Origin of the sequence: Legionella pneumophila subsp. fraseri (genome assembly GCF_000586315.1) — a bacterium.
GTDB classification, from domain to species: domain Bacteria; phylum Pseudomonadota; class Gammaproteobacteria; order Legionellales; family Legionellaceae; genus Legionella; species Legionella pneumophila_B.
In genome coordinates this window covers 57,672-115,342 of record NZ_JFIM01000001.1, presented here as the reverse complement: position 1 = coordinate 115,342, position 57,671 = coordinate 57,672, and the positions used below count along the sequence as shown (strand labels likewise).

The following is a 57,671-nucleotide window of genomic DNA, read 5'->3' as shown; positions in this document are numbered from 1 at the left end:
AATACCTGCTGCTAGCGGAACACCCAACATATTATAAATAAAAGCGAAGAAAAGATTTTGACGTATGTTATTCATTGTGTTTTCTGATAAATATCGGGCCTTGGCAATACCACGCAAATCTCCATGTAGCAAGGTAACGCCAGCGCTCTCAATAGCAACATCAGTCCCTGTACCCATAGCAATACCAACATCTGCTTTTGCCAGTGCAGGAGCATCATTTACTCCATCACCAGCCATGGCGACAATTAAACCATTTTCTTTTAATTCGCTGACAATACGACCCTTATCTTCCGGCATTATTTCTGCTATGACATTTTTTATACCCAGAGTAGCTGCCACGGCTTCTGCGGTTTTTTTGCTATCCCCAGTCAGCATGTAAATCTCAATACCCTTTTTTTGAAGTGTATTAATGGTTTCTGCGGTAGTTGATTTAATTGGATCTTCAACCACTAAAAGCGCTACTGTTTTACCGTCGACTGCCATAAACATCACAGACGAACCTTTTGCACGAAACTTATCAGCTTTTTCAAAAAGAGATGCATTGTCGCTTCCATACTCTTGCATTAATTTTGCATTACCGATGGCTACCTGATGGCCATTTACTTTACCTACTACACCCATCCCGGTAGGTGCTTCAAAGTTATGAACTGAACTGAAAGACATTTGCTTTTCTTTTGCGGCTTTGACAATGGCATTAGCCAGAGGATGTTCACTGTAATATTCCAGAGAGGCAGCCAATAGCAATGCTTGACTCTCATCCAAATCTTCGCTGGTTTCAATGTGGGTAAGTTTCGGGTGTCCTTCCGTAAGAGTACCCGTTTTATCTACAATAAGCGTATTCACCTTTTCCATGCGCTCAAGCGCTTCAGCATTTTTGATTAATACTCCATTTTGTGCACCTTTTCCCACACCTACCATGATAGACATTGGTGTTGCCAAACCCAGTGCACATGGGCAAGCAATAATGAGAACTGATATAGCTGCAATTAATCCATATCCAAAAGCTGGCTGTGGACCAAATAGCGCCCATACGATGAAAGATAATACTGCAATTAAGATCACTGCGGGCACAAACCATCCTGAGACAGTATCCGCAAGTCGCTGAATAGGAGCTCTGCTTCGCTGGGCGTCACTCACCATTTGAACAATACGTGCCAGCATGGTATCAGATCCAACATGCAATGCTTTCATAATGAAGCTGCCTGTTTGATTCATTGTGGCACCAATCACCTTATCTCCAATTTCTTTAGCAACCGGCATAGGTTCACCTGTTACCATAGACTCATCTATAAAACTATTCCCTTCTTGTATTTCACCATCCACAGGTATTTTTTCACCTGGCCGTACACGCAGCAAATCACCAACTACTACCTGATCGAGTGATATTTCCTCCTCACTACCGTCTTCCTTAATACGATGCGCATTTTCTGGTGCCAATTTCAGCAAAGCACGAATGGCACTACCCGTTTGCTCTCGTGCCTTTAATTCAAGCACTTGCCCTAGCAGTACAAGAGTAGTTATCACAGCGGCTGCTTCAAAATACACAGCAACCACTCCTTCCTGACTTCGAAACGCGGCAGGGAATAATCCTGGAAAAAGGATCGCTACCAGACTATATATCCACGCTACACCAATACCCATCGCTATCAAAGTAAACATATTTAATTGGCGTGTTTTGAGCGACAGCCAACCACGTTGGAAAAAAGGCCAACCGATCCATAGCACTACGGGTGTTGCGAAGAGTAACTGAATCCAATTTGAAATATCTGTCGAAATAAAATGCTGGAATCCATGTCCAGTCATTTCCAAGACTACAACAGGTAAAGTCAATATCAACGCCAACCAAAATCGGTGTTTCATATCGAGATATTCCGGATTTGTTGCTTCTTCAATGGAAATTGCTTCTGGTTCTAACGCCATTCCACAAAGTGGACAAATCCCCGGAATAGCCTGGCGAACTTCGGGATGCATGGGGCAAGTATAGACGGTTGCTCCCTCTATGCTAATTTGAGGTTTGTGTGCATGACCTTTCTTATGGCAACAAGCGTGCTCATTATGAACATGGGAATGTCCTTCATGGTGGTTGTGTGCCATTATTCACCTATCCGTAGTTTTATTCTGCCTGGAATTTATAACCTTTTAAATTAGCTCATGATATCCTGTTGTACTGGTTTATATCTACAAGATCATAATAAATAATGCATTTTTTACCCTGTAAGAATCAGCTACTTTCAATTATAATTCATCGTTGACAGAAGAAAAATTTAGCTTGGCAATAAAAATTACGGAGATCATTGTATTGTGAAAAAAATTCTCATCACGCTAATTGGCTTTTTATTCATGAACACCTATCATCATTTGCTCTATGCCGATAATTCCCACCATCACACGGCGAAAGATCTTTCAGCATCTTCTTCTAAATTGGAGAATACACCCACAATACAATTGGAAGTCCAGAAGATAATTGATAAAAAGGATAAAAAACTGGTATTTGTCAAACTCACTGATATAAAATCGAATAAACCAATTACTTTCAATGATCTTACTGAGATACATACAAAAAAATTTCATTTACTGATCATTGATAATCATCTTATTGACTATACTCATGTCCATCCCGCAGAAACTGCTACTCCAGGGATTTATCAATTTGAATGGCAACCCAATTTCAAGAATGCCACCTATCGGGCATGGGCTGATCTATTACCAACCAATACCAATAAACAGGAGTATGCCACTGCTGATCTAACATCTCCCCGGACAGTAACAAGAACAATGAATCCTATACATCATCGAACAGTATTAGAGAGTACAGTGAATGGATATCAATTCAAATTAACTTTCAATAAAATGCCTCTACTAGCAGGTAAACCTGCGATGGGTGAAATCGATGTGACTGATTCTAAAGGGCATCCAGTCCGTACACTAGAACCAATTATGGGAGCCTATGCACACATTGTCGGCTTTAATGAAGATTTTAAAACCGTTATCCATGTCCACCCCATGGGCAAAGAGCCTGCAAATAGCACTGAACGTGGAGGACCTCAATTACAGTTCCATATTGAGCCTAATAAAGCAGGTTTCATTAAAATGTTTGCCCAGGTGCAAATTGATGGGAAAGTGCTCTACGCGCCATTTGCATTCACAGTAAAAAATGCTTAACGACTAAATTAAGAGCCTGTCTTTATAAAGACGCAAATATTATTTTAAGCTCCTGGCTTGTGTTGTGCAGAGCAAACCAGTTCTTTGTACCCGCTCATTCTGTTTTAGGGCAGTATAGTGAGCGGACCCTTCTGCGTTTCACACCAGGTTGACTTTTATCGTAGAGCTCCCAGTTCCATTGGGGTAATTCGCAATTTTTATAGATAAAAAGTTGATTCAAATGTTCAATGAATTGATTTTTATTGCTTATTTCGGGTGATATCTGAATTGTAAATTGGGTTAATGTCTGCTGGCAAATTAAATAATCTTCAAAACTTACACCACTGCTAATCATATGCTGTCGAATAACATCTGCAAAAATGGGAACTATTTCTTGCCCTCTTTTCCCATAACAAACATCACCTAAACGGCCTTCAATATTCTTTAACTCAGTAAATACACCATTCGATCTTTCAGTCACCAAAACATCATCAAGACGGTAACGAACAATTGGCTGAGTATATCTATACAAATCGGTAATAATTGGTACGAACCGCTCCTCATCCAACCATTCCTTTTCAATAATAAGAAACTCTTCATTCATTAATAAACGATTGGTTTTACGTTCACTAATAGCCAGAAAACCTTCTGTACATTGATAAATTTGCGATACAGTACAACCAAATGCTTTGGTTAAAATCTCTTCTTCCTTTGGTTCCAGTACTTCTGCCACAGAAAATATTTTTTTTGGTGTAATTTTTAAAATATCTTGATGACAAGCAAGCATTAAAAGCACACTGGCCGGAGCTGAAATAATCGTAGGTTGAATGGCATTTAATCTCTGGATATGAGCATCAAAATCGGCCAAAAGATCAAAAAAATGGAATTGTATTGTTCTGCTTTTATTTAAAGTGGTATACAACTGGTTATTTGCTCTTAGAAAAAAGGCGATTCGTTCTTGCGAGTGCAAGCCGTTCGGCATAGCTTTGGCAAGGATTATTCCTGCCCAGGCATCGCGTTCCCGTTCACTTACTAAAAACAAGCCTCTATTACCTGATGTCCCTGAAGATAAACCAACAGCAATATTATTTATCATTGGGGAAAAATCGCGCGTATTTTCAGCCCGCAAAGCAATCTCTAATGCCTCATGCTTTTCGATATTTACTGTATTAATGTCATCAAAGTGTTCCATCATGATTTTTTTATTAACAATTGGCCACTGTTCGAAAGGAGAGTTCAGATAATTTCTATAGAATGCGGATTGACGCAAACAATTTTTTATAAGTTTTTTAAATTGTTTTTCTTGATGAATCTTTAGTTTTTCCGGGGTAGTAATAGTCCTGTTAAGATAAAGCGTATTGAAATAGTGAAATAAAATACGCGCTAACATGATGAATTTCCTATTCTTGAGCGCAATTGCTGGCAGTGTGAAGGAATAATATCAATAGCCTTGTTTCTATGATACAGCTCATGCAATTTTTGAATTGTCCTTAAATAAGCATGCTTGTCATGATGAATCAAATAGGTCAATGCACTCGGATAAATCAGTTCTTTAAAGGTTTCCTGATGCCAGCAGCTGTCTGCAACCAGGAACGTGTCACCAGGCGCTTTAAAATATAAGCCGATTTGACCTTTAGCGTGTCCTGGTAAAGGAATAGCAATCAATGAGTTGTCACCGAATACATCAAAACCATCAGAAAAAGGCAAAAGATGCTCACCAAGCTGGATTGTCTTTTGAAGTGGTAATAGACGCTCAGAGAAATCTTCAGGTAGCAGTCCAGGTAAAAAGCCATTCAATAACGCTTTCAACCCCTTTTTATGTTGAATATCGTCTATCGCTTCAGAATGACATATAAACTGAGCATCAGGAAAATCACGTAATCCTCCAATATGATCAGCATGAAAATGCGAAATCACAATATAATTGATGTCTTCTGGTTTTATATGAGTTTCTAACAGTTGTTCTTTTAGAGACTTTACAAGTGTCATCGGTGTTAAACGGCGATATAATGAAGCTGGAAATTTTTGGGTTAGGCTGGTAAAACGATCAGAATATCCTGTATCAAACAAAATATAGCCATGATTTGGATGTTTTATAAGAGCACAGAAAGCTGGATATTCACGCTGCCTGATACTCCCATTTTTTAAAGTCATACGTTCGCAATGTTTGCAGTAGCCGGCCTCGAATAACTGATACTCTATATTCATGAACAATACCATTCGGCAAATTTCTTTATACCCTCATCAATACTATAAATTGGCTTATACTTTAAATCTTTTTTTGCCTCATCAATATTTAATGTTTGTCCAAAAGTTAACACTCCGACACCATACTCTGTAATTTTTGGTTCTGTTTTGAGATAAAGTACCCGATGCAAAAACTCGAGAAGCTTTGCAACAAATCTTGCTTGATTATAAGGAATACTTTTGGTTTTTAACGGTTTATTAAGGGCAGAAAATATCATTGAAATAATATCAATAAAGGTCCTTGGCTCATCATTGGTGATATTGTATTTTTTCCCTGCATAACATTTATCTGCCAAAGCGGCCAGGATCATACTTTCCACTACATTCTCTACAAAAGTAATATCAATCAAATGATTACCTGAACCGATAATTGGAAGCACTCCTTGGCGCTCCGCTTTCAATAAACGAGGGAAAATTGCACGATCATATGGTCCAAAAATTCCTCTGGGTCGTAAGGTAATCACATCCAGATCATGTTCCAGTTGAGCTTTATCTACGATGGATTCAGCAATTAATTTGGTTTGCACATAATAATTGACTGGTTTTGCTGGTAAAGGAGCATTTTCTTTAATATTGTGCTTCTCGGTAAAATCAAAATAAATACTGGGAGTGGAAACATAAACAAGTCGAGCCTGACAGGGAGTTGCCTGAACGACATGTTGAGTCCCTATGACATTAGCCTGGTAAAAATCTTTATATTTTCCCCATGGGCTTGATAAAGCTGCGCAATGAAATATGAAATCCGCGTTTTGGCTAATTAAGGATAAAGACTTCAGATCCTTCAAATCGAGTGGAACAAACGTTGCTCCCATTTGACTTATTATTTCCCCCAACAGCAAATTGCGTCCTAATGCAATGACTTCATGGCCTTCGTTAATCAAGCGTCTTGTGAGATTTATACCCAAACATCCTGTAGCACCGGTTACAACTGAAATCATACTAATACTCCAGTATCATTCCAGCAGCTGATAATCCAGCGCCAGTACCTAATAAATAAACCAATTGTCCGCGTTGTAAATCATGATTATGGATCAAATGACACAATGCGGAAGGCAGAGAAGCGGCCATTTGATTACCATGGGTAGTATAAATATCAACAAATTTTTCACCAGGGATACCAAGTTTTTTTCGTATATGATGCATGGCAAGCAAACTGGCCTGATGTGGTACAACCCAATCAACATCATTTAGTGTTACGCCAGCTTTAGCAAATAGCTCCTCCTGTAAAGGACCAATCATTTGGCTAGCCAGTTTGAATACACTCTTCCCATCCATTTCAAACAAACCATATTTCTTATTGTATTCACTTGCAGGTGGCATGAATGTACCTCCAGCCTGAACTTGGCAAAAGGTAGCGCCAGAACTGTATGTTTTCATATGAGCCCCAAGAATTCGACTGGAGTCATGGCTTCTTTCAACAACACATGCAGCTGCACCGTCACCAAAAATCGTACAGGTTTCCAGGTCACTCCAATTCAGGCCAAATGAAGGGATATCACTTGATACAATCAGTATACGATTAAATCTTCCCCCTGAGAGCATATAAGACGCAGCATCAAGTGCGGTAAGAAAACTAAGACAGGTACTGTTAATATCAAAACAGGCAATTCCTGTATTTTCCAATCCTAATTGTTTTTGAACCAGAACAGCCGTACACGGTATAGGTTGCTCTCCCGCTCCACAAGCCCCAATAATGGCATCAATTTCAGCTAAAGTAATTCCTGCTTGTTCCACAGCGTGTAATGCAGCTTGGCTAGCCATATAGGAGGTTGTTTCATGGACTCTGGCAAAATGTCTGGAAACTAATCCAGACTTCTTCTGAACACTGCCTTCAGGGAGATTGAGTTTTTTATCCAGCTCAGATGAAAACACTATGTTTGCGGGCAAATATTTTCCCATTCCGATTATTTTTGCTGACGGCATAGAACTGACTTGTTAAAGGATGGAGCAATTATTGTACTATAAGGCTCATTATAATCAAAGAGAACTTTTTAAGGGTTGTTTGGCAAATAATTGCCGTATATTTATATAAATGATAATCTATCATACTCTCTACGTTATTAAAAAACAGGCATGAAAATCCTGACTGTGCTTGACAGCTACCCTCCCGATTTAAATGGTGGTGCTTATTTTACTCACCGCTTGGCAAAATCCTTACAAGCCAAAGGGCATGAAGTTCTTGTGATATGCCCCTCTCGAAGCCTGAAACAAGGTTATACAAGCTATGAAGGAGTCAATCTGTATGGCGCACGATCATGGCCAGCCTTTGGTTACAAGAATTTTCGTGTGTGCTGGCCTTTCTTCATCAAGAAGGGTATTTTAAAAGCAATAACAGAGTTTAATCCCGATGTTGTCCATTTGCAGGGAAAGTTTTTCTTAGGTGGAATTTGCTATCGAGCCTGCCGTAAAAAGGGTCTTCCGTTAATGGCTACCAATCATTTTATGCCAGAAAATTTTTTTCATTATACTCATCTTCCCAAGTATTTTGAAAAATGGTTTCATCGTATTACATGGAATATTGTGGTAGATATGCTAAATCATGTAAAGATAGTAACTACTCCTACCCACACTGCAGCCAACTTACTTAAAGCAGTGCAATTACAAAAAGAAATTCATGTTATTTCTTGTGGAGTGGATCTGCAAAAATTTCAACCAAAACAAAATGCCCATCTCATTAAACAACGTTATAAAATCCCTGATAAGCCAATTCTGTTGTATGCTGGGCGTTTGGATAAAGAAAAAAATTTATCAACAGCAATAGAAGCATTTTATAAAGCAAGACAATCTATTGATGCTCATTTTGTTTTAACCGGTCGTGGCGCAGAATTACAAACATTAAAAAAACTGGTGCAAACACTGAATCTCACTGAGCATATCACTTTTACAGGATATCTGTCAGACGTGGAATATCCGCTGATATATAGTTTAGCAGATTGTTTTGTAAACCCGGGAACTGCTGAATTACAAAGTATTGTTGCCTTGGAAGCGATTGCTTCCGGATTGCCGCTTTTGGCTGCAAAAGCAATGGCTTTGCCTGAACTTGTTAAAAACGGAGTAAATGGTTATCTCTTTGACCCTAATGACATTGAGACATTGTCTTGTTATATGGTTAAGATTCTTGGTAATCGGGCTCTCAGTGAGCAAATGGGAAGAGAAAGCAGAAAATTATCTCAAGAACATGATATCAAACGAACTACCGAACAATATGAAAAACTCTATCAATCCATGGTGAATTTATGAAGGCAGTTGCAAACCGCTACCATGTTCTTTGTCAGGAAAAAGTATTCATAAAAAGTCTGCTCAGTGGATTTTTTTTGCTTTTCATAAGCTTTCTCATTATGAATTTTGCAGGAAAATATGCTTCACTTATGGCCGGTAATCCCGTAAACGATTTAATTCTTGATAATTTACCTCTTCGCAATGTCACTGTTTTTCATGTTAATGCAGCTATTATCTTTTGGGCAATTTTTACTATTTATACCCTGTTAAATCCAGCGTTCATTCCTTTTATCACTAAAAGTGCCGCTCTGTTTATATTAATACGTTGTGCCTTTATTAGTATGACCCATCTCGGAGCACCTCCTAATCAACTGACCATTCCGGATGATTTTTCATCTCTTGTTCTATTTGATGGTGATTTATTTTTTTCCGGACATGTCGGAGGCCCTTTTTTAATGATGCTTATCTTTTGGAATAAGACAACATTACGCTATATTTGCCTTGCTGCAGCAGTTTTTTTCGCTTATACGGTGCTTGTTGGCCATATTCATTATAGTATTGATGTCTTTGCAGCCCCATTTATTACTTATGGGATATTTCATATAAGCCAATTCCTGTTTGCATCAGATTATCAACGACTAAAATCAGAACTTACATCATCTACCAGAAATTGATAACAGTTGCGGCATACTGTAGGATTAGCCCGCATGAGAAAGTAATTCGATAAATATTTGGCTGAGATAATCAATTCCAGCTTGTACCTATTCAAATAATTTCAGTAATATTTCAGCAGGATGAGAAGCATTTAACCCGGTTAATCGTTTGACTTGTGCTCGACATGAATAGCCATCTACTAAAGTATTGGCTAAACCAGTACTCGCTTCAAAATAATTCTTCCACGATAAAGCAAACAAACCATGGGAATTGGATTGATGGATTGCCTCATGTCCATAGGCTCCAGCCATACCACAACATCCTGTTTTTTCAGCACTTAGAGCCAATCCAAAAAATTCAAAGACTTTCTGCCACTGCACTAAAGCTTCGCTGCAATTTGCTTGCTCTGTACAATGACTTAACAACAGATACTGATTAGGTATTTCATCGGTTTTTATTGGTAACTCCTTGATTTTTTCGATAGCAAGTATTTCAGAGAGCCATTCTTGAATTAACAGGATTTTACTATTGTAGTTTTCGTGCAAATATTCAGAATATTCATATCGATAGATTAATACCATGGCAGGATCAAGTCCTACCATGGTCAATCCATGATCTGATATCTTTTGAAGCATCAAAGCATTTTTTCTGGCAATTTTTGTAAATGAGCCAAGCATTCCATTGGCATGCAGAGTTTTACCATTTTCAAACCAGGGTAATACATAAACATGGAACCCCAGTTTTTTTATTAACTGACATGTTTTAATCACAAGTTCAGCCTCATAAAAACTGGTCACCCAGTCTTGTATATAAATTACAGTTTTCTCTGGAGCAGGCAAATTCTTTAAATCCAGCCATGGAATATCATTTGCTTTTAAGAGTGATTTAAGATTCGGACTACTAAACAAGGGAAGATCAACCAACCCAGCGTATTTATACAAAAAATACTTCACTAATTTATTTGAGAGACAGAAATTAGTTAATTTTGGAAACAGGCTTTGAAAATAACCAACGCGTTCACTGTAAGCAATAAGATAATCTTTTATTGAGCGAGAATAGCGCATGTGATAGGTTTGCAAAAATTTTGCTTTAAACGAAGGAACATGGGCATTGTGAACGGCATGATTGACATCCCAGGCATCCTTCTAATGCGGTATAAACGTCATGGGAAAAATCATATTGACCGTGATTCTTTTTGTAAGTATTTATTTGCTTTTTCAACGGCCATGATAATTCACGCTCTCCTTTCAAGACACTTAATTGTCTTAGCCATTCCCTAACCAAACTGGCTCTTCCTTTCGGAGAATGAATTCTATCCCTGGTTATTTTGTAAGAAGGACACATCACATCCTGAAATTTATAATCAAAACAAGCTCCATTTCCATTACAGTTTAAGGGTAATTGATAAGAATCTCTGTGCTGGTAATTAATTTGATTATCCACAGCCGCTCTGGTCTTTTCTGAACGGATGCTGGCAAGTGAATCATGGCTACTTAAAGGAATAGCAATTTTCCCAGGATTTAATTGATTGAAAGGATCACAGCTGGATTTAATTTTCCTGAGTTCATTGTAGAGTTCCTCTCCAAAAAACATAGGCACAAATTCACTTCGAAATCCTTTACCATGTTCGCCCCACAATACACCACCGTATTTATGGGCAAGTTGCGCTACTTTTTCTATTATTGCGTAATAGATTTCCCTATCTTTCGCATCCATCAGATTAAATTCAGGGCGAACGTGTAAACAACCTACGTCAATATGACCAAACATCCCGTAACTAACCCCATGAGAATCAAGTAAGGCACGAAATTCCTTGACGTAGTCAGCCAAACACTCAGGAGGAACCACAGTATCTTCAACCCCTGATATGGGCTTTCTTGCACCCTTTACTTTACCTAAAAGTCCTACACTGCGTTTTCTAAGCTCCCAAAGATTGATAATATCCTCATGATTAGTGATAAAGTGAAAATCAGTACCTTTTAAAGTGTTCTTCAATAATTGCGCATGTTGTGATAACACTTTTTTATCGTTTGCCACAAACTCAATTAAATTGATTGCATCGATTGGGGCGTTGCTTCCAGAGCACAGAAAAGATTTCAGAGAGTGATAAATAATATCTGTCTTGGCCAGATTTAAAATCGTTCCATCCATTGTTTCAATGGCTTCTGGCTCAAATGCCACCAAATGCTTTGCATGTTCAAGAGCGTCGCTAAATGAAGGATACAAAACAACAAACAGACATTTGTATTTGGGTATATTCGTTAATTTTAATTTGATTTTAGTGACATAGGCTAAAGTGCCTTCAGAACCAGCCAGAATGTAATTGGCATTGAATCGCTTTCCATCATCCGAATAAATTTTCGCCAAATTATAGCCAGTGACAAACCGATGCAATTTAGGTAATTGCCTGTCAATCGCCCCTCGATGTTCCTGGGCAGTCTTATCCAATTGCTTATAAAACTGCCCTACCTGCCCTGGTAATTTTTTCATATTATCAAGAAGACTGATATCTATCTCTTCACTGGTATGGACTTCTCCTCCAAGATATACTGCTGTCAACGCAAGTACGTGTTGACTGGTTTTTCCATATAATCTTGAGCCTTTGCCGCTGGCATCTGTATTGACCATACCTCCAATGGTAGCGCGATTACTCGGAGATAAAGAAGGCGCAAAGAATTTGTTATAAGGTTTCAGGTATTCATTTAATTGATCAAGAACTACTCCAGGCTCGACCAAAACCCAGTCTTCATCCGGATTTATCTCCACAATATGATTCATGAAACGAGAACAATCGATAATTATTCCAGCATTTAATGATTGGCCATTAGTCCCGGTGCCGCCACCCCTGGGTGTGAAAGTTAAATCACGAAATTGTTCATTGCTGGCTAATTTAAAAATATGAGATACATCATTTTCAGTTTTAGGAAAAATGATGGCTTCAGGAAGAATTTGATAAACACTATTATCTGTCGATAAAACAATTCGGCTACTTAAAGCTTCGTCAATCTCACCATGAAACCCAGGTATTTTTTCAAGTTGCTGCAAAAATAACCTGATTTTTTTGGATGTTGCAGTGGAGGAAGTTAAACGCGGGATCATCATTTTGCCTGGCTTTTCCTCCATTAATCTTCTCATTATAGACTACCAGATAATTAGGACTAAATCATAAAGACGACGATCATCCAATCAGAAAAAATAGTCTTTTTAGTCTAAATTAAAGAAGTACAGATACCTTTTTAAAGGACTAAAACAATATGAGCAAAATAATAGACGATTCTCTGACTGAAGAACAAAAATACATGGTTCAAGTATGGGAAAATCATACACATTATGAATTTGATACTAAAAATGTTGAAGATACTATGCGAACCATGGAAGACAATCCTTATGTCAATAACATACCGACCATGGCAGGAGGATTTGGAAAACAAGAAGTAAGAAAATTTTACAGCCAATTTTTTATACCCCAAAAACCTGAAGATACTGAAGTTGAATTGATTTCGAGAACAGTAGGTACAAATCAAATTGTAGATGAACTCATTATTAAATTTACTCATAATATCAGGATGGATTGGATATTAAGTGGCGTTGAACCTACTGGAAAACGGGTAGAAATTCCTCAAATTGCAATTGTCAGATTTCATAATAGAAAAATCATAAGTGAACATATTTATTGGGATCAGGCATCCGTTCTTGTACAAATTGGCTTACTCAATTCAGATAAATTACCTATTCATGGAGTAGAAGCCACCAATAAGATAAGGGAACTGAAATCACAATGCCTGATTAAGTAAGAAAAAAGCCCTTACTTCTGACTATAATTATTGTTAAAGGATATAGGGACCATTATGATAAAAGATTATCTTATAGAAAGCATGAATCAGGATGAAGTGAATCTGGCTATCACCTGGGCTGCCCGAGAAGGATGGAATCCAGGAATTCATGATACGGTATGCTTTTATCAAACTGATCCTCATGGTTTTTTTGCAGGTAAACTGAATGGAAAAACGATAGCCATTGGTTCTGCTGTTATCTATGATGAATTTTTTGCTTTTTGCGGTTTCTATATTGTTGATAAACCCTATAGGAATCAAGGTTATGGCTTGGAATTAACTAAAGCCAGATTAGCCTATATTGGAAACAGGAATGCAGGCATTGATGGTGTGATTAACATGCTGGACAAATATGCTCGCATTGGTTATCAATTAGCACATAATAACGCCAGATATTGTCTTAATAAGATAATAAGACCAGTATCATCTGACCCCCATATTGTTCCATTGAATCAAATTGACTTTTCGCAGTTATCACTCTATGACCGATTACATTTTCCAGCACCTCGTCCGCAATTTTTAAAATGTTGGATAAATCAGCCGCAAAGCTTGGCTCTGGCTTATTTGATTGATGGTCAAATTAATGGTTATGGTGTTATCAGAACCTGTCAAAAAGGATTTAAAATTGGACCATTATTTGCGGATAATCCCGCAATTGCAAGTCAGCTTTTCACTAATTTAGTCCAATATGCTAAGGGACAACTGGTATTCCTGGATATTCCAGAGAATAATCCTTTAGCAATTGAACTGGTCCGTCAATATCAGATGGAAAAGGTGTTCGCTACAGCACGTATGTATTTAAAGGGAGAACCTCTGCTGAAAAAAGAAAATATTTATGGAATCACCACTTTTGAATTAGGATAACCCCATGACCCGAGATCTTACTGGATATGGGCCAGAACAAATTAATTTAACCTGGCCAAATAAGGCTAAAATCGCGATTAATTTTGTTATTAATTACGAAGAAGGAGCAGAGTTAACTCCACTGAACGGGGACACTAAGGCCGAATTTTATGGGAGTGATTTTCCCTTCAGTCCTAAAGGGGATGCAGAAAGGAGTTATAGTATCGAATCTTTTTATGAATACGGAAGTCGAGTCGGAATTTGGCGTTTAATCCGTCTTTTTGATAAACATTCCATCCCGTTAACTTTTTTCGTAACAGGTTATGCCTTAATATTCAATCCTGAATTCTCCAGCTACCTTGCAAGTCATAATCATGAAGTTGCTGGGCATGGATGGCGATGGATAGATTATTCGAAAGAAAGTAAGGCAACGGAAAAAAAACACATCTCTCGCTGTATTGATGCCTTGCAGGAACTCACTGGACAAAGACCATTGGGCTGGTACACTGGACGAAGAAGCCCATTTACCCGCGATCTGCTAATTCAAATTGGTGGCTTCGTTTATGATTCAGATAGTTATGCCGATGAGCTCCCCTATTTCATTAACAAGCATCTTGTAATCCCTTATTCATTAGACTGTAATGATTTTCGTTTCACAATTTCTCCCGGGTTTGTCACGGCGCAGGATTTCTATCAACGCCTGAAAAACACTTTTGATTATCTTTATCAAGAAAATCGACTGTCTATCATGACTATTGGTTTGCACCCGCGATTAAGCGGCAAACCCGATCGTTGTCATGCTCTTAATGAGTTTCTAATCTATATTTCACAGTTTCAAAATATATGGATAGCAAAGAGAATAGATATTGCTCTGTATTGGTTAACCAAACACACCTAGATTTAACAGCACTTATTCTCTGATTTTATTAATTTCTGTACTGTTTCCTCAAAAGAGCTTAAAATCCATATCCCAGAATTTTTATAATTCCACCCTATTATAACTTACAGATCGCTGATATGAGTCACTTGCTGGATTTATCCATTCTTAAAAAAAACCGCGACTTTACCTTGCTTTATTTGGGTCAATTTATTTCATTCATAGGCACAATGATTACCAGTGTAGCCCTGCCCTATCAAATTTATCATTTGACTGAATCAACAATGATGGTGGGATTACTCAGCTTAATACAGCTGCTGCCTCTTCTGATTACCGCTTTGCTTGGTGGGGTTTTTGCTGATCGATATAACCGACGCGGATTACTGATCATTAGTGAATTATTACTTGCTGTCGGTTGTCTTTTTCTGGCATTCAACTCCAAATTGGCTAATCCAAGTGTGAGCTTAATCTTTATAATAGCCTCACTAATGTCTGCAATTACTGGTTTGCATAGACCGGCTTTTGACAGCGTTATACAACAAATCGTGAAACCTGAGGATTATAAGAAAGTAGGCGCGCTTGGCAGTTTCAAATTCAGTTTTTGTATGATTATTGGACCAGCTGCTGCCGGACTGATTATTGCGCAATATGGTATTGTAATAACCTATATCATTGATTTATTAACCTTTATCATTTCACTTCTCAATCTGAGCCTGATGCACACCATACCCAAGCCTATAGTCAAAGAACACCCCTCCATTATAGTTTCTTTGAAAGAGGGTATAGGCTTTGCTTTTAATAGACAAGAACTGATGGGTAGTTATTTCGTTGATTTCTTTGCGATGGTTTTTGCTATGCCAAACGCATTGTTGCCTGCTATCGCTCAACAATTTGGAGGGGCTAAAACATTAGGACTGCTTTATGCTGCACCAGCAATAGGGTCGCTGATTATTTCTTTTGTTAGTGGCTGGACCGCAAAAATTACTCATGATGGAAAAGCCATTGCTATTGCTGCCGCTTTATGGGGAGCAGCCATTATTGGATTTGGACTCACCACTTCTTTGTGGTTATCTCTCTTTTTTCTTGCTCTTGCGGGAGCATTTGATGCCATTAGCGGTATTTTCAGAAGCAGCTTATGGAATCATACTATTCCTCAAGAATTGAGAGGTCGCCTGTCTGGAATTGAAATGATTAGTTATTTAAGTGGCCCAAGATTGGGTGATACCCGCGCAGGCTTTGCTGCAGCAGTTTTGGGGATACCTGCTGCATTAATATCTGGCGGTATTTTATGTATTATAGGAGTAAGTATCTGCTGCTATACTATGCCTAAGTTTTGGAATTATCAGTCAAAGTAATGTATCCCATTCCTAATCCCCAATAATAGAGGCTTTTTTATGTTGTTGCTTGGTAGTCTCATCCAAACTGGCCGCTTCCGTTAATGCGGCTACATTTTCCTTGGTAAAAAATCCATCAAAATTGTGACATCTCTCAACGTATTCCGTGATTAATATGGAATAAACAGAATGCTTGGAGAAAATTTGCTTTAAATCAGGCGAATCCTCGCAAGCGCCAAATACTTTAGCTAAAAATTCAATATTTAATTGATCTCGGAGAGTTTCAACAACAAAATCAATGTTCTTTTTACCAGAAGAGTGATCACCGTCTTTTACTTCATAAGCGATGTGGTGCATTCTTCTGCCGTAATTACGCACAAAGGTCTCAGTGGGCATAGGTAGATTTTCAAAGGAATTCACCATAAACGGGGTGTTATTAGCAGTAAACACTTTTGCCGGCGACTTGATGTCATGTCCATGTGGATTTCTATTTACATTCGTAGAAGAGTTCATATCATAGATATTATAGGCACCCCAAAAATAATATTTGGATAAGCATAAAAACTCTAAAATGGCATCCTCACGCTCACCAGCCAGGATTCGGGTAGCCATGTGGTCAATGCCTTTAATCAAATCCTTGATCCCATTATCGCGGCTTTCCTGATCTTTTGCATCCAGCATTGCTTCTTGTTCTTTGGTTAAATAAAACCGTTGGCCCAACTCCAGGCAGTCAAAATCATAAATATTATCATCCGTATACCCAACACAGTTGTAGGTAAAATCCGATAACCTGGTAAAATGAATGTGTTTATTGCAATAGAACTTGTTCTCAGTCATATCCGGATTATGAAAATTAAAATCATGGGAAACTAATATATTACGCGTCTCATCCTTATCCTTGCATTTATAAATCTCACCCACATACCGAGCATTGAATTTGGCTCTTGAATTGGGATACATTTTATTTAATCTTGTAATATCGTCTTTAAAATTAGGATCCAGAGGCTCAAGCACCAAAAAAGCGGGTGAATTTTTGGTATTGAGCAAACAATAAATTTTATGCGTGTCGCTAATATAACTTCGAGAATATCGATAAGGTGTCATTGAATACAATTCTTTAATATATGGAATAGCATCCCCAGTTTGCACTTGAACAACGACCCCACACATATCGCCATATAAATCCTCAAGTCCGGATGATAAACGTCTTTCATAAATCTTTGTTTTATATTCATTAAAATAATCTGAATTGACTTTATCCCCTTTGGGATGGTATTCAATTGGATTAATCATCATGCTCTCCCCAAATTGCTTCCCAATACATAATATTTTAAGTATATACCTAGCCATGAATTTTTATTTAAATTAATAATTTCATAACAAAAAGCGGGTATAATGATTCGTTTTGATTCCTTGCCTATTTTCTAATGGAAGCTTTAATTGTATCAATTGGTGTTATTACTCTTGCAGAAATTGGCGATAAAACACAATTACTCGCATTTCTTCTGGCAGCACAGTTTAAAAAGCCATTGCCAATTATTCTGGGGATATTGGCTGCTACTTTGATAAATCATTCTTTAGCCGGACTTATCGGGATCTGGATTACCACTTTATTAAAACCGGATGTTCTTCGTTGGATACTTGGCATATCGTTTATCCTGATGGCCATATGGACTCTGATACCAGATGAAATTGAACAAGATGAGAAAAAAATATCCAAATACCTTGGTGTTTTTGGAGCAACGTTTATCACTTTCTTCTTGTCAGAAACAGGAGATAAAACGCAAATTGCAACGATTGCTTTGACGGCGCATTATGGCTCTCCAATCCTGGTCATAACAGGCTCAACTCTTGGAATGTTGCTCGCTGATTTACCAGCTGTTTATTTTGGAAATTTATTTTCCCATAAAATTCCTATGAAAATAATTCATGCTGTAGCAGCATGCGCTTTTTTAATTATTGGACTTATTACTATTTTATTTTGACAGACCAAGCAGGATTTCTATTTAACATAAGTATTTAACCAGTTGGTGTATCTTTTTAATCTGTCTATGATAAAGCTTGGCTTCTCCAAAGTATGATATTCGTTGGGGTAAATAACTAACTGTGTTGGCACATCAAGTGATTTCAAAGCCTGGTATAATTGTTCTGACCCAACACAAGGAACATTAAAATCCAAACCACTGCACAAAAATAATGTAGGTGTTTTTATATTATTCGCTTTAAGAAAAGGGTAGCTTAATTTTAGATACAATTCAGGATTGGTCCAGGGCTTTCCTAATTCCAACTCGTATTCCGGAGTGTACTGATCGACACCATAACCAGATAAAATATTTGCCGCTCCAGCACCGGATATAGCAGCCTTGAAACGATGATCTGTGGCTATGACATAATTGGTTAACATTCCTCCGTAGCTCCACCCTCCTATACCCAAGCGATTTGGATCAACCATTCCCTTCCCTATGACATAATCAACAAAAGCCAATATGTCTTTTACGTCCAAATTGCCCCAATCCGCAAAGATTGCTTTGGCATAATTAAAGCCTCGCCCTGAACTGCCTCTTGGATTAGGAGCAATAACAGCATAATTATTAGCTGCCAGCCACTGCATATCAAAGTTAAATTCATGGCTAAATTGATACACTGGCCCGCCATGCAGATAGACAAAACCAGGGAATAAAATACCTGGTTGGTATCCAGCTGGCTTCATGAATAATCCATCTACTCTTGTCCCATCAAAACTGGTAGACTCTATGTCTTCTGCGGATTGAAATTGAACTTCGTCCAAAAACTTTTTATTGTGTTGAGTTAAAGGGATTAATCCAGAATTCAAAATAAATAATTCAGCAGGATGTGTATCATCAGTTGTTAACAATACAATCTTTCCTTTAGCTAGCGAATAATCCATGTCATAGCGCAAGCCACTAGTCAATTGTTTTACCTGGCCGGAATGAATGTCTATGCGATTCAAATAGGTGTTTCTGCTTTCTTCTATTAATGCATAAATAAATTTGCCATCTTGAGACCATTTTGGCTTGTAATACCAATTATCCCGAGGTGCAATGATTTTCTCATCTTTAGTATTGATATCAATAATTGCCAATTGATTGGGCGAGTAATAGGTCCATTGATGTTCATTACTGCGAAGATAAGCTATTTTTGAACTATCCGGGCTCCATGAAAGGTTTGAATCATAATCAGGATTCATATCACTACCGGGGAAATGAGTGAGTTGCTGCTCTTTTGCCCCAGACTTGGGTTCGATCAAATAAATATCATAATTAAAATGCCTATCCGGATCTTTTCCACGCTTTGTGACAAACGCGATGTATTTTCCATCAGGTGACCAGGCCGGTAAATATTCATCATGATTTCCATCAGTCAGTTGAGTAGTAGCCTTACTCTTAAGTTCAACCAAATATAAATGATCTCTCCCCTTACCAAGATAACCGACACCATCAACCTTAAATTGATATCTATCTACAACTATGGGTTGTTCTTCTTCATTAGATGGATCACTCTTCTGAGCTACAAATGCAATCCTGTTAGAATCTGGGGACCATGTAAAATCGCTCACTTCGCCATCAATATAAGTTAATTGATGTTCTTTATTATCCTGGACAGATGCTATCCAAATTTGTGTCGTACCCTCTTTTCCGCCATCGGATAAATAAGCTAACCATTTACCATTAGGACTCCATTTGGGTAGCGAGCTTGATGAATCTTCTGCAAAGGTGATTCGTTGACTGGATTTACTATCCACTGATACTTTCCATACCTCAGTCGTGGAAATGTTATCTTTGGCATTTAATTGGGATACGGTATAGGCCACCCATTTTCCATCTGGTGACAAGTCTGGTTCGCTGATATCTTGTATGCGATAAAGATCATCAAGCTCTGGTAAGCGCTTCCCAGCCCATCCGTCAAGATTAATGATAAGACAAATAATTAGACCTATACATGCCCCCTTCATGACAATCATCCTTATTATTCTGAAAAATCAGAGATTTATAGTGTCTTAAAAAGTATAGAATAAATTTGTTATATATGATTTTTCCTGCAATCCAGCGAATAAATTTTGAGTGGAATAAGTACAGTCTGGTGCTATTGGTTTAGAGTCATAGCTGAAATTTTTCAGAAATACAAATCCTCGTCTGTTCAACGAGGATCATAAAATGGTTTTAATTAATTTCTGGTACACTTCTTACAGCTTGCTTCTGTAATGGCCTTCATTCAACCAAGAAATGATATAAAGATTGATAGTTTGGCTCTATGATTGAATAATGTTGTTTTCTGTCTAAAAGAATTTTAAGTTGTTTCGGGACAGGAATTTCTTTTTTCAATAGAGGTTCTAATACCTCCTCAAATTTGGCTGGGTGTGCTGGTGCCACAATAACCCAAGGTTTGTCCTGATTGATTGCGCTTAGTCGATGATAAGCTGTTGCAGTATGAGGGCAAATTATATAATGATATTCATTGTAACAATTCATGATTGCTTGTTTAATTTGCTCATCATTCACAGACTCTGCATTCATCTGTTTTTTACATTCAGAATAACTATTAAATAAAATGAATAAACGCTCAAAATTGCTTGGCTCTCCTACATCCATCGCTGTTGCCAAAGTTTTAATAACCGATTTGGATTGATAAACTCCCGTTAACAAAAATTCACTCAGTGCACTATTGATATTGTTAGCTATTAAAATTTGATCAATCGGAAAACCCAGCATTTTTGCCCAATAACAAGCCGTAACATTACCCAGGTTTCCGCCTGGAACTATAAAATTAACAGAATGATTATGTCTTAATGCCAGTTGAATGCTGGTAAAAGCATAGAAAATAATCTGTGGTAATAATCTGGCAATATTCATGCTATTGGCTGTAGTCAATATTCCTTTATGTTCTCTTTTGGCAAATACCAGCTTCACCAGCTGTTGACATTGATCAAAACTGCCATTAACAGCCAATGCACGAATATTCTCTCCCCAACAAGTAATTTGAGATTGTTGTCTGAAAGTAAGTTTATCTTTGGGAAATAAAATGATTCCTTCCAGATCTCTTTTCCCATGCAAAGCATGAGCAATCGCAGCGCCAGTATCACCAGATGTTGCGACCAGGACTTTGGCGCTCTTGTTTTCTATCAGATGCAATAAACATTCACTGAAAAATTGAGTTCCTAAATCTTTGAAAGACAGGGTTGGGCCATGAAACAACTCGAGTACATAACTTTTCTTAAAAAGATGATGTAGCGGAAAGGAGAAGGTGAGGAATTTTTGAAAAAAAGCATTATTTACATCAATTTTACTATCTGAAAAAAATGGCGAGAGTAAATGAGCAGAAAAGTCGATTAAATTACCGTATTCATAAAATTTTTTTATTGTTAAATCGGGGAACCTGTCAGGTACAAATAACCCGCCATCCCCTGCCAGGCCTGACAGTATTGCTTCGTCTATTGTGGAGACACATTGTCCTCTCGTACTCTTTATTCTAATTTTCATCTGCAGCCTTTGCACCTTCTGATGAAATATTGGTGAAAGCCATGTTTGAGTTAATCTAATTTAAAACATAATTGAAGTTTAGCTTGTTTTTTAGCGATTGGCGTAGGGTTACATCAGGAAAAACGCCAGTTCAAACCCAATTTGAATTGTTCCAAAATTGGATGTTTAGCGATTCTGGTCGTTTGATACCTATGATTGTTAGAGTCCTTACCTTGTGAATCAAAGATAAAATCTTGCAAACGGTTCCAATCCCATTCTACACGGCAACGCCAATTTTTGGTTAACTCCAACTCCAAGCCTGTGCCTAATTGGACTCCATTATTTTTTTGAGTATTTGAAAATCTTCCGCTAAATGAGCCAATAGGCCCACTCTGAGTAATACTTCCGCTTAAATTGATATCACTGATAATCCAGCCTACCCGCCCATAGATAATTCCCACAGAAGGCAAATAAATACCAGGGTGTATAGCTAGACCAGACTGCCATTTTTGTTTAAATGAACCCTTTAATATTCTTGAGTAAAGTTCGTTAGAATCAAAAAAATAGATTTTTCCTTCATTGGAACTGCGGTTAAAAAAACCTTCTAAACCAATATAATAATGTGCCCGGAAAAATTTTTCATAGCCTAAATAAATTTCTCCTCCAAGTCCCGATCCATGCCAGTCAAAATGATCAAAGTCAGTAAAATTGAGCTCTTGGCTGGTTTCATTCCTTTTAAAATTGTAATGAGCTGTGTCTCTAATCACTGAAAATCCAAAATACGTATGGGATCTTAGAAAAAGATTTAGTGGTGTTTTTTCAGCCGCTAAAACAAATAAAGGAGTAAAACTGAAAAGTAAAAACAACAAGATTGATTGAACAGAAAAACCTAAATACACGAATAATTCCTTTTACTAAGTCAAAAAACATCCATTATCTTCTATGACACGTATCTATTTTGCATCAACGATAAAAATACTAATTGTACTTATCCTATGGACAAAACTCTATATTTTTGTGAAAAAACCTGGCCAATCCATGATGCCAGGTAGTTCCTTAAAATTTGAAATAATTAAAATTATTTAACATACCTCTACATATTATTGCTTAGATGTTGGCCTTGAAATTATTTTTTCCGTGTAGCGCTTATTTTAAAGCGAACAATTACTTCATCTTGTATTTCATCAGTACTCGCCCATTCACCTTGACCTACTCCAAACGTACTGCGCTTGATTGTTGTACTGCCTTCAACTAAAGCTTGATCATTGGAAACTTGCTCCACAACAAATTTTAGAGTAACCGGGGCTGATTTATCTCGAACAGTTAGAGTCCCTTCTGCCTCATAAGTTTTATCATCCAATTGATTAAATTTCGTTGCTTTAAACTCTGCGTTAGGAAATACTTTGACATTAAACCAGTCAGGGGAGGCTAACGTTGTCACGATGTCCTCAAAAGGCGCTGCAATCGAGTTCATATCAATAGTAAGATGAATTGATCCTGCTTTGTAGTTAGAAGGGTCTGCGAAAATTTGACCAGTAAATGTCTTAAATCGTCCTGTAACCGGGGCACCATTTTGAGTGCCAGTAAAAGTAATCTCACTTTGTGCTGGTATAATTTCCCATTCCGGTAGATTACCAGCATGAATAAATGTGCTCATAAAAAATATCAATACCCAAAAAGGGCATTTAAAATAGATATTCACTATAACATTCTCCGTAATATATCATCCTTGTTAATAAAATGATGTTTTAATGCCGCCGCAGTATGCAGGATTATGGCTGCAATTAAAGCATATCCCAACCATTCATGAATCCATTGAAATAAAATTCTGTTACTTTCATCTGGAGACACAAGGTTAGGCAATACAAATAATCCAAAAAAAGAAGCGGGTAATCCAGCGGCTGAGGTGATTAGCCATCCACTGATGGGCATAGCAAACATGAAAAAATAAAATGCCCAATGCATACTGCGAGCCGCAATTTTCTCTAACAGGGGAATAGCCAATTCCGGTAATTGATTAGTCAAACGCCAAATCAATCTAAAAAAAGCTAAAAACAACACGAGAAATCCATACTCCTTATGCCAGCCATATAATTTTAATTTCTCAAGACTAATAGGGATTCTCACCATATACAAACCAACTCCCAATAGTCCAATAATTAAAACAGCCATAATCCAATGGAAAAAAATCGTAACCAGGCCAAATTTGGTTGAAGTATTCCTTATCTGCATAGATTATCCATATTTTTTATCGAGATAGGCTTCTGCTTCTATTCCTATTTCAACATCATCCCCTACTTCTGGTATTAAAGCTTTTATTCCATAATCAGAGCGTTTTAATGAAGTGGTGGCGCTAAACCCAACTGTTTCTCTGTCATTTAATAAATTAATTCCTGCTTTATTGAATACCACGTCCAATATGATAGGCTTTGTAACGCCGTGTAAGGTAAGCATTCCATACACTTTTGCTTTATGTTTGCCTGTTATCTCCACCTTATCACTAACAAAGGTTGCTGTAGGAAACTGTTTAGTATCAAAGAACAATTTACCTTTCAAATGCTTATCAAGCTCAGGTATACCTGTAACGATGTCATCGATCTTGATAGTAACATTCACTTTGCTCTGCTGCGGGTTATCCTTATCAAGGACAAGCTGGCCATTGGCATACCATTTTCCAGCTTGAGTTGAAAAGCCTAAATGCTTTACCTTCCATAACACATAAGTATGTTGATTATCTAAAGTCAAGGTTTGTGGTTCTGCATAAATATCAGTAGAAAATGCAAAAACAGCCAATATTGCAAAAATAAAATGCCTGTAATTCCTTTTCATTTTCAATTCCTAAAATAGATTAAATTATGATTTACCTTTATCCAATGAGGCACCAACAATTTTGTCACAAATCCCTTTAGGCAATAAAATAAAAGCATCCTTTTGGTTATCTTTAGTAGAAGAGCCGGCGCAATCAGAGGTCGCTGTTGAACAATCATTCATGCCCTTTTTAACTATGCCATAGCATTTCTCAGTACTTGAATCCTCAGCCATCGCAGTATTCGACGCAATAAGAATTAAAAAGGCACTAACAGTGGATTGTATCAATTTCTCCTTCAATGACATGGATAATCTCCTTATTATAGTCAATTGAAACTTAATGTCAGAATAACAACAAAAACATAGTAAACTTATTTAATGAATAAATGAATGCAAATAATCATATGCTTTTTTAGCATACTCCAAAGGATGAGCTTTTGTCGGATCCTGCTCTGCCTCCACTATCATCCACCCTTTAAAATGATGTTTTTGAAGTCCTGCCCATATGGGTATAAAATCAATTGCCCCATCACCAGGCACAGTAAATACTCCAGCTCTTACAGCGTCCATAAAACTGAGTTTTTCCCTTTCAACTCGTCTCAAAACCTCGATGCGAATGTCTTTCAGATGAACATACAAAATACGATCACCGTACTTATTTATCAAATTAACCGGATCTATTCCTGAAAAAGCAGCATGGCCAGTATCCAATAATAGAGAAACCAATTTTGGACTGGTATTGGTCATTAAAAAATCAATGTCTTTTTCCCAAAACACCCCAGTCCCTGCATGGTAATGATAAACAATCGTCATATTGAAATCGTAAGCAATTCGACCTAATGTATGCAGTCCTTGAATCAATAAACTCCATTGCTCTTCATTAAATTGCGGGATATGAGTACTTAATATTGGTAAATCAGTGCCTTGAATAGCGTGTCCACATTCACAAACATTAACAAATGATGCACCTAATGCGCGCATAAAACTTAAATGTTCAAGAAATCTTGATACGGTTTTTTCATAGGCATTAGGCTCAGTAAAATAAGTGCTAAACCATGAACTCGATAATTGTAAATCTCGTTGTTCCAAAGCAGCTTTTAAAGTTCTTGCATCGCGCGGGTATTTATTTCCCAGCTCAGTGCCAGAATAGCCTGCCAAAGCCATTTCACTAATGCATTGCTCAAAACTAATGTCTTTACCTAAATTCGGGTCGTCATCATTGCACCAATTAATTGGTGCGATACCAAGTTGAATACTCATCATCAATCCCTGTTTTTAATATTGTCTAACTGTTTCAATTTGCTCTTGCATCATTTGATAGGCTTTACTCACTGACTCTGATTGAGATACCTCAGCAACTCCCACCCGCCACCAGGTCTTATATCCTTGACTCATAGACTTGGGTAATATGGGCAGAACAATAACAGTACTTTTTTCCTGTTTTTTTGCCGAGTCTAAAGCTGACCGGAATTGCTCATAGGATTTGGCAAAATAAGTAGTGGCTCCCAATCCTTCTGCGTATTTGCAAAAATCGATGGGTAGATAATCGCCATTTAAAGTATTAGTAGTTGGCTGTCTGTAACGAAATTCATTACCAAAACCCAGACTACCATTCCCTTCCTGTAAATTTCTAATGCATTGAAATCCATGGTTATCAAAAATGAGAATTGTAATTTTCTTGCGTTCCTGAATGGCGGTTAAAAGCTCTGAATGCATCATGACAAAACTGCCATCCCCAACTAAAACGTAGACCTCTCCTTCCTGATTTTCTTTTGCAATACGTACTCCTAGACCCGCTGCAACCTCATATCCCATGCAGGAATAAGCGTACTCTAAATGATAATCTTTTGCCTTTTTGGATTGCCAAATTCGATGCAAATCACCTGGCAAACTCCCCGCTGCACTGATTATCACATCCTCTTCAGTAACATACTGATTGAGTAGTCCCAAAACAGTAGTTTGGTGTAACCCTGCCTGCTCTGTAGAATAAGACTGAGTCAATTTATCCAACTCTTGAGACCATTCGTTTTGATAATGTCGTATTAATTGTTGGTAAGAGAGAGAAGTTTGATAACCTTCCAGGCCTTCCCCTAATTGCTGCAAACCAGTTTTTGCATCTCCTTTTAGCATAATTCCATTCATTTTCATGGCATCGAGACGCGATACATTAAGATGAATGATTTGGCATTCCTGATTTTTAAAAGCCCATTTGGAGGCTGTCGTAAAATCCTGTAATCGAGATCCGATAACTAAAATAACGTCAGCCTGAGCTGCCAGAGAATTTGCCGCTTCGGATCCAGTAACTCCTACACCACCAACATTCATGGGGTGTTTCGCTGCAAGGCTACTTTTTCCTGCTTGAGTTTCAGCTACAGGAATACAATATTTTAATGCAAACTCTGATAAAGTCTCCGAAGCCAGAGAATAATGCACACCACCGCCTGCAATGATTAATGGTTGCTTAGCCTTTCTAAGAAGCTGAATAGCCTCTGCCAACATGGCATCGCTAATCCTTTCTCTCTCAATACGCCATAAGCGTTTTTTAAAAAAGGAATCCTCATATTCATAAGCTTCAGACTGTACATCTTGAGGTAAACACAATGTAACGGCACCTGTTTCAACCGGATCAGTTAGCACTCTCATAGCCTGCATACACGCTGTCATTAACTGTTCAGGCCTGGTTATTCTGTCCCAATACTTACTGACTGGTTTAAAGCAATCATTAACGGATATGGTGTAATCATATGGAACCTCCAATTGTTGGAGAACAGGATCGGGTTGCCTGCAACTGAATACATCACCTGGCAACAGTAACAATGGAATTCTATTGGTTGTCGCAGTAGCCGCTGCAGTAATCATATTAGTAGCTCCAGGACCAATTGATGAAGTACAAGCCATGATCCCTAACCGGTTTTTATGTTTGGCATAGGCCGTTGCTGCATGAGCCATTCCTTGCTCATTATGTCCCTGATAATAAATTAAACCCTGAGCATCGTATTCCAATGCTTCACCCAATCCGGTTACATTACCATGGCCAAATATTCCAAACACACCATTGATGAAACGGTATTCTTTATTGTCCAGTGTGACATATTGATTAGCTAAAAATCTTAATAAGGCCTGAGCCATAGTTAATTTAATTTTCATTTATTGAACTCTCCAAATCATGCTGCAGATAAGGATTACTGCTGTTTTAGTTGCCATGCTCTTAAATTGGCTTTGTTTGTCCTTGTCCATTCATGGTCTTTTATGAAGATAGGTGTCGTATAGGCGTTATTATTTAAATGCCGGATAAACCAAAGCGTATAAAGCGCATAACCCGGGGCCGTGCAATGAGCATGCTCCTGACCATTGGCAATTTGGTAGGTATCATAGTGCTCAATCCGTATGACCTCTTTACCATTTTCCCCAAAAGCATATCCTTGAGGTTCTGAAAATCTATAATGATAAATTTCTGGTTGCTCATGGTAATGTGAAGGATAACTTGACCAACGGCCTTGAAACGTAATAATTTCCCCAACCACCAAATTAGAATCAGGTCTGTTTCGTTTATCAAATACTGTTCTGACAAGTCGATACGAGGTATTCTCAAGGACTCCTTCTCCCCTATTATCTAATTCAAGCATATTGGATGCATCAAATAATATTGGAGAAAATAACTTTTCATTTTCTGTTTCTATTAATAAAATTTCACAGTCAGTCAAAGCGATTACCGAACTGACTTCATCCTTTGAGCAGTGCAAAACATAGGGAGATTGTGAAAAATAATCTGTCCTCTCGACTTCCTGGCTATAAGAGCCGTATTTGAAAACAACCTTTCCTGTCATTAAGAGGGCGGCAAATTCATAGCTCGAATTAAATTGATGGCTTTGCCCCTTGTTTAATTTAAGAGAACTAAAACTCATTGCGATAGGCGAGTCTTGCATCTTTACAATTGAATTTAAACCATCGGCAAATCCACATGGATTTTTAATAAGCAACTGTGTCTGTTGATTTTTACTTAATTTCTCATGCAGCTGTGTTAACCGGGAGCTACTCCATATTTCAGGATCATGATCATATTCTTGAATAAAGTAGTCCAATTCTTCCTTGTATGGAATCGCAGGAGCGCAACCATGACGAGTCACGACCAAGGCACCACAAGCATTAGCATAGGTTACTGCTTGCTCCCATGATTTTCCTTGCAGCAAACCCGCTAAAAGCCCGGACATAAAACCATCACCGGCTCCCAAAACATTTAATACTTCAACAGGAAAAGATTTTGCCTGTAATAGACCTTTGTCTGGTCCAAAATGGACACAAGCGCCCTTCTCTCCTAATTTAACAACTATTGGCGCATCGGTTCGTTGCCTGATATTGATTAATGAGGCTTTAATATCATTCGAACCGCCTGCAATACATATTTCTTCTTCAGTCCCGACAATCAAATCGCATAAAGGCAAAACTTGTTGATACACTTGGGTTACATATTCATTCTGACAATAACGACTTTCCCCATTACCAACCACAGTTAATCGCCAAAGAACCGGTCTATAATCGAGATCAAAAACTATGGCCGTTTCTGCTTTTCTGGCTAAATGAACCACTTCCAGTGTAGTATTTTTCATTAACTCAGTGGATAAACCAGTACCTGTTATCAATAAAGCCTTCGCATTTTTTAAAGCAGCAAAACTCATTTGTTCTGCTTTAATCTGCATATCTGCGCAATCGTTACGATAAAAAAGCAGAGGAAAATTGGAGGGAGGCTTAATACCCAAAAGTACAAGACCAGTTAAATGATTATCTGTTTCAGATAATAACTCAATATTAACTCCTTCACGTTTCAATTCTTCTTTGAGAAACTTACCCAGCTCATCTGAGCCAACACAGGAAAACATCTGGCTTTTTAATCCTAATCGGGCAGCCCCAACAGCAATATTCCCTGCACACCCACCCAAATATTTTTTAAAGCTTGCAACATCCTTCAAATCCAATCCTATTTGCTCCGCGTAGAGATCAACTGCTACGCGCCCCATACAAATCAAATCGACTGCTCTGTTCTCATCAAAATAAAATCTGGGAAATTGTTTCATGGCAACCTCAATTCAATACCACAGGGAGACGAGTTTCTAAAGATTGTTTCGCAGCTTTTGCAATGCGCAAGGCTTGCAGTCCATCCAATCCTGAAACGGGACTTGTCTGATTATCATTCCAGGCACTATAAAACGCATTCAGTTCTGCCAGATAAGCTTGATGATAGCGCTCAAGGAAAAAATATTGAGGTTTAGCACTATCCGTTGCATTCGCCGAGTACCGAGATACCGTATGCTCTAACTGATTTTCAGCCAATAGCATGCCGCCTGAACCAAATACTTCTACCCTTTGATCATACCCATAGATTGCCTGACGGCTGTTATCTATAACACCAAATGCGCCATTAGCGAACCGTAGTTGAATTATTGCTGTATCTACGTCATCGAACTGCTCAAAATCAGGATTAATTAGAACAGCTCCTGTTGCATAAACCTCTACAACCTCGGATTGCATTAAAAAACGAGCCATATCAAAATCATGAATAGACATGTCCATGAATATCCCACCTGATGTCGCGCAATACTCTTTGGATGGACAAGCCGGATCACGAGAAGTAATTCGAAGAATATGGGGAGTACCAATTTCACCAAACTGTACTCTTTTCTGAATGTTGGCAAAACTTGGGTCAAATCGACGATTAAACCCAAGTTGTAATAAAGTATTATTATTTTTGATTATGTGTAATGTTTTTTCTATCTCTTCTTCATTCAAACCAATCGGTTTTTCACAAAAAATTGCTTTACCATGAAGACTCGCCATGATGATTTGCTCGAGGTGCAGATGAGACGGTGAAGCGATCAAAACGGCATCCAAATCAGGGTGGCAAAGCACATCCTCTGACTGAGTAGATACGGTTGCAATCCCTAACTTCTCTGCCCAATTCCTATCGATCTGAGGGTCGGCTATGGCCACTAATTCAAATTGTGGCAAATGAAATAGAATATTTTCCGCATGCAGTCTACCAATTCGTCCTGCCCCTACTATCCCAATTCGACATGTTTTCTTTTTCATAATTAGTCCATAATTAAATCAAATTTTCTTGTTTTTATATTTTTCGATATTGGTTGACCTATATCTCTTACTTTTTTTCCAGTGTTTAAATTTTCTTCCAGTTTTTCCAAAGACACTGATGTGGTTTCCGGGACAAAGTAATAAATAAACCAACATGCCAGCAGGCAAAAGCTGGCAAACATGGCAAAGGTAAATACTTGACCCGAGAATTGATAAATGGGAAGAAACGAAAGTGATACTATAAAATTAGCGCCCCATTGAAACACTGTAGCAATACTCATTGCCAAACCACGCACCGATAAAGGATAAATTTCAGATATTAACACCCAGAACAGAGAGCCCAGACTAATACAATATCCCATTACATAAAATGATAATCCGCCTAAAATCGAGAATTTATTGATTAGCATAGAATGGCTGGATAGGAAGCTAACAAAATATAAGCTAATTGATGCGATCAAAGTACCACTGATTAACAAAAATCTTCTGCCTAATTTATCAACATAAAAAAGAGTGACTACTGTAAAGATAAAATTGACCAGACCCAAAAAAAAGGTGGCAAGAATTGCATTTTTTACTGGAAAAAAATCAAACGACTCAAATATAACCGGTCCATAATACATCAAGGCATTGATTCCGGAAAATTGCTGGAACAAGCCTAAACCTACACCCACCAATAGAACAAAAATAATTGGTTTCTTAAATATCTGGGTATAACCTGGCGCAGTATTGACTATGTTACTACTTATTTCAACCAATTCCTGCTGAACATTATACCCGGCTGGTCTAATTTGTTTTAAGGTCTTTAAAGTAGCATCAGCTCCGTATTTCATCATTATCCAGCGGGGTGAATGAGGGACAAAATACATTCCTGCAAATAAGACGAGTGCAGGCAGGCTCCCTATCCAAAATAAATATCTCCAACTCATTAATGAATAGTCATGAAGAAGATAACCAATCAAATAGGCGACAGCCTGGCCAAACGTAATTGTTAATCCATTAATCAATACTAAAGTTCCTCTTTGATGGGGTGGCGCGATTTCAGCAATAAATAAAGGAGCAATGTAGGACGCAATGCCTATACAAATACCAATGATAAATCGGCCAATTAATATGGAAACTAACCCGGGAGCCATAGCACACAAACTGCTCCCCAGAATAAAGCCCAAAGCGACTATTTTTAATAAAGATCGCCTGCTTAACTTATCTGCGACAAGACCACTTATGGGTATTCCCAGTATGCATCCCAGTAAACTACTACTGACAACTTGTGCCCATTGCCAATCTGTTAGTCCCAACTGAGAGATGACCTGATCTTTCACATCAGCAATGACACTGGAATCAAATCCGAATAAAAATCCACCAAATCCGGCAATTACCGCAATCAGGAATACAAATGCGTTCATTCCTTTGTTCATATAACTATCTGTCCCTAATGAAAATCCTGTCAGTGCATGATGTTATCACGGCCAGGTTGCAAGAAAAATATCAAAGTGTAAATTATTGAAGATAAAATAATACTTTACCCCAATAATAGATTTTACTGATTAAACAAACATTTTTGGGCGGGAAGAGGACACGCTTAGCCAATGTCCCTATTTGAATAACAATAAGTCGTTAATTCGTGCAACAAGAGTGCAACACAATATGTCACGTAAATTCTTGTTGCATTGCAATCATAAGTTGCAAAAATTAATTATATTCGAGATGCAGCGGTTTCTAAAGGTATCGTTGTCCATTAAAAATTATCGGTTAAAGTTAATTTGGTATTTGTTTGCAAAATAGGGGCAAAAGGCATGGACTCTAAAATCCCGCCTATCTGTCGTTTGAACGCAAGAATAATTCTCGCCACCCAACTAGCAAAGTAATTATGGACGCATATTTCCATCATCGTACTCCTCATCCATTTTATTAGAAACATGAAAAGGAGCGGATACCTGAAAAGATTCTTGTGGTCTGTAATTAAAAAACCCCATCCCTGAAGCAGTGACAGCTACAGGTGTTTGAGCTTCATATAAGGGAGAGAATTGAACTTGCTCAGAGCCGGGCTTATTATGCAGGTATCTTATATGTTGCGTTAGCTCCTGAACAATTTGCAGATCGCTTTCTTTTGGTGATTTGATTGTATTCAGAATTTTAATGGCTTGTTGATAGGTAGCTATTGCATCTGAAATTTTTTGATTTTGTATATAAGATTTGGCTAAATTTAGAACTTGCATTGCCATGCCGCGATAAGCGCTATCGCTAGGTGTTACATTTACAAAAACCGGATTAAAAGCGACTTGCTCAGCTCCTGAGACTGGGTTAGAAGTTGAGGGCTCTGCTGACAAAGACAATTGCGATAACATATTTTCCAAACTACGATCAATTTGTTGTATTTCACTAATGGATATATTTTCAAACTGCTCAAAAAGCGTTTGCTCTTGTTGCCTTGCAACTTGCCCCTCGCCGAGCAGATATTCATGATTCATAAATTTAGCAGAGTTTAAATAAGACTTTGTTGATAGTTTTTTTTCATAAAAAGCATGAAATTGTTTGAAATTAGCGACTGGATCTCCAATTTGTTGTTCTTCAAATGTTTTATTTTGAATCAATCCAAATGCTTTTAGTGCATTAGCCATTGCCTCATCCCCAGCAGCTTGATGCATCAGCTCATAACACGCATCAGATAAATCAATATATAACTCAGTTAGAAGTCGATAAGAGTCATCATTTAACGGAATTTTGATGAGGTGATTTATCGCTGCTTCATAGTGTCTACCAGCGCTTAAATAATCTCCTCTATTAAAATACAGAGTTGCTACATCATAATGAACATTAACTATCGCATTAATATCTTCAGGAGTTTTATTGGAAATTTGTAAAAATAAATCAATTGCTTCCAGATACTCGGTAATCGCCTCTTCTATGAAATATCTCTTTTCAAGCTCTTTGGCAGATGCGATTTTCTGCTTGGCATGTTTTCTCTTTACTTCATCCATCATTGACTCCTTATAATACGAACTGAGATCCAAATAAAAGACAACTTATTGGAAAATAACCCAGCCCACTTAAAATAGGAATTTTTTAACCGTCTAAAATTAAAAAGGAATTCGTTGTGAGCTGGAAAGTTGAATTAATATCATTATCTCTTTTTATCTTCAATCAGTATCGAAGTCACCTGAATTGCTGTATTTAATTTACGAGACCTATAACAGGACAAACCACCCCAACCTCTTTAAAAGCATTAATAACATCTTGCTTATTATATTGTCTATCAATTGCCGCTTGAATAACCCCACAAGCAGCTGCTTCAAATGAAGTCCCTGATGTCCAATATTTTATATTGGCGTCCACCATCACTTGAAATGCTTTTCTCACTGACCAATTGGGTTGATGAGCTAAAAGATAAAAAGCCTTGTTAAAGATCCCGCTGGTCAGATGAACATCCAAATCATCACGATAATCATCAAAATGGTCAATGGAATGGCCATCTTTCGTTGGGTAATCCATGTAACGAATTGGCTCACCACTGATAGTTGCCTCACGCCCTATGGACCAATCTTCACCATCCCAATACCATGGAAAATCTTTACGTAAGTAATCCTGCATAGCAATAGATGCCATATCTGAGAACGCTTCATTGATCCCTCCGGATTGCCCATTATAGACCAGGTTGGAATGCAATCTGGTAAAATTATGAGACAACTCATGAGATAAAGTGCTCTGCGCTGGTGCTGTTAATTGAGTATCACCATCACCAATCACAATTTGTTGATGCATTAAATACAATCCTTTTATTTTAATAGAAGGCACCGCAAAGGCATTGTCAAAATTTTTAATATGGGTATAGGCTCGCAAAGGCAAATCGTCACCTAAAGGTTTTTCCACCCCATAATACTCTTTATACATTTCCAGTGTTACCCCGGCAAAATACATAGCATCATTGACTGCAGAAAAACTGTAGTTTGCAGGTGATGTGTTTCCATCATTAATATTGATATATTGTGATTCTTTACTGCAAGGATAGGAAAAAGCCGGTATATTTTTATAGATTTCCACAATGCTTAGAACCGGGAAAGATCTCTTGTCCAAATCAGTGTGCGCAGCATTAATAACCCTTACCTCAGGGCTTTCCACAACACAATTTTTTCCTTTGACTGTTACCTCAAATTTGCCAAGAGAAGGAATGTCCTTCATTGAATCACCATGCTGAAACAAGCCTGATCGATAGGGAAGAATAAACACATTTCCACCCAAGCCTTGGCCAATTTTCTTATGGGTTAAATCATCCCAACTTTTCAACATCTGACCAGAGTTGGCATCGATAATATAATTGGGGGCAGAGACAAAATGTAATGGATCATTCGTGTACATCGACAAATGGTAGGCAAGATAAGCTTTTTTCTGTGAGTCCAGATAAATGATTTTTTTAATATTTTTGTAAATGATCGAATCGTCATTGTTTTTTATTATCTGGCGTTCAATATCACTGGCACTGAACTTCCCATCAGTCTGATGAATCTCTTTCTCAATTTCAGACACATCAACACCGGTCAGAAAAATTTTTGACTTGCTCGCCTTATGGAGGATCAGTTCATGGCCCCAAACAGGAATATCTCTATAATAAATTTGATAGCGAATATCGTTAGAATCACGATTGCCCTCATGATCAACAGGGCTCAACTGATAATTTAAAGACGTCATTTTATGAGTAATTGATATAAATCCTTTTTTATCATGCAAGATACTAACATTGTATTTTTTTAAATTGTCATCACTCGCTTCCCAAATAAGATTTTCTGAAGCGGCTTGCAGATTAACACTTGCCATAGAAACAACTAAAAATGAAACTATCCGTGTTTTCATATTTTTTCCCTGTCTTTGACTATTGTTGTGTCTTTCAGCGTTTACCGATGTTCGCTGACGCCTGATATGTGATCGCATACTGCATCAGCCATAGCAGAGGCGGCTTGACTGCTTTCCCTGAACCAAAGTTCAGGTTCTATCATTTCTAACTCACTCAAACACAATTTATTGTTGTTATCCCACATGACATCAACACGTGCATACACGGGTAACTCATCACATTGAGCTATGACATTCTCAACAAATTCCTTTTCTTCTTGAGATGCCTCATACGGATGCACAGTCCCACCGAAATCATCCTGTACTCTAAAGTCACCTGACTTTGCTTTCTTTAATATGGAATGGCTATACTTGCCACCAAATACCATAAAAGATACTTCTCCTTTATTTACAATCTGCTCTTGAAACTCTTGCAATAACATTGATTCATTGCTAATCAATGATTCAAATATTTTTTGATATTGGTCTGCAGAATCCTGATCAAACAAATAAGTATGGCGTGCGCCACCTGCGATTGCAGGCTTTAATATCGCTTTCTTCCATCCTGATTCCTTCATTAACTGGCTTAAGATACTTAACTTCCCTTTTTTTAAAAATAAAGTAGGAGGAATATTAATTCCTTTTTGCTGCATATTACTCAAATAATGTTTATCAATATTCCATTGAATAATAGAAATTGGATTTATAAACCGAATCTTTTTTGAGCAATTATTAAGCCAGAGATGGAACTCGTCATACCGATGAAAATAATCCCAAGTGGCGCGAAATAAAGCGTATCGAGTCTCCGACCAATTATATTCTCGATTGTCCCAATGAGTTCGTGTAATCTTTAATCCTTTTTGCTCCAGAGCTTCGGTTAATAGCCAATCTTCGGTGAGCACATTTTGAATATAGGGAGTAATATCAGTCGGGTCTATAAAGTCCTTCTGTGTCAATAAGACAATATCACACTGGTTAAGGGTCATGATGAAACAATTCGTATCAAATAATACAAGAATACTTATCTTTTTAAACTAAATCTATATATCCTTATTGCAAATCAACTAACCAATTCGATCAAATTAACAATCGTTGCATTTTGGAGGCTCTTTGTTTAATCTCTGGCAGTATGTTTATCAGAAATAACTTATTTAAGGACATGATGAATGTTTAAAAATGCTATAGTAAGAACACCATCTTCTACAATGATCAATGGGCTAACCACATCAACCGAGTTGGGGAAACCTAATTATGAACTTGCACTAATACAACACCAAAATTACACCAATGCACTATCAAAATGTGGCCTTGAAGTGACTGTACTTCCAGCCCTTGAACAATTCCCTGATGCCTGTTTTGTAGAGGACGTGTCCCTGTTAACCGAACAATTTGCTGTCTTGACAAGCCCTGGGGCAGAGTCCAGACGAGATGAAGTTCAGGAAATTGAGCCAAGCATTCAAGCATTCTTTAAAAACAGGATCTTTAGAATAAATCCTCCAGGCATACTGGAAGCTGGGGATGTACTTAGAATAGACAATCATTTTTTTATTGGCCTCTCGGAGCGAACCAATAAAGAAGGAGCCGAGCAGTTAATTTATTTGCTTAATCAGCATGGCTACACCGCTTCTGTAATTCAGCTAAAAAAATTTCTACATCTTAAAACAGGAGTGAGTTACCTGAATAATGACTATGTATTGGTTAGCGGAGAATTAATTAATCATCAAGCGTTTAATCATTTAAAACAAATAGTAGTGAGTTCTGAAGAATCCTATGCGGCGAATTGTATTATGATTAATGAGACTGTGTTATTACCCATGGGTTATCCGAAAATAACCCATCGTTTGTCTGAATTGGGATTTTCAATTATTGAATTGGATGTGAGTGAATTTAGAAAGATAGATGGTGGTTTAAGCTGCTTGTCTTTGAGATTTTAATGAAAAGACGCTTGTCTGTTTTAAGCCTTACCTTAATCACTGTTTGCTCGGTTGATAGTATTAGAAACCTGCCAGCAGCTGCTTTAGCCGGGAACCAGCTGATTCATTACTTTGCATTAGCCTTGCTCTTCTTTCTTCTTCCTTGTGCTATTGTTGCTGTTTGGTTCTCCAGGCAATCAGAACAAGGTGTGTATGGGTGGGTAAAACAAGGATTAGGAAATCATTGGGCATTCATAGCCATTTGGTTTCAGTGTATTCAAAATGTTTTAATTTATCCTACCTTATTAAGTTTTATTGCTGGTACCCTGCTCTACACCATCTCACCTGATTTAATTCAAAACAAAAGTTTACTGTTTTTAATTATTATTTTTTTGATTTGGAGTTTAACCTGGATTAATTTAAAAGGGATTCATCTCTCAAGTCGTTTTAACTCCTATTGCTCCATAACAGGATTAATTCTACCTTTTATCATTATCCTGTTAATGGGATTATACTGGTGGATTACCCAAATCAAACCAGATACCACCATTCTGCCGCAAGCCGAATCGTATTCCTGGACTTCACTGACTGCAATTATCCTGTCATTTTGCGGTATTGAACTAGCCGCAGTTCATGCAGGGGAAAGTGAACAAGGCGCATTCCCTAAAGCCATTGCAATTTCAGTTATTATCATCTTTCTGACAATGTTATTTGGTTCGATCGTATTGGCTATGATCATTCCCCCCAGGCAATTAAGTTTTATCAGCAGCATTCCCCAGCTCATACAATTATTTTTTAATAAAATGGGCTATGGATATTTTGCTTTCATTATTAATGGGTTAATTGCAATAGGCTGTATAGGTGCTGCCAATAACTGGCTCATTGCCCCTATAAAAGGACTGGAATTTGCAATAAAAGAAGGATTTTTAAATAAACAACTCAATCAAGTGAACAAAAATAACGCGCCTGTCAAGCTATTAGTCTCACAAGCCATTTGTGTATCCATTATCAGCGCTTTATTTCTTATCGTACCATCAATCAATGCATCTTATTGGATCATGTTGAATGCAGCCACACAAATCAATTTATTAATGTATCTCTTGCTCTTTATCAGTGCTATCAAAATAGTGTCCTCAAAATCCGTTATGAGTAAGTTAAATATAATCATTTCTGCTTACCTCGGATTGGCAGGTAGTGGTGTTGCCTTGATTGTAAGCCTGACCCCACCACCATCACTCGCCATTAGCTCCAAAATAATTTATGCACTGTTTGGAGGAGTTTTCCTGATCGTAATGACTTTAATTCCCTTTTGGTCAAAATCCAAAGTCCTTACATGAAAAGTAACAACCAATCCTAATTTGCAAACTCAAACACAAGTTTCATACTCTCAGCTATAATTGAGATATTAATCATTAGTTATTGTAAAATCAGGTGAAATTTATCAGGAACTCAGTACTCATCGGAGATGATGATGAAATTGACAAGGAATATGATTGCTCAGGCTGTTCAGGCTAAAATAATTACAGAGGAACAGGCCAATAACCTCATTGAATTCATAAAAAACCTCCCCGAACAAACTCCAGGATTTAACTTAACCAATGTCCTTTATTATTTTGGCGGACTTATAGCGATTGGCGCAATGACTTTGTTTATGAATCTTGGATGGGAACTATTTGGAGGTTGGGGTATTTTCTATTTATCAGTTTGTTATGCCATACTCGGACTAGGTCTTTGCAGTCAATTCAATAAGAAAGGATATATCATTCCTGCTGGCATTTGCGCTACTTTTGTCATTTGCCTTACTCCTTTGGCAATCTATGGCTTACAAAAAGGAATGGGCTGGTGGCCAGATGACACTGTTTATCATGACTATCATGTTTATATCAAATGGCATTGGATCTTCATGGAGTTGGGTACATTGATGGTTGGCATTATCTTGGCCTGGATATATCGCTACCCTTTTATGATTATGCCAATTGCGGTCACACTTTGGTATATGTCCATGGATATAGCAGCCATGTTGGGTGACGGTCAATTTGATTTTGAGCTAAGGGCAATGGTTTCCATGTACTTTGGCTTAATTACCGTATTGATTGCCTTTTGGGTGGATGTTCGATCCAGTCAATCAGCAGACTATGCTTTCTGGCTGTATATATTCGGTGTGATGGCTTTTTGGTTCGGTTTAAGTTGCCAATCCTCTGACAGTGAAATATCCAAATTTATCTATATGTGCATTAACTTGCTTATGATTCTGATAGGAGTCATTTTAAACAGAAAAGTATTCGTTATTTTTGGTGCATTAGGATGTTCTTATTACTTAGGGCATCTGGCATTCCAGGTGTTTAAATTCAGCATGCTTTTCCCGGTTGCTTTAACTGCTATAGGTTTCGGCATCATTTATTTAGGGATAATCTGGCAAAAAAATGAAGCCAAACTAACCAAAGAACTTCGTTCTATACTTCCCAAACCATTAAGAGATTTATTGGAAACAAGAGACAACATGGATTAAGGAAATATATTTTTAAGGAAGATATTAGGATTTTTTGGAAGTACTGAATCAGATAAATTTGCAGGTAACTCTTTACTTTCAGGTACCTGAAGTAGAAGATAGATGAGTTCATCATTATTTTCTTTCAAAAGGACTTGAGGAGTAATTATGTTAACTTTATCACTCGCCAAATGTATCAATGCAACAAAGAACGGGGCATTCACCGTCAAAGATTTGGATTTATCAGCCCCTCTCTCCTACGAAGACGTATTATTTTTAGCTGAGTATCTAAAAGTCACGCCAGTGACAGATCTTGACTTGTCAATGACCATCACCAGGGAAAATTCAAAAGCGCTAGGGGATTTAAGCCAGGTCATTGCTAAAAATTCACTGCTACAAAAACTGACATTTGAAGCGACACTTAATTTCGACTTCTATTTTAAACACAACCTGCCAATTGGTTGGTTAGATTTTATAGATGATTATCGGTTAAAAAAAATAGTGACTCCTGTCTATGAAGCATTGGTTGACATGCTAAAAAATAAACCTGCTCTAAACAAGTTAACTGTAGACTTTTTAGCGATGGAAACTCCTATTGACAATAAGCATATCAACCGTTTAGCGCGATCTATCAATAAAATCCCGCTTCATTATTTGAATTTGGGCCTTTCAGTGGCCAAAGAAGCACAAATACCACTACTTAAGACAAAAGAACCGAATCAATCTCTCGAGTTTCTTATCCTTCGTGGTTTTAATTCAGGTAGAAGTGTATTGAAATATTTACCTCAAACATCAGTCTTAAAAATGTTAGCAATTGATGACATGCAATTTGAAACACATGATTTGAAGCTGCTGGATGCTATTATGAAATCCAATACATCACTGGATACCTTAATTCTTGGTAAAACCAATCTTGGACAAGTCAATTCACCAGATGTTCTTACCTGGCTGAGAGCATGTCTCAATTTAAACAGTCTTATACTTATTGACAATAATCTAAGCCGGCTTAATGTGGATAATTTATGCGAATTATTAGCAAATAATCCCCAAACTTTGAAAAAACTGGATTTGTCCAAGAATGCATATATGGGCGATGATGCGGTAAAGATTGCCAAAGCGTTAACTGTCAATACTCATATTGAGACATTGGTACTCGATGATAACTATATTGAAAATGAAGGGCTACAAGCCATCATCGAGCTGGTAAAAACCAATAAAAATATAACATCTCTATCCATTTCAAACACCTGTCGATATACCCCATCTAATGAAATAATCCACAGTCTATGTGATTTATTGCGTGATCCTGGATGTCAATTAAAAGAACTGAAATTTAACCAGGACATTACCTTGGCGCAGTATCTCATGCTGCAATATGCTCTGGATTCTAACAAAACACTACAATTCGTTGATTTCAATTTTCGAAATCAGAATATTCTTGAAGCAATTCTTGGGAAAAATAATTCCAGTGATTTGAATGAAACTGAGTTTTCAGGCGACAATACCAAAGAAGAAAGAGTGCCTAATACTTTAAATGCGGATCCGACTGGCAAAAGTGCTCCATTATTTTTTATTTCTTCTAAAAATCAACTTGAAGAAAATGAAAAGCAATCGCCTTCTTTACTGAGTCATGGCATACATCTCCATTAGGGTCATACACTCAATTGCAATTTCTCATTAAAAATATTCAGTTGGTGCTGAGCAATTTGCGAGGCCCAGCCTACTGCCTATATTCGAATAAATACTTTACGTTTATATAAAATCAGGACAACCAGAAAATTCAGAGAAAGAAAACAGATAGAATAGAGCAATGCCGCATTGTGATTACTGAATCCCCCAAAAAAATAATCCTTGATATAGGATATCAATGCCATTTTAGAGCCATCACTTGTTGTTATTTTAAAAGTATATTGTAGTTTTAAAAGAATAACATGGAATACAAAAGCAAATAATGCATTCATACCAAATATTTTAAAAAAAACCGACCATTTTTTAATATCTAATCCATCAATCAGCAAATAACACAAAGCAAAGATGAGCAGAGCCAGACCACTGGTCCAGAGTACATAGGAACTGGTCCATAAATTTTTATTGATAGGAAAACTCATATTCCACAACCAACCCAATAACAAAAATAGCAAGCCAGCTGCTCCCAATAGATAAAATTTCTTGAGTTGACTGAATGGATTGATTAGTAAACTACCAGCCAGGACGCCTGATAAAGTAGTAGCAATTGATGTAAAAGTGCTTAAAAAGCCCTCAGGATCATACGTTTTTTCATATAAATGGGAGGCTGAAAAAAGTAATTGGTCAAAATACGAAACCCAACTTCCATCTTTGGTCAATTGATTTGCTCCATATCCTGGGACAGGTACCTGGGTCATGAGAATCCAATAACCTAATAAAAGAACAAGGAAAATAAAAAATTGAGTTCTAATTGAAGTATTTAGATAAATAAAAGTGGAAATTAAATAGCAGATAGCAATTCGCTGTAGAATGCCATATACCCTTATACTATCGAATTCAACAGGATGGGGAAAAACATTCAAAAACAATCCTAAAAGAAATAAAACAATACTTCTCTCTATGATGGCAGAATATAATGAGGATTTAGACTTTCGTTCCCTTTGGTTTTTCAAGCTAATTACGCTTGTTAAGCCGACGATAAACAAGAAAAATGGGAAAACCAAATCTGCCAAAGTACAACCATCCCAGTCTGCATGCTCAAGAATCGGGTACGGGTCGATAGCTGCCTGACCATTAACTAAAATCATCAATACAATGGTCATCCCACGAAATACATCAAGAGATAAAAGACGTTGAGATTTTAAGGGAATAGTATTCATGGGCTATTTAAAAATTGATTTATAACAATGACCTCAATATCTTATCATGAGTATCAGATTGTAATAGCAAAACTAAAAATTAAATTTCTAAAATCTATATAAAAATTTCTTTTAACCTTGTATGTTAGACAAGATTGACTTAACTTGAAGTTAAACTAATGTTTGGTAAAAAAGAACGTACATTATTATTTGCGAATAATTTGTGGTACTTGTCAGAAGGAATGTTGGGCCCTCTTTTTGGTATTTTTTGCCAAAGATTTAACTCGTCTCCCTTAGACATATCATGGGTATGGTCCTTGTATTTAATTTCAGTTGGAATTGTAGTAATTGGCTTAGGTTATATTTCTGATTTTATTCATAAAGAAAAGTTACTGATTGCGGGGTATGCACTCCAAACCATTTTTACCTTTTGCTACATCTTTGTAACAAGCAAAAAGCAACTGGCATTATTGCAAATTGGCCTTGGAATATCGGGCGGACTCTCTACTACAACATGGTATGCCCTGTATGCCCGCTATGAAGATAAAACACATGAAGGACTTACCTGGGGTTTGGCAAATGGGTTATCAAGTATTTACACTGGTATCGCCTTGCTATGTGGCGGCCTAATTATTGCCAATACATCATTTGATGTTTTGTTTATCATCATGGGTTGTATTCAATTACTGGCTACTATTTATGTTAGCAAACTCATATTTATCGAACACCCCAAGATTATCCGGCGTTTTAGAAATCCTGATTTGGCTAAAAATTAATATTAAAATCTGAAAACCATATAAAAATCTCAAATCATCTGGACTTTTTTTAATGTAGATTGACGCTAAATTCATCAAAAAAAACTGGAATCCAAATAACTTGTCTGCTAATGTCCGCATTTATTCAAATTCTATCACGTATTAAATTATTATAAGGATATGATTATGTTTGAGTCTTTTCGAAAATGTTTGTCTGCCATTTCAATGAGAGCGCCTTACTCATCTTCAACCGGACATCGCAACGCGCAACGCACTAATGCTGCATCCGAAGTATTGGGCACAACACTTGAAACATTTGATCCTGCCGCATCAATTCCCACAAAACTTGCTCAAACTTTAATTTCAATTTATTCCCTATTCAGATTTGATACCCATGTTTCTGAAAAACTGATTCATCTTTTGCAAGGCAGTATAGCCGCAACACAAATGGGTCTTGGTATTGCTTTACTTTTTACTGGAACAGAGTGTGAGGAATATACCGATGCCGATCTATGCAAGGCAATATTTTTATTGCAATTACTATACCGGGGAACCTTACTAGTTGGCTGGGCTCCCAGCGAATTTTCCAAGGATCCTTATGTTGAAGCTAAAGTTGCATCACACGACAAGGCTGATGCTGATACTGAATCTGAAGAAGAGAATGAAGAGGAACAGCCAAGAAACTCAGTTTCAGTTTAATTTTTATATCCCTTGTTCCGATTAGAACAAGGGATATCTTATTTATCATCAAACTCACATCAACTAACCAACTGAATAGTAATATCCCGCGCATCAGATAAACCGCGGTCATCAACCACCCTTACCACATATTTACCGGGCTTCGCCTGCCAGAGATAAGGTTGATCTGATTGTGTTTCAGCTACAAAACTTTCATTGATAAACCAATATAAGTGTGCAATTCCAGCATCTGTAACTGCGGTTAATGGGATTATCTTGTTTGATTGGGTATTAGCATGGACAATATAACTTACCCCTGTTTGGGGCGAAGTAATTTGGGGACTGATGCCGCCATTTCCTGACAAAGCGCAATCTGGTTCAAAAAATGGGGGGGTATGCCTTTGAATTCCTGCTTTTCTAAATATTTTTAATAGATCAGAAGGCCAAAATTCATACACCTCGAAACGAGTATTTTCGTCGATATGGCAAGTACGAAGTCCTGTTTTACTGTTAATTGCCACCTCTCTAAAAATGGTATCCGTTTTAATGGGTGATTTACCTGGAATAAACCAGGTCCATTCTGTATCGGTACAATATCGGCCAGGAAGCATGCCTGATGCTTTACATACTTCTATTTTTTCCAGATGCATGTATTCAGGATTTTTTTCAACTCGAGCTATTGGGCCTCTTTCATGTTTTATTGCGTCAATCAACTCAAAAAACAACGGCGCAGCAATTTCTTTACCTATAAAAGCCGGATTTGCCTGATTATCAAAATTTCCTATCCAAACCGCCAATACATAAGGGCCAAAAACTCCAACTGTCCAGGCATCTCTGTATCCTGAGGAAGTTCCTGTTTTCCAGGCAATTGGTAATTGAGAACTGCCATTATTATTCGACTCTTTCATTGGAGTATTTTTTAACATATCAAAAATTAAGAAACTCGCCTCGGCACTAAGCAAGCGATGACCTTCTTTTCTGAGCGCTGCTTTTAATGAATTGACCGGATGCCAAATTCCATCATTAATCAGCATGGCATATAAACCAACCAACTCTTTCATAGTCAGTTCAACACCACCCAAATTAAGAGACAAACCATAATAGGATTCGGAACGCAACTGAGTTACATGCGCCTGTTCCAATAACTTATGTAGTGTTGGATTAGTTAATTGATTGGAGAGGTCAATAGCCGGGATATTACGACTAAGTACCAACGCATCTTTTGCTTTGATGGGGCCCATAAAGTCATAATCAAAGTTTTCAGGATTATAACCATTAAAACTCTGTGGTACATCCTTTAAAACCGTATTGGGGTGAATTAAACCTTGATCGAGTGCTAATCCATAAATAAATGGTTTTAGAGTTGAACCAGGTGATCTTTTGGTTTCTACACCATTTATTTGTCCGCTTATCTTGTTATTAAAAAAATCAGCAGACCCCATCAACGCCTTAATGCTCATAGTACGACTATCCACAAGCAACACTGCCGCGTTGTGAACACCAAACATTTTTTTTCTTGCCAAATAATGTCTTGTAATTCGCTCCACAACTAATTGAAGCCTGTAATCCAAAGTTGTTGAAATACTTTGTGATAAACCAGGATTTTCTTTCAATACCATGTTTACAAAATGAGGGGCATGGAAAGGTAGGTTTTGATTGGTTTGCATGACTAAAGGCAGCCCAAACAGAGATTGCTTCTCTTTATCTTCTGGATGCTGCTTCAGCCATCTGGCAAATAAGTGATTTCTTATTTTTTTTAATTCACTGTTTTTTGATGTTCTTTTTACCGGATTTTGCGGGATAATGCTTAAAGTTAATGCCTCTGGTAAACCAAGCTTTCTAACAGGCTTATTAAAATAAATTAAGCTCGCTGCCCCTGCTCCTTCTATATTCCCACCATAGGGCGCCAAATTGAAATAAGCCTCAAGAATTTTATCTTTATCATAATGACGCTCTATTTGTAATGCCCTAATAATTTGCCATAATTTTCCGGAAATTTTCTTGGAGTTAATTCCAAAACGAATTCGCGCCACCTGCATTGTGATTGTTGAAGCGCCAATTCTGCGAGACTTGACCACATACGTTTGCCAAATGGCTTTCATCATGGAAAAAGGGTTCACTCCTTTATGCCAGCGAAAATACTGATCTTCCTGTAAAAGGGTAGCTTCAATTAACTCCTTGGGTATTTGAGATAACGGAACATACAGCCTGTATTTGTCATCTTCACTTAAAATTAATCGTAATAATTGTTGATTTTCATCATAAACTGCTTTAGAAAAATTGAATTCTTCCAATAAAGAAGGTTTGGGAGAAAAAAATAATAATAAAAACCCACTGACAAATAGCGCGACCAGGATTATGCTAAGATATTTTATTGCTTTTCTCATTGCCCACAGCAGGGATGATATAAAGGTTAAATTATATTCAAATTAATATTTAAATGCATTAGAATTGGCAAAGGATAGACTAATAATTATAAATTAAATAATTTATTGCGGGGGCTGTATGCTTTACCGCACCCTCATTACAGATCTTAAAAATTAACTTAGACCAACCAGGACCCCATATCACTATGAACAAAAACCCATTCTCCTTAATTATGAATGTATTGTGTTCAATATTTTCAACTCTATTCGGTAAAATAAAATGGAGTAGTCCGATCTGGTTAGTTTATTTAAAACATAAATCAAAAAATTCCCCCCAAATATTCTGGGGAACAACCCTATTATTTATCGTGTTATTAGGCGCAGGAGCTTATGGCGCTTATTGGTATAATAATTTGCCAAAACCAATTTATATTACCGCTTCCATCACAATACCAGATATCACACCTAATGAGGAAAACCTTGTTCCAAGTAATGTTATTATTGATTTTGGCATTAGAAATAATGAATTTATCCCACAATCAGTTGCCCCCATTAATTTAATTGGTAAAGAAATTGATGAAGGGATAGAGATGAACCCGCAAATTGCTGGCAAATGGAGTTGGAATAGCGATAGTCAATTAATTTTTATTCCCGCTGAAGATTGGCCTGCGGGACAAAAATATACTATTCATTTTGCAAAAAATTTCTTTGCGCCCAATGCTAATATTGAAAGTTATGATTTATCCTTTACAACAAAGTCCTTTCAAGCCTCAATCAGCGAGTTCAAATTTTACCAGGATCCTGTCAATGCAGAAACAAGGCACGCTGTAGCAACCATAGAGTTCAACTATCCTGTAAACCCCAAGAGCCTTGAAAAAAATACTTCTGTTGTATTCCAAACCATTAAAAATGGAAAAGCGGATCTCACAGCGGAATCCGTTTCTTTTTCTTATACTTATGATAATAATAAGCGAACTGCCTATCTTCATTCAGCAAATATCAAAATAGAAGATGTATCGCGTTATTTACTTTTAACTTTGAATAAAAATGTCAGTTCTTCAACTGATTCAGCAATTCTTGGACAAGCAATTAGCAAAAATTTGCTGATACCCGATGCAAGTAACTTTCTAAAAGTAGTTTCAACCTCAGCTAATATAGTCCGTAATGATAAAGACAGGCCCGAGCAGGTACTTAGTATTGAAACCAGTCTTGGTGTTGATGAAAATGAATTTAATAAATCCATACACGTCTATTTGCTGCCTCAAAACTATCCTGCCACTGCCGCGGAACCAGAAAAATCTAATTACGAATGGCGAAATCCGGGTGAAGTAACGGATAATATTCTGTCTCTGTCGACTCCATTACCTAAAGAGGTGATTCCTTCTGAGCAAAATTACACTACTTTACATAGCTTCAAATTTAAAGCACAAACTCCCCGATACCTTTACATCAAGATTGATAAAGGAATGAAAGGTTTTGGTGGTTTTAAATTAAGCAATGATTACGCTGCTATTGTTCCTGTACCAGAATACCCCAAAGAAATCAGTTTCTTGCATAAAGGCTCTCTATTGGCACTGAGTGGTGAGAAAAAACTATCAGTCCTCATACGAGGAGTACCCGCAGTTAAGTATGAATTCGCACGTGTATTACCTGATAATGTCAATCAACTGGTTACTCAAACACAAGGCGATTTCAGCAACCCTTATTTTATTAATCCCTCCTTTAATCAACAAAACATCAGTCAAATTTTCTCGGAAATCCAACAGTACGACTCCAGCGATTTAACCAGACAGCAATATACATCCCTTGATCTGGGTAAATATTTAGCATCCGAAGCCAATGCCTCAGGACCACAAGGATTGTTCTTATTACAGGCAACAGGTTGGGATGTAACCAATCAATACGCTCTGGATGTTAAGACCAGTCGTCTGATATTGATTACTGATCTGGGGATGTTGGTAAAAGACAATAATGATGGGAGTCATGATGTATTTATTAACTCCATTACACAAGGACTCCCGGTTGCAGGGGCAACAGTTACCATTTTAGGTAAAAATGGCTTACCTATTTTATCTCGTGTTACTGATGAACAAGGACGGGCAAATTTTCCTACTTTGAAAGATTTTATTGAAGACAGAGAACCAACCGTGTATTTGGCAACCCTGAATAATGATGTGTCTTTTATTCCATTCAATAATTACAACAGACAATTGAATTTTTCAAAATTTGATATTGGAGGAATCTATACCAATGATCAGGATTTGCAGAACTTAACGGCTTATTTATTTTCTGATAGAGGAATATATAGGCCTGGAGACACAGTACATGTTGGAATGATTGTAAAACGAGCCTTTGCAGAACCACAACCTTCTGGTCTGCCATTACAAGTCACTGTAGTAGATGCGAGGGGAACCACTATCAAAGACCAAAAAGTGACATTAAATGACACTGGCTACATGGAGCTTGATTTTACTACCACTGCCAATTCTCCCACTGGTCAGTATATGGTTTATTTATACCTGGTAAAAGATAATCATCCGCAAAGTCTTCTCGGCTCAACCAGTGTTCGTATTTCTGAATTCCAACCAGACAGAATGCGCATTACTTCCAGCTTTGACCCCAAACCTTTTGATGGCTGGAGCTCACCCATTGACCTGAAAGCCAAGGTAGATCTTTGGAACTTGTATGGTGCCCCAGCCGCCAATAGAAGGGTAAGCGCCAAAATTCTATTAACACCTCAACGAGTACAATTTGACAACTATCCTGATTATATTTTTGCAGACCCATTATATGATCCGAAAAAACCACCTAAAGTTTTTACAGACAATCTGGCAGAAGCAACAACCAACGAGAATGGACAAACTGAATTTAACCTGAATCTCGAACGTTTTGAAAAAGCAACTTATCAATTAACATTTTTTGCTGAAGGCTTTGAGGCTGGTAGTGGCAGAAGTGTTACCACACAAACTAAAACGTTGGTCAGCCCTTTACCCTACTTCATTGGCTATAAAGCGGATGGTGATTTGCATTTTATTAAACAGAATAGTGTCAGGAATGTTAACTATATTGCAATTAATCCGCAGTTAGGCAAAGAAGAAGTAAAAGATTTAAAGATACAATTAATTTCCCTGCGCCCTGTCACCACTCTGGTTAAAAAAGCCGACGGCACTTATCAATATCAATCCACAATACAATCTACAGTCATCAGCACTAATCCATTCGAAATTAAAGAATCTGGCATTAACTACACCCTGCCAACGAATACCATTGGAGATTATTCACTCAACGTACTAGATAAGGATGATACTGTTCTTAGCCAGCTGCAATTTAGTGTAGTGGGTACCAGCCAGGCTCCTCTCGCTAAAAATGCGGAATTATCCATCAAGCTCAATAAAGAGGAATATCAAGCCGATGAAGATATAGAAATTCAAATTACTGCTCCTTATACTGGTTCAGGCTTGATCACTATTGAAAGAGATAAAGTCTATGCTGTACATTGGTTTAAAACAGAAGCCCAAAATTCTGTACAAACCATCCGTATCCCTGCTGATTTCCAGGGTAATGGATATGTGAATGTGGCGTTTATTCGTGATTGGGAATCTCCTGAGCTCTTCATCAGCCCGTTAAGTTATAGTGTTGCTCCATTTAATGTGAACCATGATAAGCACAATATAAAAATTGGACTAAAAACACCTGAATTAGCCCGTCCTGGGGAATCTTTTACGATTGATTACCACACAGACAAACCCGGTAAGATCATCGTATTTGCTGTGGATGAAGGAATATTACAGGTTGCCAATTATGCTACGCCTGATCCACTCAGTTTCTTTTTCCAGAAACGAGCTTTAGAAGTGTTAACCCAACAGACGGTTGATCAAATCTTACCTAAGTTTATCCAGGATAGAGAAATATCTGCTGTTGGAGGTGATGAAGGTGAAGCAGCTTTAGCCAGTCGTCTCAATCCATTTAAGAGAAAGACTGACCTGCCGGTTGTTTACTGGTCCGGTATTCTTGACACCGACAGTACGGACAGGCAATTAATCTACCAAATACCGGATTATTTTAACGGAACCATCCGGGTAATGGCTGTAGCAGTTGCTAATGACTCCGTAGGATCTAGCGAAGTTTCAGCAGAGGTTCGCGGTGATTTTATCATAAGTCCCAATGTGCCTACTTTCGTTGCACCCGGAGATGAATTTGAAATATCAGCCAGTGTGGCAAATAATATTAAAGATTCAGGAGAACACGCTCAAGTTGAAGTAGAACTTACAGCATCACCAGAGCTTGAGGTAATCAGTAGTGCAAAAGAGTCTCTGGAAATCAGCGAAGGCAATGAGCAAACTGTGTATTTTAAATTGCGGGCCAAATCTCTGTTGGGATCCGCTAGCATTGCTATCACTGCCAAATCAGGAGATAAATCGAGCAAGATGGATAGCACGCTTAGTGTCAGGCCTACCAATCCCTTCACAACCTATATTAATAGTGGCAAATCACAAGATTCTCAAAAATCATTAGAAGTTATCCAGACATTGTATCCGGAGCATCGTAAGGTAGAAGCTACTATATCTACCAGCCCATTAGTTCTAATCTTTGGATTACAAAGATATTTGGATAATTTCCCGTATGGTTGTACAGAGCAATTGACAAGCAAGGCTTTGCCCTGGCTGGTTATGAACAGTTTACCCTGGTTCAATTCGGAAAGTGGCCCAATTCATGAAAAAATTAACACCACAATTCAAATGTTAAGCCAGAGACAAATGTCTAATGGAGGGTTTAGCTATTGGCCTGGCCTAAATGACAACTCAGGGAATAGTTTTGCATCAGTTTATGCCATGCATTTCTTAACTGAAGCAAGAGCACAAGGATTCAATGTCCCCGGAGAGATGTTCTACAATGGGATTAATTATCTTAAAGAATTAGCTAGCCGCAATCCTACGGATGCAGACACAGCAAGAATTCAAGCTTATGCCATCTATATTTTAACCCGTAATGAATTAGTCACTACAAATTATTTAGCCAATTTACAATTGTATTTACAGCAAGATACTTCGAAAAACTGGCTAAAAGACATCACAGCAGTTTATATTGCAGCCACCTATCAATTATTAAAAAGTTATAATGAAGCAAATCAATTAATTGGCCAATATCAACCACCAACAAATAATGCATTTACAACTGATTTTTATGATCGCAATATCGCAGATGCACAATATCTCTATCTTGTTGCAAAACATTTTCCTAATTTACTGCCTCAAGTAAGCGACAATATACTGATGAATTTGGTACAAGCGATAAATAATGATGAAATCAATACAGTCTTATCAGGTTTTTCCAGCCTGGCTTTGGGTGCTTACCCACAAAATGAATCAACAGAGCTATCTGATAAGCTATCCATGACTGAAGTGTTGACAAACAATCAGCAGAGAAACATCCCCACTGATCAAAATAATTATCAAAAATTAAATATTGATGAAACAGTCAAAACAATCCGCTTTAATAATCCTGACAAACAAACATTCTTTTATCAACTTGTTCAATCAGGGTTTGATAAAGTAATCCCAACAGAACCTTTAAAACAAGGTATAGAAATTTTCAGAGAATATCGGGATGAGAAAGGTAATGTCATTGATTCAGCGACTTTGGGTGAAGAAATTGAAGTACACCTGCAAGTCCGGTCATTAGATAATAATTATCTGAGCAATATTGCCATTGAGGATCTCTTGCCAGGCGGATTTGAGGTCGTTAGAGATTCAGTAAAAACGGATAATATGGATTATGCCGATGTCCGGGAAGACAGGGTTAACTTCTTCGGCTGGGTAGATTTAACTGCAAAAGAGTTAGTTTATAAAATAAAAGCAACTAACGTTGGTAAATACATAGTTCCGCCACCCTATGCAGAAGCAATGTATAACCCAAATACGAAGGCAAGAGGTTCCGCGTCAGTCATTACTGTGTCCAGAGAAGAAGATTAATTGCTGGCAAGCAAAGTCAGATTTTAACTCTTGACTTTGCTTGCTAAAAAACACCTATTAATTGCCCTCATATTTACTCATGCCGACAACGGTAATGTGGCATTATATAATCAAAGTATGATTTTGCCCTGTCGCAGAGAGGACAAAGACTAATAAAATGAATATTGTTGCTGGACACTTTCCAACTCTCGTTGTTTCAATTCCATCTCCTGTTTACTTAAATCTAACTGCTGTTCAAGCTGTAAAGACTTTAGCCTGAGAGCAATAAGCTCCTTAAAAAACAACCAATCATTTTTATAATCTAAATAGCGAAGATTACGATAAGCTTCACTTTGGCTAAATTGATTATCAATCATATCTGGTAACTGATTAGCATCATCCAAAGCATTGCTAATACCACAACCTAATAAAAAATTAGCAGGCATCAAAGCATCTCCAACCAAGCAAAAAACACCGCCCTTAGGAAGGGGCAAAGCGAATTTATCAGCAATTTCAATATCTGTTTTAAAAACAGAAGCTAAAGCAGGAAGGCTCGTCTTAAAATTCGTATTGTTAAATAACAATTGTAATACCAAGTCAAACCATTGTTTTAACTCTTTTTTATTATTATCCTTGAGAATGGATTCAGGAATTTCTCCAGTGAGGTAAAGATCTCCACTCTTTTTTGAATATTTCAAATAAATTAGAGGTGGATAATCATGCGTCCAGCCCATAGCCTTTAACGGAGCAATCTTATCTAAAGAGATGAAGCTGGTTCCCTCAATAGGACTTAACACCGGATTAGCTATCATCGCCAAAGGCGGATTATTGATCGACAAATACATCACACCAAAAGCATTATGATCGGGATTATCTAACTTTTCATAACCAATTGCGAACTCTGGATTTTGCGTATTCCACAACTGAGCAAATGATTTTGATGTTTTTCCGGATGCGTCAACTAGCAAATCAAAACTGTGATTTTGTATGCTACCATCATGATCCAAGGTTAACTCCTGATTCTCAGCATCAACCTTGACAATTTGCGTGTCTCCCAAGTGAAAAATGAGCTGTTGCTCTGCATTATTGAATTTAACAGTATAAGGATCTTCATCGTCCTGAAAAGTAAAACCACCTTGGGCATAAATATATTTCAACTTATTATACTGATAACGCTGCAGCTCTGCGATAGGAATTACAGTGCGCTCTTTTTCAATTAATTCAAAGAAAGCTAAATCCAATTGATCTTCTGCGCTTAATTTCAAGCTGGATTCATCCATGGGACGGATTAATTTACAGATAAAGTTATCTTTGAACTCCAGAGAATACCCTTTGCTTGCCAGTTGACTTAGAGCAAAAAAATCTCTGATGGTATCATCCTGCAAGAACACCCCTTGTTTGCGACTAAAAACATCATCTTCAGATCGGCAGTCAATTAATTCAACGGAATACCCTTTAGCTAATAATGCAAGTGCACTAGCCAAGCCAGCCGGCCCCATGCCAATGATATATGCTTTCTTTCCCATAAGTCGGACCCTACTACTTAAAATAAATGACGTATTTTAGCATTTAATTGTTAAGAAATTATTAGGAGGGTATTTCTGGGGTTCCAACCTGGAACTCCAGGTTTATGTCCCCAAATCAAAACGAATTACATCCATGATACCTTTTTGACAAATATCGCAAAATGATGCGTGAGACTCCATAACACAATTCAAGCCTGGTTTGTGACTTGCGCCTTGATAAGATGGTGAATCTCCATAGCCACCTCGATATGCTCCATATTGAGGTGGCGTTGGATGCCAATCACTATAAGGAGTAGGAATAGAAATTTGTGGATTCACTAACTCATTCCATTTTAATCCCGAATAGCCTGGAATAGTTAGAAAAGTGATGTTTTGTGACCAGGGCTCCTCCATTTCCGGAGCAAATTCCAATTCAGTCCGCCCACCTCCTTCATATTCTTCATTGAGTCCAAAAAAATGTCCCAATTCATGTATCAGAATGTAGGTAAAATAGGTTGAATTATCAGCAGGTATTGCCGTATGTGATTTGTAATTACCTACTCCCCAGTATTGACTGTTATTAACCAAGACTATTGGATAATCGTAAGGAGCTGACGCCAATCCCTGGCGGAATTTGTTCTCTCGTGTAGGGTAAACAATATGATACCAACGTCCAAAATTATCCCAATAGGGATAATATAAACCTAAAAATGAATCAAACTCTGGTACAGGCAGACCCAGATCTTCAGCCACTCCCAAACGCTTAGGGGATGGATTAAATACCCCATAAAAATCCATATACTCTAAGCCAGGAAACTGTTGACTTTGTAACGCCTGTACAGTTTTAATGGCACGTTTCCAAAATTTCGCTTTTTCATTTTGAGCATACCCTTCAGCATAAATATTCACTCTTAAAGAGGGAGTTTTCACAGCAGGTAATAATTGCCTCACTTCCAAATCATTGAAATGACGATTCTCTCTTGTTAGTTCACTAACAATGATGTTTTTCTCTACAACTTTTTCCATAAAACCTGTTTGAGGATTTTCAGCATAAAGTTCAAAAACCATATCATGGGATGGAACGGGGAAACGCAAATTAATAGCGCGCGCCAATTTACGATATTCCTTACCTGTACCAATTGCATCGAAATATACTGCTTCACCACCAACTCTGTTTTTCAAAACACCTAGATAACTCCCCCATTGAGGTTTATGGATACTTCGTGATAATAATGCTGGTGTTCCTGAGGGTTCTATTATTAGCATACCAATCTGATAAGAATCGGTTTCCTCAATCCAATCGGTTTGAATCCGTAACACATCAATCCCTGTGTTTTCCCGGACTATCTTTAAAGAATCGGGATTGACTTGATGGAATTTTAAATTTGGATAGTGACTGTCTCTTGGTACTTTATAACGGTCCCAATACGGATTGGCGCATGCCAGATGAGAAATTAAAAAAATAGAGCAAATGATAAAAAATCTTATCATGGGTATGACCTCCTTGTATTCCAGAACTATTGTTCCATGCTAATTTATAGATTTTCCTCCACTCGTTAAGCTCAACTAATAAACTTAACGAGTGACTCTTTTTATCCATTGAACTTCATATTTTGTGAAAAACATTGATTTTGAGTATCGAAGCGAGAACAGCACACTTAGAAGCGCCTGCTGCAACGAAGCACAGAAAATCATGATTTATAGGGCAAAAAAAAGACCTATCCATGGAGGATTATCACCTAATAAAACAGATGGTTCAAAACCTAATGATTCGATTCTAACCCACTCTTTATCCAAATACTTCAATTGATCATTTAATGCTTTGTTATCCGTTTTATTTGTCGCATCAAAGCAACGATCAAAAGGATCATAGGTATAAGGATTACAAACTACCGCCTCCATGTTATCCATTATCCCAATTTTGTTGTACCAATCATCAATCAACATTGGGCCGTCTGGTTTTGCAGCCGGATCGAGCACATAAATGGTACCCATGTAGTTGACAACAGTTGACACATGATACCACCAACTTACTGCTCCCTCAGAGGAGTAAGGAGTTTGCATTTCCAAATCGCCAAAAGCAAAAATTTTTGCGGGAATAACAAAATGTTCGCTATCCAGTTTAATTCGGGACAATGCCGCTCTGGCAAAACAACCATCATCAGGATAAAGCCAACTGATTCTTCTTTGAAAATTAGGCTTATCAGGTGAATATAAAAAACGAGTATCTCGTATGAGGTTAAACATGTTCATCAGCTCGTCATAACTGCTAACCTTCGGCACGGTGGAGTAATCTATTTTCTGTAAAGAGACTTTTTTTGAAAAAGGCGTGCCTCTGGCAATTAACATCTTAAGTTCGTTTTTTGGTTTGCTGTTTATGACACGTTCCACTGCATCCTGAAAAGATTCTCCTGGAAGCCGTTTTTGTGAGACAGTTGCGTTTACCAAGCTGCAAAAAATTAAAAACGGAAATAATGACAAAATAATAGCTATTTTTTTCATAGCAATCCTTGAGTATTTATAATATTGGTTGATATTTTATCCAATATTTGTCGTCCTTGACATTCTTTATAATTAGCATGAACTGGTTGAAAAGACTAGTCTATTAGTCATATGAACTATCAGTAGTCAAAAGATAATATATCAAAAACATAATGACTTATGTCTTTTATCAGGGTAGACATTCAAAATGTCTAATTTAATTGATCTGACCTTACCAACAAGTTTCTCATAAAATAATCTATAATTCAGATATATATCAATTTATAGATTAGAGGCTAGTCATGGCTAGTGATAACCCTTTTTCAGGCCTAAGAGAAAGAATGTTAGATCTCTATCATAAAACAGAAATGAACCAGTTCCGTGAACCTGTATTTAGCGAACACTTCAAGGGCGCTACGCTTAATGGTAGTGTTATTTATCGAGCTAGTTTAAAATTTCAATCGGATACAATCTTAGAAGACCAGCGCGCACATTTACAAGGTTTATTTTTAGCTTATTTAGAAGATCAAGCATCCAGCATTTATAAAGAATACTTTGATAAAAAATTTGGCTCAGGACCTAATACCACCACCCGCTCCTTGCTTGATCAATTTGAATCAAAAAACGATGCTAGCCTTGAAAAAATTCGAGCGGTTTTGGATAAATGTATAACAGAAAACAAAGAAGAGGATTATTGGTTTACTAATGCTGTAAGAGGAATCCTTCTAACTAACGCTTTTGCTATTTCCGAAAGCTCAAGTGAATCCTACCAATCAGAATTAGAACAGAGAATCAGCAAACTAATTCCACCTCCTGGCAATACAAATGAGGAAGAACAACAAAAGATTTACAGCCCGTAGTTGTTAGATGAAATAGGTATGACCTAGAAAATACTCATATTAACCAAAACTTACTATCTTATCGTTTAGTATGGACGAGCAGTATTCAGAATTCCCTACTTGTTATACGGTCTTTGTAATTAATTATATTGCAGAGTGTTCGATTTATCAAAATAATACCCTGTCGCCAAGTTGAAACAACTTTTATTATAGTACTTATTTATTTTTTGTTTTCTACCGTTATTGTGGGGTGAATTTGCTTATCATCGTGTGTTATGCCTTCAGTATCATTAGTACCCTTTTCAATTAAAGTGGTATCTTCTCCAGACATTTTTGCTATCTTGGCAATGCTCATTTTGGTTGACTGTTTTTTACTAAACATGCCATAAGGGTTTGCTGAATGTACAGGGAAATTAGTTTTAATCGAATCATCAACATGTATCCTTTTGCCTTCAATACAGGACATCACTGTATGATAAGCCATATTAAAATCAGGATTATTTGTATGCCAATTATATTGCTTATC

General features: G+C 37.4%; 44 protein-coding genes and 1 pseudogene (2 of these 45 cut by a window edge). 16 read left to right on the top strand and 29 right to left on the bottom strand.

Annotated features, from left to right (window positions below):
- Positions 1 to 2,094, bottom strand: the 5' portion of a protein-coding gene (locus CC34_RS0100465; protein ID WP_027227121.1) for a copper-transporting P-type ATPase. It extends 114 nt beyond the left edge of the window; the window shows 2,094 of its 2,208 coding nt (coding positions 1-2,094); its start codon is at positions 2,092 to 2,094; its stop codon lies beyond the left edge, outside the window.
- A gap of 207 nt (positions 2,095 to 2,301) precedes the next feature.
- On the opposite strand from CC34_RS0100465, the gene CC34_RS0100460 reads away from it, so the two are divergent.
- Positions 2,302 to 3,162, top strand: a complete 861-nt coding sequence (locus CC34_RS0100460; RefSeq protein WP_027227122.1) for a DUF8832 domain-containing protein — start codon at positions 2,302 to 2,304, stop codon at positions 3,160 to 3,162.
- A 94-nt stretch (positions 3,163 to 3,256) separates the two neighbouring features.
- On the opposite strand, the gene CC34_RS0100455 is transcribed toward CC34_RS0100460, so the two are convergent.
- From CC34_RS0100455 to CC34_RS0100440, 4 genes are read right to left on the bottom strand one after another with little or no spacing between them, the layout of a single operon-like run.
- Positions 3,257 to 4,531: a F390 synthetase-related protein gene (locus CC34_RS0100455; protein ID WP_028379053.1), complete on the bottom strand. Its 1,275-nt coding sequence runs from the start codon at positions 4,529 to 4,531 to the stop codon at positions 3,257 to 3,259.
- Positions 4,525 to 5,361 (bottom strand): MBL fold metallo-hydrolase, encoded by an 837-nt coding sequence (locus tag CC34_RS0100450; protein ID WP_027227124.1) that lies wholly within the window; start codon positions 5,359 to 5,361, stop codon positions 4,525 to 4,527. The genes CC34_RS0100455 and CC34_RS0100450 overlap by 7 nt, the downstream gene beginning before the upstream one ends.
- Complete coding sequence (locus CC34_RS0100445) at positions 5,346 to 6,326, bottom strand: NAD-dependent epimerase/dehydratase family protein (protein WP_027227125.1); 981 nt, start codon at positions 6,324 to 6,326, stop codon at positions 5,346 to 5,348. Before CC34_RS0100445 ends, CC34_RS0100450 begins: the two co-directional genes overlap by 16 nt.
- A 1-nt stretch (position 6,327) precedes the next feature.
- The gene (locus CC34_RS0100440) at positions 6,328 to 7,311 is read right to left on the bottom strand and encodes a beta-ketoacyl-ACP synthase III (RefSeq protein ID WP_027227126.1); all 984 of its coding nucleotides are present in this window, start codon (positions 7,309 to 7,311) and stop codon (positions 6,328 to 6,330) included.
- A 150-nt stretch (positions 7,312 to 7,461) separates the two neighbouring features.
- Between CC34_RS0100440 and CC34_RS0100435 the strand changes: the two genes are divergently transcribed.
- Both CC34_RS0100435 and CC34_RS0100430 read left to right on the top strand, forming a co-directional pair.
- Entirely contained in the window at positions 7,462 to 8,628 is a 1,167-nt protein-coding gene (locus tag CC34_RS0100435; RefSeq protein WP_027227127.1) for a glycosyltransferase family 4 protein, read from the top strand.
- A complete protein-coding gene (locus CC34_RS0100430) occupies positions 8,625 to 9,281 on the top strand; it encodes a phosphatase PAP2-related protein (protein WP_027227128.1) in 657 nt (218 codons plus the stop codon). Before CC34_RS0100435 ends, CC34_RS0100430 begins: the two co-directional genes overlap by 4 nt.
- Positions 9,282 to 9,368: 87 nt before the next feature.
- On the opposite strand, the gene CC34_RS1000000117270 is transcribed toward CC34_RS0100430, so the two are convergent.
- Positions 9,369 to 10,340: a (Fe-S)-binding protein gene (locus CC34_RS1000000117270; RefSeq protein ID WP_231957843.1), complete on the bottom strand. Its 972-nt coding sequence runs from the start codon at positions 10,338 to 10,340 to the stop codon at positions 9,369 to 9,371.
- Between the two features lie 10 nt (positions 10,341 to 10,350).
- Positions 10,351 to 12,396 carry an FAD-binding and (Fe-S)-binding domain-containing protein gene (locus CC34_RS01000000116055; protein WP_231957842.1) on the bottom strand — a complete coding sequence of 682 codons (2,046 nt, stop codon included), beginning with the start codon at positions 12,394 to 12,396 and terminating at the stop codon, positions 10,351 to 10,353.
- Positions 12,397 to 12,515: 119 nt separating this feature from the next.
- Here CC34_RS01000000116055 and CC34_RS01000000116050 point away from each other — a divergent pair, with 119 nt between their 5' ends.
- The 4 genes from CC34_RS01000000116050 (at position 12,516) to CC34_RS0100405 (ending at position 16,169) form a co-directional block, all read left to right on the top strand.
- A complete protein-coding gene (locus CC34_RS01000000116050) occupies positions 12,516 to 13,055 on the top strand; it encodes an ester cyclase (RefSeq protein WP_050598179.1) in 540 nt (179 codons plus the stop codon).
- Positions 13,056 to 13,109: 54 nt separating this feature from the next.
- On the top strand, positions 13,110 to 13,958 hold the full coding sequence (locus CC34_RS0100415; RefSeq protein WP_028379052.1) for a GNAT family N-acetyltransferase: 849 nt from the start codon (positions 13,110 to 13,112) through the stop codon (positions 13,956 to 13,958).
- Positions 13,959 to 13,962: 4 nt separating this feature from the next.
- Positions 13,963 to 14,835: a polysaccharide deacetylase family protein gene (locus tag CC34_RS0100410; RefSeq protein ID WP_027227131.1), complete on the top strand. Its 873-nt coding sequence runs from the start codon at positions 13,963 to 13,965 to the stop codon at positions 14,833 to 14,835.
- A 119-nt stretch (positions 14,836 to 14,954) separates the two neighbouring features.
- A complete protein-coding gene (locus CC34_RS0100405; protein ID WP_028379051.1) occupies positions 14,955 to 16,169 on the top strand; it encodes an MFS transporter in 1,215 nt (404 codons plus the stop codon).
- 12 nt (positions 16,170 to 16,181) lie between these two features.
- Here the strand turns inward: CC34_RS0100405 and CC34_RS0100400 are convergent, their stop codons facing one another.
- Positions 16,182 to 17,441: a lpg1639 family Dot/Icm T4SS effector gene (locus tag CC34_RS0100400; protein ID WP_027227133.1), complete on the bottom strand. Its 1,260-nt coding sequence runs from the start codon at positions 17,439 to 17,441 to the stop codon at positions 16,182 to 16,184.
- Between the two features lie 134 nt (positions 17,442 to 17,575).
- Between CC34_RS0100400 and CC34_RS0100395 the strand changes: the two genes are divergently transcribed.
- Complete coding sequence (locus CC34_RS0100395) at positions 17,576 to 18,133, top strand: TMEM165/GDT1 family protein (protein ID WP_027227134.1); 558 nt, start codon at positions 17,576 to 17,578, stop codon at positions 18,131 to 18,133.
- A 17-nt stretch (positions 18,134 to 18,150) separates the two neighbouring features.
- On the opposite strand, the gene CC34_RS0100390 is transcribed toward CC34_RS0100395, so the two are convergent.
- From CC34_RS0100390 to CC34_RS0100315, 15 genes are all read right to left on the bottom strand, one after another.
- Positions 18,151 to 20,121, bottom strand: a complete 1,971-nt coding sequence (locus tag CC34_RS0100390; RefSeq protein ID WP_027227135.1) for a S9 family peptidase — start codon at positions 20,119 to 20,121, stop codon at positions 18,151 to 18,153.
- Positions 20,122 to 20,377: 256 nt separating this feature from the next.
- Entirely contained in the window at positions 20,378 to 21,646 is a 1,269-nt protein-coding gene (gene thrC, locus CC34_RS0100385; protein WP_027227136.1) for a threonine synthase, read from the bottom strand.
- Positions 21,647 to 21,759: 113 nt separating this feature from the next.
- Positions 21,760 to 22,524 carry an outer membrane protein gene (locus tag CC34_RS0100380; RefSeq protein WP_027227137.1) on the bottom strand — a complete coding sequence of 255 codons (765 nt, stop codon included), beginning with the start codon at positions 22,522 to 22,524 and terminating at the stop codon, positions 21,760 to 21,762.
- 227 nt (positions 22,525 to 22,751) lie between these two features.
- Positions 22,752 to 23,282 carry a YceI family protein gene (locus tag CC34_RS0100375; protein WP_229309720.1) on the bottom strand — a complete coding sequence of 177 codons (531 nt, stop codon included), beginning with the start codon at positions 23,280 to 23,282 and terminating at the stop codon, positions 22,752 to 22,754.
- Positions 23,283 to 23,326: 44 nt separating this feature from the next.
- Positions 23,327 to 23,857, bottom strand: coding sequence for a cytochrome b (locus tag CC34_RS0100370; protein ID WP_028379050.1), 531 nt, complete (start codon positions 23,855 to 23,857; stop codon positions 23,327 to 23,329).
- A gap of 3 nt (positions 23,858 to 23,860) precedes the next feature.
- Positions 23,861 to 24,454 (bottom strand): YceI family protein, encoded by a 594-nt coding sequence (locus CC34_RS0100365; protein ID WP_027227140.1) that lies wholly within the window; start codon positions 24,452 to 24,454, stop codon positions 23,861 to 23,863.
- Positions 24,455 to 24,478: 24 nt separating this feature from the next.
- Positions 24,479 to 24,739, bottom strand: coding sequence for a BufA1 family periplasmic bufferin-type metallophore (locus tag CC34_RS0100360; RefSeq protein ID WP_027227141.1), 261 nt, complete (start codon positions 24,737 to 24,739; stop codon positions 24,479 to 24,481).
- A gap of 69 nt (positions 24,740 to 24,808) precedes the next feature.
- Complete coding sequence (iolE, locus tag CC34_RS0100355; RefSeq protein ID WP_027227142.1) at positions 24,809 to 25,693, bottom strand: myo-inosose-2 dehydratase; 885 nt, start codon at positions 25,691 to 25,693, stop codon at positions 24,809 to 24,811.
- A 15-nt stretch (positions 25,694 to 25,708) separates the two neighbouring features.
- Positions 25,709 to 27,580 (bottom strand): 3D-(3,5/4)-trihydroxycyclohexane-1,2-dione acylhydrolase (decyclizing), encoded by a 1,872-nt coding sequence (gene iolD, locus CC34_RS0100350; protein WP_027227143.1) that lies wholly within the window; start codon positions 27,578 to 27,580, stop codon positions 25,709 to 25,711.
- Between the two features lie 35 nt (positions 27,581 to 27,615).
- Positions 27,616 to 29,505, bottom strand: coding sequence for a 5-dehydro-2-deoxygluconokinase (gene iolC / locus CC34_RS0100345; protein ID WP_028379049.1), 1,890 nt, complete (start codon positions 29,503 to 29,505; stop codon positions 27,616 to 27,618).
- A gap of 7 nt (positions 29,506 to 29,512) precedes the next feature.
- Positions 29,513 to 30,517 (bottom strand): inositol 2-dehydrogenase, encoded by a 1,005-nt coding sequence (iolG, locus tag CC34_RS0100340; protein WP_028379048.1) that lies wholly within the window; start codon positions 30,515 to 30,517, stop codon positions 29,513 to 29,515.
- 2 nt (positions 30,518 to 30,519) lie between these two features.
- On the bottom strand, positions 30,520 to 31,935 hold the full coding sequence (locus CC34_RS0100335) for a sugar porter family MFS transporter (RefSeq protein WP_028379047.1): 1,416 nt from the start codon (positions 31,933 to 31,935) through the stop codon (positions 30,520 to 30,522).
- A gap of 450 nt (positions 31,936 to 32,385) precedes the next feature.
- Positions 32,386 to 33,501: a tetratricopeptide repeat protein gene (locus CC34_RS0100325; RefSeq protein WP_080274033.1), complete on the bottom strand. Its 1,116-nt coding sequence runs from the start codon at positions 33,499 to 33,501 to the stop codon at positions 32,386 to 32,388.
- Between the two features lie 190 nt (positions 33,502 to 33,691).
- On the bottom strand, positions 33,692 to 35,365 hold the full coding sequence (locus CC34_RS0100320) for a M4 family metallopeptidase (RefSeq protein WP_028379045.1): 1,674 nt from the start codon (positions 35,363 to 35,365) through the stop codon (positions 33,692 to 33,694).
- A 41-nt stretch (positions 35,366 to 35,406) separates the two neighbouring features.
- Positions 35,407 to 36,330 (bottom strand): ATP-grasp domain-containing protein, encoded by a 924-nt coding sequence (locus tag CC34_RS0100315; RefSeq protein ID WP_028379044.1) that lies wholly within the window; start codon positions 36,328 to 36,330, stop codon positions 35,407 to 35,409.
- Between the two features lie 180 nt (positions 36,331 to 36,510).
- On the opposite strand from CC34_RS0100315, the gene CC34_RS0100310 reads away from it, so the two are divergent.
- The 4 genes from CC34_RS0100310 to CC34_RS0100290 all read left to right on the top strand — a co-directional run bounded on the left by CC34_RS0100310 (position 36,511) and on the right by CC34_RS0100290 (position 41,395).
- The gene (locus CC34_RS0100310) at positions 36,511 to 37,278 is read left to right on the top strand and encodes a dimethylarginine dimethylaminohydrolase family protein (RefSeq protein WP_027227150.1); all 768 of its coding nucleotides are present in this window, start codon (positions 36,511 to 36,513) and stop codon (positions 37,276 to 37,278) included.
- Complete coding sequence (locus CC34_RS0100305; RefSeq protein ID WP_028378139.1) at positions 37,278 to 38,594, top strand: APC family permease; 1,317 nt, start codon at positions 37,278 to 37,280, stop codon at positions 38,592 to 38,594. The genes CC34_RS0100310 and CC34_RS0100305 overlap by 1 nt, the downstream gene beginning before the upstream one ends.
- 134 nt (positions 38,595 to 38,728) lie before the next feature.
- A complete protein-coding gene (locus CC34_RS0100300) occupies positions 38,729 to 39,766 on the top strand; it encodes a hypothetical protein (RefSeq protein WP_028378140.1) in 1,038 nt (345 codons plus the stop codon).
- A 147-nt stretch (positions 39,767 to 39,913) separates the two neighbouring features.
- Positions 39,914 to 41,395 carry a leucine-rich repeat domain-containing protein gene (locus CC34_RS0100290; RefSeq protein ID WP_028379043.1) on the top strand — a complete coding sequence of 494 codons (1,482 nt, stop codon included), beginning with the start codon at positions 39,914 to 39,916 and terminating at the stop codon, positions 41,393 to 41,395.
- Between the two features lie 77 nt (positions 41,396 to 41,472).
- Here the strand turns inward: CC34_RS0100290 and CC34_RS0100285 are convergent, their stop codons facing one another.
- On the bottom strand, positions 41,473 to 42,591 hold the full coding sequence (locus tag CC34_RS0100285) for an acyltransferase family protein (RefSeq protein WP_028378142.1): 1,119 nt from the start codon (positions 42,589 to 42,591) through the stop codon (positions 41,473 to 41,475).
- 158 nt (positions 42,592 to 42,749) lie between these two features.
- On the opposite strand from CC34_RS0100285, the gene CC34_RS0100280 reads away from it, so the two are divergent.
- Entirely contained in the window at positions 42,750 to 43,346 is a 597-nt protein-coding gene (locus CC34_RS0100280; RefSeq protein WP_027227155.1) for an MFS transporter, read from the top strand.
- Positions 43,347 to 43,511: 165 nt separating this feature from the next.
- Positions 43,512 to 44,024 (top strand): hypothetical protein, encoded by a 513-nt coding sequence (locus CC34_RS0100275; protein ID WP_027227156.1) that lies wholly within the window; start codon positions 43,512 to 43,514, stop codon positions 44,022 to 44,024.
- A 59-nt stretch (positions 44,025 to 44,083) separates the two neighbouring features.
- Here CC34_RS0100275 and pbpC read toward each other — a convergent pair whose 3' ends face one another.
- Entirely contained in the window at positions 44,084 to 46,390 is a 2,307-nt protein-coding gene (gene pbpC, locus CC34_RS0100270; RefSeq protein WP_028378143.1) for a penicillin-binding protein 1C, read from the bottom strand.
- A gap of 185 nt (positions 46,391 to 46,575) precedes the next feature.
- On the opposite strand from pbpC, the gene CC34_RS0100265 reads away from it, so the two are divergent.
- A complete protein-coding gene (locus CC34_RS0100265) occupies positions 46,576 to 52,341 on the top strand; it encodes an alpha-2-macroglobulin (protein WP_028378144.1) in 5,766 nt (1,921 codons plus the stop codon).
- A 149-nt stretch (positions 52,342 to 52,490) separates the two neighbouring features.
- On the opposite strand, the pseudogene CC34_RS0100260 reads toward CC34_RS0100265, so the two are convergent.
- The 3 genes and pseudogenes from CC34_RS0100260 to CC34_RS0100250 all read right to left on the bottom strand — a co-directional run bounded on the left by CC34_RS0100260 (position 52,491) and on the right by CC34_RS0100250 (position 56,327).
- Positions 52,491 to 53,889: pseudogene (locus CC34_RS0100260) on the bottom strand (lpg1666 family Dot/Icm T4SS effector).
- Positions 53,890 to 53,948: 59 nt separating this feature from the next.
- On the bottom strand, positions 53,949 to 55,340 hold the full coding sequence (locus tag CC34_RS0100255) for a M64 family metallopeptidase (RefSeq protein WP_080272019.1): 1,392 nt from the start codon (positions 55,338 to 55,340) through the stop codon (positions 53,949 to 53,951).
- Positions 55,341 to 55,523: 183 nt separating this feature from the next.
- Entirely contained in the window at positions 55,524 to 56,327 is an 804-nt protein-coding gene (locus CC34_RS0100250; protein ID WP_028378146.1) for a protein-glutamine glutaminase family protein, read from the bottom strand.
- 281 nt (positions 56,328 to 56,608) lie between these two features.
- On the opposite strand from CC34_RS0100250, the gene CC34_RS0100245 reads away from it, so the two are divergent.
- Complete coding sequence (locus CC34_RS0100245; RefSeq protein WP_027227162.1) at positions 56,609 to 57,166, top strand: hypothetical protein; 558 nt, start codon at positions 56,609 to 56,611, stop codon at positions 57,164 to 57,166.
- 199 nt (positions 57,167 to 57,365) lie between these two features.
- Here the strand turns inward: CC34_RS0100245 and CC34_RS0100240 are convergent, their stop codons facing one another.
- Positions 57,366 to 57,671, bottom strand: the 3' end of a protein-coding gene (locus CC34_RS0100240) for an alpha-amylase family protein (RefSeq protein WP_028378147.1). Its footprint extends 1,920 nt past the window's final position; the window shows 306 of its 2,226 coding nt (coding positions 1,921-2,226); the start codon falls outside the window, past its right edge — the gene reads right to left on this strand; it ends in the stop codon at positions 57,366 to 57,368.

What these genes read in the sequence shown, in the direction of transcription:
- CC34_RS0100320 (WP_028379045.1), bottom strand. Translation starts at nt 35,365, where the DNA reads ATGAAAACACGGATAGTTTCATTTTTAGTTGTTTCTATGGCAAGTGTT.
- CC34_RS0100265 (WP_028378144.1), top strand. Translation starts at nt 46,576, where the DNA reads ATGAACAAAAACCCATTCTCCTTAATTATGAATGTATTGTGTTCAATA.
- iolG (WP_028379048.1), bottom strand. Translation starts at nt 30,517, where the DNA reads ATGAAAAAGAAAACATGTCGAATTGGGATAGTAGGGGCAGGACGAATT.
- CC34_RS0100275 (WP_027227156.1), top strand. Translation starts at nt 43,512, where the DNA reads ATGTTTGAGTCTTTTCGAAAATGTTTGTCTGCCATTTCAATGAGAGCG.
- CC34_RS0100250 (WP_028378146.1), bottom strand. Translation starts at nt 56,327, where the DNA reads ATGAAAAAAATAGCTATTATTTTGTCATTATTTCCGTTTTTAATTTTT.
- CC34_RS0100440 (WP_027227126.1), bottom strand. Translation starts at nt 7,311, where the DNA reads ATGCCGTCAGCAAAAATAATCGGAATGGGAAAATATTTGCCCGCAAAC.
- CC34_RS0100280 (WP_027227155.1), top strand. Translation starts at nt 42,750, where the DNA reads ATGTTTGGTAAAAAAGAACGTACATTATTATTTGCGAATAATTTGTGG.
- CC34_RS0100435 (WP_027227127.1), top strand. Translation starts at nt 7,462, where the DNA reads ATGAAAATCCTGACTGTGCTTGACAGCTACCCTCCCGATTTAAATGGT.
- CC34_RS0100450 (WP_027227124.1), bottom strand. Translation starts at nt 5,361, where the DNA reads ATGGTATTGTTCATGAATATAGAGTATCAGTTATTCGAGGCCGGCTAC.
- CC34_RS0100305 (WP_028378139.1), top strand. Translation starts at nt 37,278, where the DNA reads ATGAAAAGACGCTTGTCTGTTTTAAGCCTTACCTTAATCACTGTTTGC.
- CC34_RS0100405 (WP_028379051.1), top strand. Translation starts at nt 14,955, where the DNA reads ATGAGTCACTTGCTGGATTTATCCATTCTTAAAAAAAACCGCGACTTT.
- pbpC (WP_028378143.1), bottom strand. Translation starts at nt 46,390, where the DNA reads ATGAGAAAAGCAATAAAATATCTTAGCATAATCCTGGTCGCGCTATTT.
- CC34_RS0100390 (WP_027227135.1), bottom strand. Translation starts at nt 20,121, where the DNA reads ATGAAGGGGGCATGTATAGGTCTAATTATTTGTCTTATCATTAATCTT.
- CC34_RS0100455 (WP_028379053.1), bottom strand. Translation starts at nt 4,531, where the DNA reads ATGTTAGCGCGTATTTTATTTCACTATTTCAATACGCTTTATCTTAAC.
- CC34_RS0100360 (WP_027227141.1), bottom strand. Translation starts at nt 24,739, where the DNA reads ATGTCATTGAAGGAGAAATTGATACAATCCACTGTTAGTGCCTTTTTA.
- CC34_RS0100370 (WP_028379050.1), bottom strand. Translation starts at nt 23,857, where the DNA reads ATGCAGATAAGGAATACTTCAACCAAATTTGGCCTGGTTACGATTTTT.
- CC34_RS0100395 (WP_027227134.1), top strand. Translation starts at nt 17,576, where the DNA reads ATGGAAGCTTTAATTGTATCAATTGGTGTTATTACTCTTGCAGAAATT.
- CC34_RS0100290 (WP_028379043.1), top strand. Translation starts at nt 39,914, where the DNA reads ATGTTAACTTTATCACTCGCCAAATGTATCAATGCAACAAAGAACGGG.
- iolD (WP_027227143.1), bottom strand. Translation starts at nt 27,580, where the DNA reads ATGAAAATTAAATTAACTATGGCTCAGGCCTTATTAAGATTTTTAGCT.
- CC34_RS0100415 (WP_028379052.1), top strand. Translation starts at nt 13,110, where the DNA reads ATGATAAAAGATTATCTTATAGAAAGCATGAATCAGGATGAAGTGAAT.
- CC34_RS0100300 (WP_028378140.1), top strand. Translation starts at nt 38,729, where the DNA reads ATGAAATTGACAAGGAATATGATTGCTCAGGCTGTTCAGGCTAAAATA.
- CC34_RS0100245 (WP_027227162.1), top strand. Translation starts at nt 56,609, where the DNA reads ATGGCTAGTGATAACCCTTTTTCAGGCCTAAGAGAAAGAATGTTAGAT.
- CC34_RS0100375 (WP_229309720.1), bottom strand. Translation starts at nt 23,282, where the DNA reads ATGAGCACATTTATTCATGCTGGTAATCTACCGGAATGGGAAATTATA.
- CC34_RS0100430 (WP_027227128.1), top strand. Translation starts at nt 8,625, where the DNA reads ATGAAGGCAGTTGCAAACCGCTACCATGTTCTTTGTCAGGAAAAAGTA.
- thrC (WP_027227136.1), bottom strand. Translation starts at nt 21,646, where the DNA reads ATGAAAATTAGAATAAAGAGTACGAGAGGACAATGTGTCTCCACAATA.
- CC34_RS01000000116050 (WP_050598179.1), top strand. Translation starts at nt 12,516, where the DNA reads ATGAGCAAAATAATAGACGATTCTCTGACTGAAGAACAAAAATACATG.
- iolE (WP_027227142.1), bottom strand. Translation starts at nt 25,693, where the DNA reads ATGAGTATTCAACTTGGTATCGCACCAATTAATTGGTGCAATGATGAC.
- CC34_RS0100325 (WP_080274033.1), bottom strand. Translation starts at nt 33,501, where the DNA reads ATGATGGATGAAGTAAAGAGAAAACATGCCAAGCAGAAAATCGCATCT.
- CC34_RS0100365 (WP_027227140.1), bottom strand. Translation starts at nt 24,454, where the DNA reads ATGAAAAGGAATTACAGGCATTTTATTTTTGCAATATTGGCTGTTTTT.
- CC34_RS0100310 (WP_027227150.1), top strand. Translation starts at nt 36,511, where the DNA reads ATGTTTAAAAATGCTATAGTAAGAACACCATCTTCTACAATGATCAAT.
- CC34_RS0100315 (WP_028379044.1), bottom strand. Translation starts at nt 36,330, where the DNA reads ATGACCCTTAACCAGTGTGATATTGTCTTATTGACACAGAAGGACTTT.
- CC34_RS0100285 (WP_028378142.1), bottom strand. Translation starts at nt 42,591, where the DNA reads ATGAATACTATTCCCTTAAAATCTCAACGTCTTTTATCTCTTGATGTA.
- CC34_RS01000000116055 (WP_231957842.1), bottom strand. Translation starts at nt 12,396, where the DNA reads ATGAGAAGATTAATGGAGGAAAAGCCAGGCAAAATGATGATCCCGCGT.
- iolC (WP_028379049.1), bottom strand. Translation starts at nt 29,505, where the DNA reads ATGAAACAATTTCCCAGATTTTATTTTGATGAGAACAGAGCAGTCGAT.
- CC34_RS0100410 (WP_027227131.1), top strand. Translation starts at nt 13,963, where the DNA reads ATGACCCGAGATCTTACTGGATATGGGCCAGAACAAATTAATTTAACC.
- CC34_RS0100335 (WP_028379047.1), bottom strand. Translation starts at nt 31,935, where the DNA reads ATGAACAAAGGAATGAACGCATTTGTATTCCTGATTGCGGTAATTGCC.
- CC34_RS0100400 (WP_027227133.1), bottom strand. Translation starts at nt 17,441, where the DNA reads ATGATTAATCCAATTGAATACCATCCCAAAGGGGATAAAGTCAATTCA.
- CC34_RS0100445 (WP_027227125.1), bottom strand. Translation starts at nt 6,326, where the DNA reads ATGATTTCAGTTGTAACCGGTGCTACAGGATGTTTGGGTATAAATCTC.